Origin of the sequence: Kitasatospora sp. NPDC091207 (assembly GCF_044768625.1) — a bacterium.
Classification (GTDB): domain Bacteria; phylum Actinomycetota; class Actinomycetes; order Streptomycetales; family Streptomycetaceae; genus Kitasatospora.
In genome coordinates, this window is the sequence record NZ_JBIVVS010000006.1 from 1 (window position 1) to 55,842 (window position 55,842).

Genomic DNA, 55,842 nt, shown 5'->3' on the forward strand with positions numbered 1-55,842 from the left:
TCGTCGACGCGGGTGTTGGTGGCGCCGGTGCGGGTCTCGGTGCTGCCGAAGCAGCCGCCCTGCCAGGAGCGGGAGGCGACGGCGGCGAGTTCGGCCGTGCCGTTGACCTCGCGGATGACGGGGGCGCCGGTGTCGCCCTTGCAGATCGAGGCGCCGGCGGTGCCGGTGGTGCTCACGGTGCTCGCGGTGACGGCGTCGACGGTGAACGTGCCGCTGTGGAGCTTGTTGGGCACCCACTCGGTCTTGGTGCGGCCGTAGCCGGGCACCCGCAGGCTCGCGCCGGCCGTCGGCGCGGCGGCGGCGAGGGCGAGCGGGGCGATGCCGTCGACGGGGGTCGCCAGGCGGGCCATCACCAGGTCACGGTCCTGGCGCGGCACCAGCTCCACGATGTCGGCGGTCGCGCCGGCGCCGGTGGTGAGGTCGGTGCGGCCGACGGTGGCGGTGGTGTGCCACTTCGGCGCGCCGGCCTGCAGCGCGGCGGGCTGCGCCGGGTCGTCGGCGAAGCAGGACGCGGCGGTGATGACCCAGTTGCGGTCCACCAGGGTGCCGGTGCACGAGCGGACGTTGTCGCCGATGGTGAGCTTGGCGGTGTAGGCGTAGGCACCGTCGGCCGCCTGGTCACCGACGACGGCACCGGCGGGCACGGCGGCGAACGTGCTGAGCGCGCCGACGGCCAGAGTCGCTGCCAGCGCGCCCGTCACCCGGGCGCGGGACAAGGTCTTGGGAAGCATGGGGCGTAGTTCCTCGGTCTCGAAGGTGGATGTCTGCCGGCAACCGGACGGTCAGCCGGTGACGCGCAGTTCGACCAGGACGGAGCGCTTTCCGCCGGGCAGGCTCTCACCGACGGGCTCGACCGAGTTCGGGGCGACGTTGACCTGCTTCTCCTGGCCGGCCGCGACGAGCTTGGCGCTGACGGAGCGGTCCTCGGTCCAGATGCCGTAGACGTCCGGCAGTTCCATGGCGAGGTAGCCGGACGTACCGGAGACCGTGAAGCAGTAGCCGCGCTTGTCGAGACGGGACTCGATGAAGATCTCGTTCGATGCCTGGCAATCGGTCGGCACGGCGTGCTCCGGGCCCTCCTTGAGCCAGATGTGCCCGTCACCCTGCTTCAGCGTGATCTGACGGTCCTTGAGGAGACGGTCTGCCCCGGGGTGCTGGAAGTCCTCGACGACGGCGGGCATGGCAGCATCCTCCGCGGCCGCGCCGGGGGCGGCCTGCGCGACTGAGAGGGTCGCGAACGCGACACCTGCCGTCAGAGCACCGGCGGTGCAAGCCAGGAGGGTCTTCCGGAAGCGGGATATAGCCAAGGCAGGTCCTTCGTTCTGACGCGGCGCCAGTGCGATCTCCTGGCGCAGATTACGTGTTGAGTATGAGTAAAGCGTGCGTAAGATATCAGTAATCATCGCCCCGCAGGTCCCTGCTGAATCGCACAGGAACGTCTGCCCAACGGGTGGTGACGTTTCATTGGCCGTGCCGGATTCGATGACCGCATCCATCCCTCTGCGCCTTCGGGTGCCGAGTTCTGGTACTCGGAGTCCGTTCACGTACTCACATATGCCCGAGATGAGAGGAATGTATTGTGAACGTCCCCTTGCGCTCCTTGGGAGCGCCGGGAACCGCCGGGAGGAAGCGGTGGCCGAGAAGCCGATCAGCGGGACTGCGCCGTGCGTGCGCCCTCCTGTTGCCAGTGGTCCTCTCAGTCGGTCTGCTCAGCACGGCGCCCGCTCTCGCGAATGATTCCGACCCTGACCTGAATCTGCCCGAGCTGACGGACCGCGGCTATGTCGTCGGCTTGTGGACCATTGGCGGGCCCGGGGTGAAGGCGGCCGCCGAGGCCGCGTTGACCGGCTCGGACGAGGACGTCAAGCGATTCCTCACGGCTGAGCGGGACCTCGCCGAGTACCACGACGACCGCGTCACGGCCTTCCAGATGTTCAGCCTCGGCGGCGTGGGTGTGCGTGAAGCCGCGACCAAGGCTTTGAGGGGCTCCACGGAGGACCTGCAGACCTTCCTCAAGAGCGGCTGGCAGACCCCCCTGGAGCAGGACCGGCGGGTCGAGGCGTTCCAGCTGGTCGCCACCGGCGGCGTGAGCGTCAAGGAGCAGGCCACCGCCGCGCTCAAGGGCACGCCCGAGGACGTGAAGAAGTTCCTCGAACAGGGCCAGTACAACGCCCTGGAGACGGACAACCGCGTGCGGGTCATGCAGCTCCTCGCAGCCGGGGGCCCGGCGGTGAAGGAGGCCGCCAAGGTCGCGCTGCGCGGCACGCCCGCCGACGTCACCGAGTTCCTGGAGATCGGGCAGTTCGTCGCCCGCGCCCGGGACCAGGAACGCGCCACGATCTCGCAGCTGGCCGACCAGGCCGAGCAGGCCGGCGCGCAGGCGCTGGCCGCGAAGGACGCCGCCAAGGAAGCCTCCGCACGCGCGGTCGACACCTCCCGTCAGGCCAAGGAGTCCGCGGAGACCGCGGCCAGGGAGACCGAAGCGGCCGGCCAGGACCTGGCCCGTGCCAAGGAGGCCGCCACGCAGGCGGCTACGGCGGCCCAGGAGGCGGCCGCCGCCGCCAACCAGGCGGCCGCCGCCGCCGGCGCGGCGAACCAGGCCTCGCGCATCGCCTCCAGCGCCGCGGCCCAGGCCGCCGGCGCGGCCAGCGGCGCCGCCCTCGCGGCGGGCAACGCCCGCAGAGCCGCCGGCGCCGCGTCCTCCGATGCGGGCAAGGCCTCGGAAGCCCGCCAGCGGGCACAGGAAGCGCGCGACGCAGCCAGGGACGCCGAGCGCGCTGCCCTGGCCGCGGACCACGCCGGCGCCGCCTCCCAGGCCGCGGGCGAAGCTTCGGACGCGGCCAAGAGCGCCGGCGCCAACGCCAACGCGGCCGCCGGTTCCGCCGAGAAGGCCGGCCGACTGGCCAACGCCGCCGGCGCCGGCTCCAGCAAGGCGCAGGCCGCGGCCGACCAGGCCCGCCGCCAGGCGAACGAGGCCGACCGGGCCGCGACCGCCTCCGCAGCGCTGGCCGCCAAGTCGGCCCAGGCCGCCTTCCAGGCCCGCGACGCCGCCCGCGACGCCGCAATCCACGCTCAGAACGCGGCGACCGCCGCGGACGAGGCCGCCCAACATGCGGGCGAGTCCGCGACCTCGGCCGCCGAGGCCGCCCGCCAGGCCGAGGAGGCACGCAAGGCCGCGACAACGGCGAACGAGGCGGTGCAGACCGCGAGCAGCGTCTACGCACTCGCCCGCAGGACCGAGGCCGAGGACCTCACCGCCCGCACCGCGACCGCCGTCGAGACCGCCCGGGACCTGAAGTCGGCCGACGACCAGGCCACCGCCGACATCGGCACCGTGCTCGCCGAATGGCGGGCTCAGGACGACGAGACGGCCGGCCTGGCCGCCGAGGCAGCCCGCCCCGGCGCCGACCCCAAGGCACTCGCGGCCAAGGGCCGCAAGGTCGCGCTCCAGACGATGAAGACCGGTGGCCCCTGGAGCCAGGAGGCCGCCACGCTCGCCCTCTCCGGCACCGACGACACCGTCGTGGAGTGGCTGCGCACCGGCCGCCTCAAGGCCGAGCGGGACGACACGCGCCAGAGCGTGCAGGAGGTCGCCCAGGACAGCCCCGACGAGGCCGTCCGCACCGCCGCCACTGCGGCGCTCAAGGGCAACGCGCAGCAGATCGAGGCCTTCTACACCAGCGGCCAACATGACGCGGCGATCACCGACAACCGGGTCCGTGCCTACCAGCTGGTCGCCACCGGCGGCACCAGCGTCAAGGAGGCCGGCGAGAAGGCCCTGAAGGACGGCTCGCCCAAGGCCGTCGGCGCCTTCCTGATGACCGGCCAGTACACCGCCCGCCAGATCGACGAACGCGTCCAGGCCACCCAACTGCTTGCCAGTGGCGGCCCCGAGGTCCAGTCCGCGGCCAAGTTCGCGCTCGCCGGGACGCCCGACCTCGTCAGCTCGTTCCTGCAGACCGGCCAGTACATGGCCGACCGCAAGGACCAGCTCGCCGCCGCCCACGCGGCGCAGATGAGTCGCCTGATCGCCGAGGCCTCGCAGACCGCGGCCAAGGCCCAGCAGGACGCCTGGGAGGCCACCGAGGCCGCCGCCGTGGCCGCCAACGCCTCCGGCGAGGCCGACAACGCCCGCGCCCAGGCCCGCGCCGCGGCCGACCGGGCCGGCGCGTACGCCGCCGAGGCCAACACGTCCGCCCAGAACGCCCAGACCTCCGCCACCCGCGCCGCTCAGTCCGCCACCACCGCCCGCACCGCCTCGCAGGCGGCCGCGAGCGACGCAGGCAAGGCCACCGCCTCCGCCGCCCGTGCACGGGCCTCGGCCTCCCAGGCCCGCTCGTCCGCCAACTCGGCCCGCGCGGCCGCCGACCGTGCCCGTGCTTCCGCCGTCGCGGCGGGCAAGGACGCCGGCCAGGCCCAGCTCGCCGCGGACGAGGCCTGGAGCATCACCGCGGAGAAGGAGAGCCAGGAACGCGCGGCCGCGATGAACGCCGAGGAGGCGGGGCGCCAGGCCGAGGCCAAGCAGCTCGAGGAGGAGTTCACGAAGGAGCTGGAGAAGCAGATCCGGAGGGATATCGAAAAGGCTCAGTACTACAGCCAGTTCAACTGCTTCTGGATCACATTCAGCACGCCCCGCGAGTTCGTCAACCAGTGCAAGATGGCCAGGGCGAACGGTGCGTACGGGCCGGGTGGCGTGTTCGCACCCGGCACCATAGTGGGAACGCTCAGCGAGTGGGGCTCCCATTTCCAGGACGAGGCCCAGCTCTTCAAGATGGTCGTCAAGGCCGTCCTCGGCGTGGACACCGCCGAGGAGTGCATCAAGCAGAAGAGCGTCAGCGCCTGTGCCGAACTCGCCATCACCTTCTTCCCGGCCGGGAAAGTCCTGAAGCTCGCACAGCTGGCAAAGAAGGCGAAGACCGTCGAGGAGGCGGCCAAGGCATCACGGCTCAACCGGGTGGCCAAGGCGTGTCCGCTGCCGAACAGCTTCCCGGCGGGCACTCGCGTCCTGATGGCCGACGGATCGAGCCTCCCGATCGAGCAGGTCCGCACCGGTGACCACGTGCGGGCGACCGACCCCGAGTCCGGCGAGACCGGTTCGCACCGTGTCGACGCCACGATCTACACGCCCGACGACCGCGACTTCACCGACCTCACCGTCGCGTCGGCGGACGGTACCGCCGCCTCCATCACCGCGACCGACCACCACCCGTTCTGGGCGGCGAACCGGCACGCCTGGGCCGATGCCGCCGACCTCACGACCGGTGACACCCTGCGCACCGCCACCGGCGAGACCGCACGGATCACTGCCACCAGGCACTGGAAGACCCTCCAGCCGGCCTACAACCTCACGATCGACACCGTCCACACGTACTACGTGGCCGCCGGCTCCGTACCGGTGCTGGTCCACAACTCCGGCTGCGGCGTCACCGTGGACCCCGGAAAGTGGGACTACTTCTTCGGCCGGGTGACCGGACCTCACAACGGACCGAGGTCCCTGCAGAATCTGGCGCAGCTTGCGCGCATCGGCATTCATGACAACGCCGAGGGCCGCAAGATCATGATGGAGTTCTTCAACAAGGAGTTCTCCACCTCCGGCAACGTGTTGAAGGAGTGGACGGATCAGTATGGGAAGTACGAGGTCAGGGACGGTCTCCTGGCCGGCCCGGGTGGATTCCTGCATGTAGAGTCGACCTGGCAGATGACCGAGAACGGTCCCCGGCTGACCACCATCATTCCCCGAGGGGGTCCGTGATGTCCCATCAGAACTTCATCGTTCCTTCGGATTCCGCATTTCTTGAAGCTCTCGGCGAAGAGCCGACTTCGCCGGACGCCGCTGATTCCAGTCGGACCATCACCCTTGAGTCCGGTGCCGACGACAGGGTCGTATTCTCGTTCGACGTCCCAGGCACTTCCGTCCGGATCCAGTGGCTCCGAAAGTCGAAGACGGTCCTCGATCTGTTTCGAGAAGGTGCGACGCTCGTCCGACTCGAATCCGACCGTGGAAATCAGCTGATCACAGTCTCATTCCATACGGATTCACTGGCCGGCGACCTGTCGATCCAGATCTGGCCCGAGGTGGCGATCACCGACCGACTCCTGATGCGGTGACGCACTCACCCGGCAACACCTGACGACCGCGACGTCGCCAAGGAGGCCCTCCCGGACACCGATTCCGGCAGGGCCTCCTTCGCATACCCGGGGATGCCGGCAGCCGACCCGCTGGGGTGGCAGTCCACCATCGGCAGTCCGGCCGGCAGCCCGGCCGTGACCGGGCGACCCTGATCAGGGTCGCGGCGGTGGAAGTCCGCCTGCGGCCTGACCCGCCCCCGGCGTGCGGCCTTCGTTGCGCGCCCCCCGCGCGCGCCTCACCCCAGGACGCGGGGGAGGGTGACGCGCACCCATTCCTCCGGCTGCGACAGGTGCGGAGCGTGACCGGCACCCGCGTACAGGTGCCGTTCCGCCTTGGGCAGCGCGAGATCGATCATGTCCAGCACCTCGCCGTACATCGGCGCCCCGTCGTCGCTCTGGGTGAGCAGCGCGGGTTCGGTGTAGCGGGCGAGCGCGGTCAGGTCGAGATCCAGCGCGTCCGGGTCCCGCAACTCGTCCAGGTAGGTCGGCGCGTTGCGGATGTAGGTGTGCCGGATCGGCGCCGGCAGCTGTTCCCAGGCCCCCGGGCCGAAGGCGAGCGTCTCGACGAAGAGTTCGGCCGCGGCGGCCGACTCCGCCTGTTCCAGCAGCTCCCGCACGGCGGTGATCCGGTCGGCGAAGGCGGTGCCGATGGGCCGCAGATCGGGGTCGGCCAGCAGCATCGCCGTCCCGGGCGGCTCGTGCACGGCCAGCCCGCGCAGCAGGTCCGGGCGGGCGGCGGCCAGCCGCAGCGCGACCAGCGAGCCGTAGGAGTCCCCGCAGACGAAGGCGGGAGCGAGGGCGAGCACCTGGATCAGTCCGGCCAGGTCGGCCGCGTCCTCGTGGACCGAGCCCTGGGTGAGCAGGTCGTCGCTGCGGCTGTGCCCGCGCCGGTCGTAGCTGACCACGGCCGCCTGCTCGGCCAGCCCGGGCACCACCCGGGCCCAGCTGTCGGCGTCGCTCCAGGACCCGTGGACCAGCACCACGCTCGGCCCGGACCCCCGGGCCTCGTAGTACAGCGACACCCCGTTCACCTGCACCTCGGCCATCGCGAGCCTCCCGGTTTCTCGGTCGCGCTCCAGCCTCTCCCCACCAGCCTGACACACCCGATCGGCCCCCGGTCAGATCAGCGGACCGAACACCCCCCGCTCCCAGTGCCCCAGCCAGGAGGCGGTGACGGAGTGCTGCTCCTGGCCCTCCGTGGACTCGTCGTAGGGCAGTACCGCCGTCGGCGCGAACCAGCCCTCACCGGGGTCGATCCGCAGGCGCAGGACGCGCAGCGGGCGACGCAGGGTGACGAAGAGCCGCAGGTCCGCGGTGCGGGGGTGGTGCTCCTGGTAGCGGTCGTGGACGGTGCGGCAGATCGACTTGATGTCGGTGTCCGCGAGCAGCAGGTAACGGCTGCCGGGGCCGAGGTTGACGCAGAGGCGCCGGCGGGCGGACTCCCGCGCCGCGTACGGGAGGTTCTGGTGGTTGTCGACGTGCAGGCCGGGCCGGAGCCCGGTGTCGGCGGCGAGATGGGTGACCGGCCCGCCGGGGGCATCCTCGGTCTCACCGAGGGTGACGGGGGTGGGATCGCCGAGGGTGTGCACGAGAGCGGTCAGGGTGTCGAGGTCGACGACGGAGTCGGGCAGCCGGAACAGCTCGATCAGGCTGCTGTCCCGGTTGAAGATGCTCGGCGCGAACCGCTCCGGGTAGCCGTCCGGGAGCGGCTTCCACCCGCCGTCGGGGACGACGGCGCAGGTCTCGTAGCCGGGCTCGAAGGTGAGGCGGCGGACGCCGGTGATCTCGCACCGGGCGTGCAGCGCGGCCGGGTCGCGGAAGGCGATGGCGGCGGGGTACATGGACCTACTCCCTCTCCTGGGACCAACGGTCGATCAGGGTGTCCGACCAGGTGACGCCCCGCATCACGGCGGCGGCGAGGGTCGTCCACCAGACGACCCGGGCGGTGGCGGGCTCGCCCGGACCGACCAGGGCCGAGGCGAGGAAGGCGAGCCCGAGGCTCAGCGCGAACACGACGGCCACGGCGGCGAGTTCGGCGGCGGTGGGGCGGTCGGCGGGGGCCTCTTCAAGGCCCGGGACCGGATGACCTTCGCGCAGGGCGTGATCACGTCCGGTGAGGATGCGGCGGCGGTGCTTGGGACGGCGGCGGTGCTTGGCTCGGCAGCGCATGGTGCTCAATTCCTGAGAGGGGGAGGAGGGTTCGCGTCGGAGAGCAGGACGCGCACCCAGACGCGCTTGCCCGCGCCGCGCCGCACGACGACACCGAAGTCGAAGGCCAGCTCCCGGACCAGCTCGATCCCGCGCCCGCCCTCGTTGAACCGGCGCGGCCGGCGCTCCTGGAGCGGGAGATCGAACCGCGGGTCCCACACCTCCAGGCGGCAGTCACCGCCGAACTCCTGGAGATAGAGCCGGACTTCGCCGGAGCCCTGACAGGCGTGGACGACGGCGTTGGTGACGAGTTCGGAGGTGATCAGGACCAGGTCGTCGACCCGCTCGCCCTCCCACCCCCACTCGGTGAGTCGTTGGCGGACCTGGCTGCGGGCGGCCCTCACCGAGCTGGCGTGCTCGGTGAGGGCGGCTTCCCAGGTCTGGAGGACAGGTCTGCTCAAAGTGGACATAGTTCGCCCCTTCGCATCCAGACGCCCCATCAGGAGCGTGGTCATGCGGTCACGTTGAGTGTGGAGGGTGGCGATTCGAAAAGGCAACCAGAACGCCTTAGAAATTCGGTGGATCTTGAAACGGCTTGAGTCAAGGCACCATCTGACGGAAGACTGATCCTCAGCATCCGAAGGGAGGGACCCACTTGACCAAGGACCTCGCCGCCATCAGGCAGATCAGACTTGGTGACGAGCTGCGCGCCCTACGGCTGGACCAAAACAAGAAGCTCACCGAGGTAACGCGTGAGCTGAAGGGCTGGAGTCCGGCTCGTCTCAGCAAGATGGAGCGCGCGGAGCAGCCCGTTGGCGCCGCCGACCTGGCAGCACTGATGAGCTACTACGGTGTCACTGGTTCGGACCGTGAGTACTTCGAGAACCTGCTCGGCAGCGGCCCACCCAGGCAGTGGTGGCGCGACCTCGACTTCGCCAGCTCCATCACTGCAGCCTTCGCCGAGTATCTCGCTCTCGAAGCCGACGCCTCGCAGATGCTGAACTACTTCCCATCAGCGTTCCCAGGACTCGTCCAGACCGAGGGCTATGCCAGGGAGATGATCGCCGCCGGTCTCAGCGCGCCCAACGAGGAGCAGATCGAGACGGCAGCTGAAGTCCGCATGATGCGGCAATGCAGGCTGACCGAGGAGAACCCTCTGGAGCTTGAGACGTACTTCGGGGAGGTCGCGCTGCTTGTAGCCGGCGATCCGAAGGTTCTCGCCGACCAGATCCGTCACGCCATCAAGGTCGCACAGTATCCGAACGTGGCCATCCGCATGATCCCGCTGAACGCCGGACGCCAGGGCATCCTGGCGTCCGGACTCGTTCTCATGCGCTTCCCCGACGACCTCGAAAGCGGCTTCGTATTCATCGAAGCTGTCGGCGGTATGCTCCCGCGTAGAACGGGACGCGACGTACGGCGAGCCGAACAAGCCTTCGCCCGGGTCAAACAGTGCGCGCTGTCGCCGGAGGAAACCATCGCCGCCCTTGAACGCAAGTTGGAAGAGCTGACGTGAGCGCGAAGCACGACCCGTACGACCACAACCCTGCAGACGCCGACTGGGTCAAGTCCCCGTTCTCGGCGGACGACAACGGTGACTGCGTGATCATCGCCCGCTTCCCCAACGGCGACGTCTGGCTCGGCGACGACAAGGACCTGACTCGCCCCCACCTCGCCTTCGACCAGGCCGAGTGGACCGCCTTCGTCCAGGCCATCGAAGCCCACTCCCCCAACTTCACCGCCTGACACGCGGGAGCCTGGTCCTGCCCGATCCGGGCAGGACCAGGGGCATCATGTCCGTCCCGAGCGGTCGACGTCGGCCATTCCCGCCCACGGTTCCAGCCACGTTGACGAACGCCCGATGAACCCGAGCGCCGAACCGCCACCATCGGAACCACCTCCCCGACCCACCGGCAGGAGACCCCGTGAGCGAGCGGCACGACCCCTACGACCACAACCCCGCCGACGCCGACTGGACCAAGTCCTCGTTCTCAGGTGACTCCAACGGCAACTGCGTGATCATCGCCCGCTTCCCCAACGGCGACGTCTGGCTCGGCGACGACAAGGACCTGACTCGCCCCCACCTCGCCTTCGACCAGGCGGAGTGGACCGCCTTCGTCCAGGCCGTCGAAGCCCACTCCCCCAACTTCACCGCCTGAGCGACAGGTTGGGACAAGGCTTGTGGGCCGCCCGGGTCTCCACTCCTGTCACCGGACGCCGCCGCCATTCCTCCAGTGGGCGGCAACGCCCACCCCGAAGCGTCCGCACCGGGCCAACGGGTGGCAGACCGGACAGCACGGTCTCGCTCCTCGACAGGCCCTCAGAAGGCGGCGGGCCGAACGAGGTTCATCGTCACCGACACCCGCGGCCTTGCTCCTGGCCGGCCACGTCGTCGCGGCGACATCCAGGACCGCGACGGCGCGAACCGGCCGCCGCTGCGGACCGCCTCGACCGCCCCGGGGTCCGACAGGTCTCAGCCGACCAGCTTCTGTCCGGCGGATCCTGACAGGTCACACCGCAGTACGCTGGGGCGGTGCTGCTCCCCACCGTCCCGCGCACCCGCCTGCGGTCCGCCGATCAGCCGGCTATCGACACGCCGTTCGGCCCGCTGACCTTCACCACGACCATCGGGAACACCGGCCTTCCGCTGCGGCCCGATGAGCTGTTCCAGTTGCCGGCTGATCACACTCTCGCCCGCTGGGTGACTCCCGCGGTCCGCGTCGAGCTGCTGCTGACCCCGTACGATCCCGAACTCGACCCTGAGAACTGGGGGCCGCTGACCGGCTGCCGCGCGGCGGTCTGGAGGATCGACGCCCTCGCGCCGCTCGGGCGGGTGCAGTTCTCGGCGGGGCTTCCGGTGCGGCTACCGGAGGGTGCCGACAGAGGGTACGACGGGGGGCAGGGACTGGCTGCGATCACGGTGGAGGACGAGACGACCCGGCTCACCGTCGGGGGCAACGACGAGGAGGCGATCTGCTGGGCGGCCGACGCGGGCTCGGCACCCCGGCGCTGGGCGGCGCTGATCGACGAGGTGCACGATCATTCGTTCAGCACGTGGGGCGTGGACTATGGCCACTACCACGGCCTGTCCTGGACGCTTGCCCCCGCTGGAGGCCGGCGACCACTGTGAACTCCCCGTGGTGGCAGCCTGGGCCCCGGCCGCCGACGAGAGCGCGAACACCTGGTACGCCGTCACGCCATCGTCAACGGTGCTGCTGAGGCAGGTCACCGCCGAGCTGGCGAAACGGGCCGACGCTCCGGACCCGGGCTGATCACCGTCTGAGCCGGCGGCGTATCGATACGACGGTGACGGTGCCGTGGAAGACGTAGGCGCGCTTGTCGTACCGCGTCACGACGGCCCTGGAGTGCCCGAGTCGACTGGCACTCACCCATCAACGGGTCGCGGGTCAGGCGGCCGCCTCAACCGACTCCGGTGCCGAAGTTCGGCGCTTACGCGAAGAGCGCCAGGTGCGCCAGAGAAACACCGGCCAGGCGATCGCCGCCGCCAGACCGCCGACGGCAAAGGCCGTCACCAGCAGGTAGGAGGAGCCGCCCCCCGTAGCGAAGACTCCGGCGACGGAACCGGAGTCCCGTGCTACGGCCGTCTCGCCGATCCGCAAGGAATCCGGTTCGTCGTAAAGAAGGACGTCCGTGCGCGTGGAAGTGCCGTCCGCCGCCTTCCAGCCGCCGTAGAAGTCACAGGACCCGTGGCTACAGACCTCCCGGACGGCGGTGAATGTCCCGGTGACACCGCTGCCGCTCTGTGCCTTCCAGGCCGGCACGAGATCAGGCGCGGCCTTGGCGAGGCCGACGAAGGCTATGAAGGGCAAGCCGATCCAGAGGAATATCGACGTGCGCCAGTGACGCTTTGCGGGGGAATCGCTCATGGGGGCGGAGCCTACGATGCGGGCCGGGCTTCGTAAAATCCCTCCGGCCGTGAAGATCCCCCTACAGGGCACATTTCGCCCTCCGCATTCATGGCGATGAGACCAGTGTCACCCAGAGGCCGCTGGGATGCTCGAATACGCGGTCGCGTTGCCAATGCGCGAAGGAGGAACAGACGGTCTCCCGGGGCGGGCAGTCCTGCGGGAGACAGCGCCAGGGGATCCCGGTGCGGTCGCCCTGGAGGATCGCGTCCAGCAGGTCGCGACGCGGACATCCGTCCAGCGGCTGCGCTCCTTGTCACACAGCCTCCGAAGTCGTCACCAGCAGGTCGACCGGGCGCCCCGAGAAGCGGCACCCACCGGTTCTCTCGCGGACGAAACGCCCGGTCAGGAGGCGAAGCCGGCCCCCTGGTCGGCGTACACCTTTATCGCCTCACCGAGGAATTCCACCATTCTCGGGTGGTAGGAGTTGTGGAAGCCCCTCATCGCCTCGTCCGCCTCATAATGGAGGCCAATGCCGATATACGCCTCCCGGGTGGGGACGTAGAATCGGCAGATGATCTCGAAGTGCCTGCCGACCAGTTCCTGAATTCGCTCGTCCTCGGGCAGGGAGCCCTCCACGCAGGCCGCTAGCTCCTTGTAGAGAACGTCCCAGTCCTGGTGGACCAGGTCCTTGTCCACATGCTCCCAGTTGTTCGTTTCGGAGAGGCTCCGGGCCTGTTCCTCGGCCATTGCCTGACGACACCGCTCCGTATACTGAGCGTCCATCGAGCGAATACTCATGTTCTTCACCGTCCAGCAGTGGCCATTGATCCACCCCGGAGTGTCACAGCCGCACAGGAACGTGGCAAGCCATTTGTCGTGCCTTCCCGCCGACACGCCGCCGCCGGAGAGCAGCGACAGTCCGCGGGCCCGTTCAAGGACAGACCTCAATCCGGACCGGGCCCACGTCCGACCGCACCGGCGTCCGGTGATGGATCGACGAACCAACGGATCGACGGCTGCGGGCCCGGACGGCGCACGTTCGGGCGCGCCCCCGAACCCGCTGGGGGTTTGCGCTGCTATGCGTGGGAGATGACCGTCAAGGTGTCCGGCACGCTCAACAACCTCGCCGGGCAACAGGTCTACCAGGGCAAGCTGACCTTCCTCCGGCCCGGCGAGGCCTCGGTGACCTGCAAGGGCGCCTCCCCGAGCCCAAGCCCCTCACCATCACCGTCGCCGAGCCCCTCACCGTCGCCGAGCCCGTCCCCATCGCCGTCGCCGAGCCCCTCACCATCACCGTCGCCGAGCCCGTCCCCATCGCCGAGCCCCAGTCCGACCAACTCCCCCGCCCCGAAGCCGACCCCGTCGCCCACCCCCATGCCGTCGCCAACCCCCACACCCGCCCCCGCCTCGCCTTCGACCAGGCCGAGTGGAGCACCTTCGTCCAGGCCATCGAAGCCGGCTCCCCCAACTTCACCGCCTGACCGGCAGGCTCACACCGGGCTCTGCCGTCGACCTTCCCGGCCTGGATTCGGCGGCCCCGCTCGGATTGCCGAGCGGGGCCGCATGGTTGATCCACCGGTTGCTTTCCCGTTCTGGAAAGATCTGCTTCTTGACCACCGGCCGACAGCCCCGGGAGCATCGAACGAGACAGGAACACCACTGGCGACTAGGAGGCGCGATGTTGCGCTGGCTGTCCGGAGACGGGTCCTGCAAGAACGGCACGTGCCCGACACTGTGGGGCACTGAGGACGGGAGCTACGTGGTTCAGGGCTACGTGATCACTGATCCCGACCGGTTGGCAGAGCTGACGCTGGCCGCCGATGAGACGGCTGTGATGATCCCCGCCAGTGTGCTGGAAGGCTACTTCCGTGCTCAAGGGTGAGGACTTCGGCCGACTGTTCGAGACATTCGAGCGGACGGCATTCCGGCTTGAAACGCTCGCGGTGTACGACGTGGAGGACGAGCACGCAGAGTTCGCCGACTTCCTCGCCGGCAAGCCGCTTCCGCCGGAGAGCGCAGACAATCCGTGGGTCCGTTCCATGACGGATCTCGGCAAGCAGGTAGGCCGCGTACACGTGCTCAGCTCTCCACTCTCCGACTACCTCCGCTACGAGCTGGCCTGGTACCCCGGCAATGTTGCCGCCGGAGAGTCGATCGGGATCATCGACACGGCTCGGCAGCAAATCAGCGGGCTGCCCGACTACGATTTCTGGCTGTACGACGATGCCAGGGTCTATCGGATGCACTACACCGAGGCCGGACAGTTCGTCGGCGCCGAGACGTTGCCGGATGACCGGCTCGACGAATACCGCCGATATCGAGATATTGCCCTGGCCCATGCTGTGCCGTTCTCGGAGTACCGGCCAGTTTGAGCGAGGACCGGCACAACGATTTGGGCATAGCCCTGCGGGCGCTTCGAATTGCCTCGGACAAAACCGCCGAGACCGTCGCCCGCAGGGCTTCCATGTCTGCCGGCAAGCTGTCGAAGATTGAGAACGGTCGCGTCCTGCCGACCGTCAAGGATGTCGAGCTGATCCTTACGGCACTCGGCGTGTCCGAGGCCGCAAAGACCGAGTTCCTGGAGCAGGCACGCGCGGCGGCCACCGAGGCCACAGCGTGGCGTGAGCTGCGCCGCATGGGCCACTGGAAGCACCAGCAGGCCATCCGGGCCATCGAAGCCCGGACGGGCATGCTCAGGCTGTTTCAGGGCCAGTTGATCCCCGGACTGCTCCAGAGCGCCGAGTACGTCTCTGCCGTCTTCGCAATGAATCCCGAGATGTCGGAGGAATCGAAGGCGAAAACTATTGCGGCCCGCCTTGAGCGACAAGTCGCACTCTACGATCCCACCAGGTCATTCCACTTCATCATTTGTGAGCACGTGCTGCACTGGCGCATCGGGCAGCCGGCACTGATGGCCACCCAGATGGATAGGCTTGTGTCCCTTTCCAGGCTGCCGAACGTAACCATCGGGGTTGTTCCTCTCGGCCCGCAGATGCCTGACTTCCCGATGACCTGTTTCAGTGCACATGATGACCGCCTGGTGATCGTGGGAACCTTCCACTCAGAGGTGACGACCCGAGACCCCAGGGACGTGGAACTGTACCTCTCGACTTTCGCTGCGTTCGATTCCGTGGCTCTTTACGGTGACGCGATGCGGACCTTGGCGGAGAGCATCCGAGATGGGTTCTTTCGGGAACGGGAAACCGGCTGGCCCCGATGGCCCGGCGACTCGTAGCTTGACCTTCCGCCCAAGAAACCGGCACCTGCACCACCAATGACACCCTCCTGAGCAATCCGATGATCATCGATTTGGCGTCGGAGACCTGAGGTGCGGGATCGTGGGCCACCGCGCGAACGGCGCGCGGTGGCCCGACCGACGGAGGGGCGAACCCGTGACGAAGATCGTTGCCAAGCTCGGGCGGATCATCCGCGCAACACCTGGACACAGGAGGAACGTTGAGCACTGCTAGCGACCCGTTGCCGAGCCCCAGTCCGACCAGCTCCCCCGCCCCGAAGCCGACCCCGTCGCCAACCCCCACACCCGCCCCCGCCTCGCCTTCGACCAGGCCGAGTGGAGCGCCTTCGTCCAGGCCATCGAAGCCGGCTCCCCCAACTTCACCGCCTGACCCACGCGGCAGGCCCTGCCCCACCCGGGCAGGGCCTGCCGCCGGGAACCCGGTTGACCCGTGGTGAAGGATGAAAGGCGTGATCTCCAAGGAACGCGCCGTCGAACTCGTCGAGTCTTTCCTGGCCGACGAGCGGTCGTCGTGGCCCTGGAAGGGGCCGGCCCCGAGCGGGCCGTCTGCTCAGTGGAGGAACACGGGGTCGGCTGGCTCGTCTTCTGGAACACGGTGGAGCACATCCGCGTGGCCGCGATGAGCCACCTGCGCAAGCAGGCCCCGCGGCTGAGCCTTCAGGAGACAAAGGCCTACATCGCGTCCGTTCGGGACGGCTCCGAACCACCGGAGGAGCTGGCGAGGCTCACCCCGAAAGAGCCGCTACAGCCGCCGTGGCCCGTCGAAACGCTGGCCGGCCCGGTCCAGTAGAGGATCTGGACGCGCCCAGGAGGGCAGCCGGGCCCGGAACACCTGTGAGGTCTGCTCTTCAGGCAGCCACGACGGCTCTACGCCTCCCTGGCCGAGGACCGCACAGGTCCACTTCAGACCGTGATCATTAGTCCAGGACGGGAATAGTGCCCGTACCGCATGGACAGAGCACCTGTCCCTTCCATACCGTTTCGGTCAGTCGGTCCAACCAGGGCAGAACTGAAGGGGGTTGACCGTGGCTCACCGGCGGCTCACAGGCAGTGGCAACGGTGACTGCAAGGAAGGCGACTGCCCCAACGTCTACGTCACCGACCGAGGCACTCTCGTCTTCCAGGGGGACCAGTACGCGGAGCTGACGGTACCGACTCACGAAGGTGCCGTGGAACTGCCCGAGCACGTTGTAAGGGAGGCCGTCCGTGTTCTTGGATGGTGAGGAATGGCAGAACGTTCTGCACGGCTTCGAGCGGTCGGCATTCCGACTGGAGACACTGCCCGCATACAAGGTCGCGGGAGAGGCCGAGGAGATCGAAGACTTCCTGAATGGGAATCGCATCGACCAGGACACCTACACATCCGGTTGGACCGACAGGCTCAGGGGGCACGCTACGGCCGGCCGCACGGTTCAGCGGGTGCACATCGTCACTCGGCCGCTGAGCGACTATCTGCGGTATGAATTCATGTACTACGAGCCGCACGCCAAGGCCGGCGAAGATATCCGCATTGTCGACCTGACCGACAGGCCGAATCCCGGCCTTCCGGACCAGGATTTTTGGGTCTTCGACGATTCGACCGTGGTCCTGATGAACTACGAGCCCGACGGGACACAGATCAATCGTGTACTCGCGGAAGGAAACACGGCGCAGTACCAAGAATGGCAGCGGCTCGCCGTGGCTGAGTCCGTGCCCTTCGCGGACTACGTGAAAGAGCACGGGTGGCAATAGACCCAGAAGAGCTGGGCCACAGCAAGAGCGACCTAGCACAAGCACTAAGAGAACTACGGGTTCAAGCCGGTCTCGCAGGAGACCGGCTTGCTCGGCGTTGCGGCATGACGCAATCCAAGATCAGCAAGATTGAGACCGGCAGGACGATCCCATCCCTGGTGGACGTGGAGCTGATCCTGCGGGCACTCGAAGTGCCGGCCGACCTGGCGCAGCGAGTGCTTGACCTGGCCCGCGTGGCGAATACTGAGTGGCAGGATGTTCGAGCTCTCAGAAAGAAGGGGCTGGAGAAGAAGCAAGTCGAGCTTGCGGCGCTCGACCAGTCTTCCACCGAGATTCGATACTTTCTGCTCTCGATGCTGAACACGCTACTAGCTACACCGGAATACGTGCGGGCAAGTCTCTCCCACGTGCCAGGGGATACCACCAAAGCGGTAGCGAAGAAGCTGGAGCGTCAGACCGTCGTCTATGACGAGTCGAAGACGTTCACATTCATTCTCACCGAGCAAGCTGTCCGCTGGGCGGTACTGCCGCCACGGGCGATGGTTATGCAAATCGACCGACTCATCTCGGTATCGAGACTCCCGAACGTCCGACTCGGTGTGATCCCGCTCGGGAAATACATCCCAGAGTGCCCTCTGAACACGTTCACCGTTTATGACAGCAGCCTTGCCACGGTCGAGACGGAGACGGGAATCGTCGTCCTCCGGGACCGTCGGGACATTCAGCTCTATCGGGACACATTTGCCATGTACGAGGGTCACGCACTCTTCGGCGACCCGGCCTGTGAGCAACTGGAAGAATGGTCGTCTCTCTTCCTCCGTGATCTTTAGTCATCCACGGGAATAATCACCTCTTACGCCTCCCCATAGCCCTAATCTGGGTCCTCGCCCATAAAGCCGATCAAAGGGGAGCCAGACATGTCCGTTGTGCACGGAGCAGAGGGTCGGCTCGCAAATGCCGCCGTCGACTGAGCCGGCGGCGCCCGGGGCGCCGAAGCCGGGCGCCGTGATGCGCTACGAGGTGGTGGAGGCGGCGGGGTCCCACGTCCTGCGGGATGTGATCGTCGGCGAGTTCTGCACTCTGCCGGACGACTTCGGCCAACCGGTGCTGCTGGCGTTCCCGAACGCCTACCACGCGCGTCTGTGGCTCATGACGGCCGACACCCGCAAGCGGTACGCGGTGAGCACCACGAGGATCCGGGCCGAGGAGCGCAGGGGGCCGACCGATGAGCACGCCGGTTGGCTGCTGTTCGACCTCTACGCCCCGACTCCTGTTTCCGAGCCGCCCACTGGCCCGGAAACACACGGCCCCGTGGGGCCTGAGCGCGGAGCTCGGGCGGCACCGGCGCCACCACTGACACCCCTGACACCCCCCGGAGTAATCCGATGATCACCGATTTGGTGTCAGTGGCCTGCGGTGCGGGATCGTGGGCCAACCGCGCGAGCGGCGCGCGGAAGTGGCCCGACCGACGAAGGGGCGAACCCATGAAGAAGATCGTTGCCAAGCTCTGGCGGATCATCAGGGGTCCGATGCAGTGGCGCGTTCTCTGGCTGTGGCACTCGAAGTTCATGGTCGGGGTCACGGGCATCGTCCGGGACCAAGACGGCCAGGTCCTGCTGCTCAAGCACCGGATGTGGCCGGAGGGTCGGCAGTGGGGTCTCCCGACCGGCTACGCCAACAGGAGCGAGACCTTCGAAGACACGATCGTGCGTGAGGTCCAGGAGGAGACCGGGCTCACGGTGAAGGCGTGCGAGCTGGCGCACTTGAAGAGCGGTTACAAGCTTCGCGTCGAAGTCGCCTATGAGGCGCTGTACGTCAGCGGACGGATCAAGGTTGCTTCGTTCGAGATCTTGGAGGCCCAGTGGTTCTCACCGGACAATCTCCCCGAAGGAGTGCAGGATTCGCACCGCCAGCTGATCAGTCGTCAGCGCTTCTGACCCTCGGCCGCTCACTGACACCCTCGTACCTGGGGCCGAACGAGCACTTGGCCGGCACAGCGGCCGAGCGGTCCGAGCTGGCGCACCTACTGGCCGGGCGGCGGGCGACGGCCGCGCTCGACCAGGCGCACCCGCGTATGACCTTCTCACTGCTGCATTGGGTGCTGGACACCTGGGGCGACGAATGGGCGCGGGAGGTGTTCCGGCAGGGGGCGTCTCTACTGGCTGACCGCTACCGGGAGTTGGGTTTGAGCCAGCTGCTTCCGATTGATCGGGTGTGGGTCGGGGTCCACTCGACCCAGCCCGCTGCGTTCGGCGGGTTCCACCACCCGAACCAGGGTTACCGACATGTGCAGTTGGCATCGATCATCACCCGGTACGGGCGGCTCAGTGATCCCCGGTTGGCGTCACCCGAACTGGTGGCGCTCGACCTGCTTCGCTCCTACGCCCATGACTGCCTGCACTGGGGATCGTTCCGGGAGTACCGGATCCAGGATGGGAAGGTGGTCCGCAGCCGGTACGGGATCAACTGGCTTGACTCGCAGCGCCGTACGTACTCGGCGCCGGACAAGGCCGACGCCGCTTCGACGCGGAATCTGGGCATCGTGATGGAGGGGGCCACCGATCGGGAGGCCCGGACGATCGCCGCTACGGTGGCCGACCGTCTCGGCCTGGCCGAGCGGATCGCTCCGCCCGATCGCCTGGCTTTCCGCGACACCACGGGACGGCTGGAGCCAACCGACTTCGACCACGCCGAGCCCGGCGCAGCGACCCGCTTTCATCAGGCGATGGCCGGATACGAACACGGTGTCGGCGCGCGGTATCAGCGTTTCCTCGCCGAGCTGGCCGGGGCCGACGCGGAGGCGCTGCACGGGCTGATTCTCACCGCGATGGTCAGCGGTGACCTGTCCGGCCTTACCAGCTGGCTCGACCTGCGGCACGGGCCCGGAGCGTTTCGCCGCACCTTCCGCTCACCGGGCTACACGGGGCCCGACCCCGGCACGTAGGCCACCCTCGAACGCCCCGGCCGTCCGTCGTCCCCCGTTGACGGACGGCCGGGGCACCGTTCCGGTCCTCCCCGCCTGCGGCCGGGGAGGACCACCCCCGGCCACCCGCACGACCCACGTCCTGCCGTGCCGATACCGGGTGACGGATCACCGGCCATCGGCCCGGACGGCGCAACCTTGGGCGCGCCCCCGAACCGGCTGGGGGTTTGCCCTGTTATGCGTGGGTGATGACCGTCAAGAACCGCGCACCCCGGGTGCGTGCCGCGACCGCCGTCCTCGCCACCGCCGGGGCCGCCTCGGCTGCCCTTCTCCTCCTGCCGGCGGGCGGCACCGCCGCCGCCGCACCGGGAGACCTCGCCGGCGCCACCCTGGTCCAGCTCACCAATCAGGACGTGCAGGCGATCGGGATGACGGCGTACCACGGCGTCTACGGGACGGCCGCGTCCACCACGGTGCCCGACTCCGACATGGCCGACTTCAGCAGCGACCCCGACGGCATGCTGTCGCGAATCACCATCGCCACCCAGACCACCCGGACCGCCACCGATCCCGCCAAGTACTACGCGCAGGCCCAACTCACCGACCTCACCGTCTTCTTCAACTCGACCCGGCTGGTGCACTTCGGCCCGGTCGAGGTCGGTCAGGTGGCCACGCTCGACTCCTACGCCGAGTGCGTACCCCCACCGGTCGGTCCGCTGGCCCTCGCCTACAACCGCACGGCCGGCGACCAGATCACCGTCCTCGGTCAGCCGGTCGGCCTGGGCACCACCCACCTGCAGATCACCGGAACCGACCTGGGCGTGCCGACCGTGGGCGCCAGCACCCTGGACGTGACCGTCACCCGCCACCAGGACCCGGCGGCCCAGGCCGCCCAGTACACCGCCGAGGCGTGGCTCGACATCGACGTGTCCGGCACCCTCAACAACCTGGCCGGGCAGCAGGTCTACCAGGGCAAGGTGACGTTCGTCCGGCTCGGCGAGGTCTCGGTGACCTGCACGGGCGCGTCCCCGAGCCCGAGCCCCTCCCCGAGTCCGAGCCCCTCCCCGTCGCCGTCACCGAGCCCCAGTCCAACCGGCTCCCCCACCCCGACCCCAACTCCGACCCCGACCCCGACCCCGACGCCCACCCCCACGCCGTCCCCCACACCCGCGCCGTCCCCCACCGCGTCGGGTTCGCCCTCGCCGGTCCCGCTGCCCGACACCGGCACCGGACCGGGCCTGCGCCGCCAGGCCGGTCTCGCCATGGCCCTGGTCGGCGTCGGCGCGGCCGCCGTCGTCCTCGCCCGCCGGCTGCGCTCACCCCGCCACTGAACGAGAACGTCCGCACCAACGCCTGACCGCCCCCGGGCCGGGCACCGCGCCGTCGCGGTGCCCGGCCCGCGGCCGTACCGGCGGCCCACCGGGGGTGGCGGCGGGCGGGGCATCAGGCAGTCGGTGGCCTCCCCGAAGGACCCACCAACGACAGCGACAACACGACGTGTCAGCTGAGCCCTGCCGAAGAATTCCCGTCGCGCGCCCGGGCCTCCCGTGGCACCCTCATCCCTGCCGGAACCCATGATCACGATGTCGGGCCGGCTCGCTAGACTCCCGGCTGCGCTGAGCTCCCGCAGCGGTCCATGGAAGTCAGTCAGGTACATCCTGAGATGGGGGAAGACATGAGCATGCTGCCGTCAGGCAGACGTGTGCGACACCGACGGATACGGGCGGTCACCACCGCGCCGGCCGTCCTGCTGTTCGCCGTACTGGCCACGCTGATGGGCCAGATCAACCCCGCCGCCGCCGCGGTGAACCCGCCCGCGGCCACCTCGTCGGCGAGCGAGCCGGCGTCCTCGTCGGCGTCCGCGCCGACGACCACACCGGACGGGCCCGCCGTGGACCCGAAGGCCGCGCACGACGCCGCCGTCCAGCAGCTGAAGGCGGCCGACCCGACCGGCCCCTGTCCGGCGTCCCTGGCGCCCGGCACGGTCACCACCTGCGCGATCGAGCCGAACCAGACGGCCTCCCTCACGTTCACCCTGGCACAGCCCAAGGACGTAGTCTTCGTCCAGGCCGTCGCGGTCTACTCGTCGGTCGACCTGAAGCTGACCGCGCCGGACGGCACCACCGTCGGCTGCGACAACCTCTACCCCGCGCAGCGCTGCGCCACCACCCGGGCGGGCACCTACACGCTGACGGTCCACAACAGCGCCTTCGGCTCCAACGGCGTCTCGCTGTCCTACCTCCCGCTGCTCTCCGGCACCACCTGCACCGCGGTGACCGCCGCCGACCACCGGCTGGGTACGCGCAACACCTTCTCCCGCACGCTGCCCCAGGGCTCCGCGGGTGACTGCTACACGCTGGACCTCGCCGCCGGCGACGCGCTGCGGACGTACGTCTCCGGTCTGCCCAACGAGCAGGTCTTCGACGCCAACGGGACCGAGCTGTGCCCGCACTACTTCGGTGACACGATCGCCTGCAAGCTCGTCGGCCCGGCACCGTTCCGGGTGCTGGTGCAGCGCACCCCGGGCGACTCGGTGGCCTACAACCTCGCCGTGGAGCGACTGGCCCCGCCCGAGGGCTGCCCGACGATCGAGCCGCAGGCGTTCGGGTCCGTCCCGGACCTCGGCTCGACGGCGCGCTGCCGCCTCCTGCACGTCACCACGGCCGGCAAGTACTCCTTCGCGCCGATCACGGCGGACGACACCACCCTGTCCGGTGAGCTGTACACGGCCGACGGCGTCCGGCTCTTCGGCGCCTGCATCCAGGGCGTCGGCTGCGACCTGGCTGCCGGCACCTACACCTGGGTGCTCGACGCCAACAAGGCCGAGAGCCCGGCGTTCGGCCTGGTGTTCCGCTCGGACGGCGAGACCCGGGGCTGCGTCGCCGGCAAGGACGACGGACTGGTCTCCGGCCCGTCGGCGGGCACCTTCGGCGCGCGCGGCCGGGCGGACTGCCTGACCCTGCCGACGGCCTCCGGGACGGGTGTCTACCTGCTCAACCGGCCGCCGACGACCGAGGGGTACGCCACCGCCGCCGTCTTCGACGCCGCCGGCGTCAAGCAGTGCGGCAACGAGGGCTACCCGTCGACGATCTGCAAGCTGACCGGTACCGCGCCGTTCCACGTCGTGCTGACCGGCACGCCGGGCCAGGCCTACCAGGTGGTGGTCCACCGGACCGGCACCACGGCGGGCTGCCTGGCCTGGCCGCAGAGCCCCTACGACGGCAGCTGGGGCGCGGAGTTCACGCTCACCCCGACCGTGCGGCAAGCCTGCCTGGGCCTGCCGGCCGACCGGCACTCCACCGCCGAGCAGTTCGACTACACCAACACCGCCAACCGGGTGAACGCCTCGGTGCAGGTGGTGGACCCGCAGGGCACCGTGGTCTGCTCCACCGGCAGCAGCTCGGCCTTCAACTGCCGTTTCACCCCCGGTGTGGCATACACGGCGCTGCTGACCAACAGCACCTGGGGCGACACCTACCAGGTGGTGCGGCGTGACATCTCGCCCACCGCGACCTGCCTCACGCCGACGTCCACCTCCTTCGGCGGGCCGTCCCTCCCGATCGAGCTCACCTCGGCGCTGGACGCCCGCTGCGTGCGGCTCACCGCCGCCGCCACGGACAAGCTGTGGCTGTCGGCGCGCACCGCGGACGGCACGGTCGAGTCGCAGGTCATCGACGCCGACGGCAAGCTCGTCTGCACCCAGTGGGCCGGCACCGTGTACCCCTGCCAGCTCACCGGCTCGACCTCGTACACCATGGTCGTGGTCGCGGCCGGGTACGGCGGCACCACGATCCACGCCACCGTGGACACCTGGACAGTCGGCACGTCGGCCGGCTGGGCGCCGGAGTGCACCGCACACCAGGCGTCGATCGCAGGGTTCCCGACCCGGAGCGGGGTGTTCACCGAGTCGTCCACCGCGTACTGCGCGGTGATCGACATGCAGCCCTCGCAGTCCTTCACGGTGTCCGGCGTGACCAGCGCGACCGCGCGCGTTCAGCCGTACGTCTGGCTGCTCAGCCCCAGCAAGTGGACCACCCTCGACCTCAGCTACCAGTGCGACAACAACTCCAGCGGGTTCGGCGCCCGGTGCCAGAGCAGCAACTCCGCCGAGGGCGGCCGCGCGATTCTGGTGATCGCCCCGGGCCGGACGGCGACGCCGGTCGAGTACAGCTTCCAGGGCACCTGCGAGTACCCCACCTGCAACCCTCCGACGGCCTCCCTGACGGTGGGCTCGGTCAGCCCGGCCACCGGCGCGGCCGGGACGCGGGTCCAGGTGGAGCTCCGCGGCATCGGCCTCACCCTGGGCAGCAAGCTGGCCCTGCGGCGTGACGGCGTCTCCTCGCAGCCGTACGTGACCCCGCTCTCGGTCAACGCCAACGGCACCTCGCTGCACGTCCTGGTGGACACCAACGGCCTCGCGCCGGGCAGCTACGACATCCAGGCCGACGGCTACCGCACGCTGCTCGCCAACGCGTTCACCGTCAAGGCCGCCCCGGCCGCGGCCAAGGGCCGGTTCGTCCCCGTCCCGCCGTCGCGGATCCTCAACACCGTCACGGGCGTCGGCGCCCCCGCCGCCCGGGTCCGTCAGGGCGGTGTGGTGACGCTGCAGGTCGCCGGCGTCGGCGGGATCCCGGCCACCGGCGTCACCGCGGTCGTGATGAACGTGACGGCCGTCAACCCCACCCGGAACAGTGCCGTCTCGGTGTACCCGAGCGGCCGACCGGTGCCCGACCTGCCGACCGTCAGCTTCGCGGCCGGGCAGAACGTGCCCAACCTGGTGACCGTGCCGCTGTCCAACGGCAAGGTGGACCTGCGCAACGCCTGGGGCGAGGTCGACCTCGGCGTCGACGTCGCCGGGTACTACACGGACGGCGGCGCCGGCTCGCTGCTGAGCCCGATCAACCCGACGCGCATCCTCAACACCGTCTCGGGCGTCGGCGCGCCCGCCGGCCGGGTCGACTGGGGCGGCGTGGTGCCGCTCCAGGTGACCGGGGTCGCCGGCGTCCCGGCCACCGGCGTGACGGCGGTCGTCATGAGCGTGACCGCCGTCAACCCCACCCGGACCGGGTTCGTCACGGCGTACCCGCACGGCCAGGCGGTGCCCGACGCGTCGAACGTCAACTTCACCACCGGGCAGAACGTCTCCAACCTGGTGACCGTCCCGGTGGGCACGGACGGCAAGGTGGACCTCTACAACGCCTGGGGCGAGGTCGACCTCGGGGTCGACGTCGTCGGGTACTACTCCGCCAAGGGCGCCACCTACACGGCGTCCGACCTGGTGCGGCTGATGGACACCCGCACCGGCGAGGGCGCCCGGATCGGCTCCCTGGGCGGGGCGGGCGACGTGGTCAGCCTGAAGGTGGCCGGGGTGGAGGGCGTGCCCTCGACCGGCGTCACCGAGGTGCTGATGAACGTCACCGTGGTGTGGCCCACCAACACCAGCTTCCTGACGGTCTACCCGCACGGGACGGAGCGTCCGGACGCCTCGAACATCAACTACCGGCCGGGTGAGGTCGTGTCCGCGCTGGTGATGGTGCCTGTGGTGGACGGGCGGGTGTCGTTCACCAACCAGTGGGGCGCCGCCGACGTGGTGGCCGACCTGATCGGCTACTTCTCGGCCTGAGCCCCGACCCGCTCCGCAGAGACGGAGACGGAGACGGAGACGGAGACGGAGAGCCTGCCGCGCCGCCCGGACCACCGGGCGGCGCGGCAGCGCCGTTTCCGGGGCCGTCCCCGCTCCGACCGGCGCCGGTGGACCGCCCTCTTACTCCGCCCTGCTCGCGCGGATCGAGTAGATCAGCGGGACGCGCGGCCGCCCCTCGGGGAAGCGGTAGACGCCGCCGTCCTGCTCCAGGACCGGGAAGCGGGGGAACAGGGTGAAGTCGTGCTCGTGCAGGAAGTCCACCCGCAGACCGGCGGCGACCAGCGCGCTGACGACCTCGCCGATGCCGTGCTGCCATTCGACGGTCACGTTCGCGGTGGTCGCCGCGCCCAGGTCGGCATAGGTGCCCGGCTCGTCCCAGACCATCGGCTCGCGCCGGAAGTAGTCGGTCTCCACCGTCCGGCCGTCCTCGGCCAGGATGTCGGCGAACGGGTGGAACTCGGCCAGGTAGAGGAAGCCGCCCGGGGCGACGAGCGCGGCCGCCGTCCGCGCCCAGCGGTCGATGTCGGGCAGCCAGCACAGCGCGCCCAGGCCGGTGTAGACGATGTCGAAGGTCTGGGCGTCGAGCACCTCGACGGCGTCGTACACGTCGGCGGCGACGAAGCGGGCCGTGCTCGCGCCGATCTCCTTGGCGAGACCCTCGGCCACGGCGACGGCCGGCTCGGAGAAGTCCAGCCCGGTGACGGTGGCCCCGCGCCGGGCCCACGCCAGGGTGTCCAGGCCGATGTGGCACTGGAGGTGGACCAGGGTCCTTCCGGCGACATCGCCGACCTCGGCCAGCTCGAACCCCCGGAGCGCCTCCCTCCCGGCGACGAAGCCGGGGACGTCGTAGAACGCGCCGGAGGTGTGGATCGGGACACGCTCGTCCCAGTTGGCGCGGTTGGCCGCGCGCCAGTCTGCGGGTACCGGATTCTCCGTCATACCGGCCACGCTAACCACCGGCGCGCACACCGCCCAAGGCAATTTCGACGAGCGGCCGCGGGAATCCGCCGGCACCTTCGACAGCGCCCCCGGCCCGCCCCTCGATCGGGGCGGGCCGGGGGCGCTCGGGTCGGCGCGGGTCGCCGCTACCGTCGCGGGCCCGCCACGGCGTACAGCACCGTGCCGGTGACCAGCAGGGTCAGCGCCGTCCAGGTGGCCGCCGCCGTGCCGGGCGGCATGAGCATCCAGCCGGTCACCTCCCCCACGGTGCCCGCCGGCACCGCGCCGAAGAGGACCAGGCCGAGCCAACCGGTCGGCAGGGTCCACGCGAACTGCGCCCCGAACACCGTCGCCCCGAGCGCGGCCAGGCCCACCAGACCCGCGCTGTCCCGGGCGACCAGCGCGACGGGGGCGAGCTCGGGACCGGCCGCCTGGACCGCCAGCAGCGCCGCACCGGCGACCGCGCCGATCAGCAGGACGTGCGCGGCCCGGCGGGTCACCCACCGGATCGCGGCCGTGCGGTCCAGCATGACGTCCTGCCCGCCGAGCCCCAGCCCGGCGGCCGCCACGTTCGCGGTGAGCACCAGGACCACGGTCGCCAGGTCCACCGGGCCCTCGCCGCTGCCCGGGGCGAGGGACCACAGGGCCAGGACGGTGAGCGCGCACGCGGCGGCCGAGGCCGGCACCTGCCGTGAGCGTCCGTACAGCACCAGCCACCTCATCGGGCCGCCTCCCCCAGCAGTGCCGCGAACGGATCGCCCGGCGCGCAGGAGATCGCGGCCGCGCGCAGCTCGGCGATCCACGCGCGCTGCTCGGCCGGCGGCAGCGCCGTCAGCTTCTCCCAGGCGGCGTCGGCCCGCTCCCATGCCGTGCGCGCGTACTGGTCGGCCTCCCTCGGCTCCAGCGGTTCGATGCGGGTGTCGCCGAGCGCCCAGCTCGCGGCGAGGCTCTGGGCGGCGATGTCGCCCAGTCCCCCGCCCTCGCGGGAGTTGTGCCCGGAACAGTTCGGGGCCAGGCCCTGGGAGACCAGGACGCGGGTCAGTCGCGTGCCGTCCGCGTCGCCCATCAGCGTTTCGTCGAAGTCCACCAGCAGCACGTCGTCGGAGAGCCGGCGGTGAGCGCCGAGCGCGCGCAGCGAGGTGTCCTCCCGCACCGAGGCCGGTGCCTTGTCCCCCAGGGCGTCGCGCAGCACGCGCAGGGCCTCCTTGCCGGACGGCGCGAGCGCGGGCAGGCGGTGCCGGTTCGCCGTCGTCACGCACACCGGGCCGTCGCAGACCAGCGCCGCGCCGGCCCGGTCGACGACATAGGTGTCGCGCGGCTGGGCCGGCAGGACCAGCAGGGCCAGCGCCGCGCCGGCCAGGACGGGAACCACCGCGAGCAGACGCGCCCGGCGGGTCGCGGCCACCAGCAGCGCGAAGCCGGTGCCCAGCAGACCGAGCAGCCAGAGCGTCTGGCCGAGGTGCGCGGAGCCGGACAGGGTCAGCAGCAGCTCACGCGGCTCCGCGGTCACCGGGGACAGCTGGGCGAGCAGGTTCGGCGCGCGGCTGGAGGGCCGTTCCCCCTCGGCGTTCGGCCGCAGCAGGAGACCCGCCGTCATGAGGACGGCCACCACCAGGGCCGGCGGGGTGAGCGCGAAGGGCAGGGCCCGCGCGACGCCCATCCCGAACACCGCGCCGGCGACCAGCGCCAGCATCGCCACCAGGGAGATGGGCAGCCAGCCGAGCGGGAGGTAGGTGGTGCCGCCCAGGACCACCTGGACCCCGCCCACGAGGACGAGGAGGCCGAAGCCCACCGCCAGCGCGAACGCCATCGCGCCGGCCGGCAGCGCCGCCCGGCGCCAGGCCGGCCGCGGCGTGGTCATCAGCAGTTCACTCATCCGCGAGCGGGAGTCGCGCAGCCCGTACAGCGCCCCGAGGCCCACCACGAGCGGCCACCAGAAGCCCAGCAGGGACCGGGTCCACAGGGCCATCGAGGTCCACTGGGCCGTCCACCCCGTGGCCCCCTGCCACCAGATCCCGTCGATCAGACAGAAGACCGCCAGGCTGGCTCCCAGGATGAGGACGCCGCCCCACGGGGCGGCCGAGCGCCTGAGCTCGGTCCGCAGCACACGGGCGTTCACCAGGTGCCCCCGGGCCGCTCGGAGTGGCTGAGCAGCGCCGAGTAGCCGCGCTCCAGGGGGCTGTCGCCCGGGTACTCGGGGCCGCCCGCGGCGGCCAGCACCTCCGGCGTGCCCTGGAAGACGAGCCGGCCGTCGGCGAAGAGCACCACGTCGGTGCAGGCCGCCGCGACGTCCTCGACCAGGTGGGTGGAGACGACCACGCAGGTGTCGCGGCCCAGTTCCTGCAACAGCTCGCGGAAGCGCAGCCGCTGCGCCGGGTCCAGGCCGACCGTCGGCTCGTCCAGCAGCAACAGCACGGGGTCGTTGACGATGGCCTGGGCGATGCCGACCCGCCGGACCATGCCGCCGGACAGCGTCTTCATCCGGTGGTCGGCGCGGTCCGCCAGGCCCACCCGTTCCACCGCCCGCTGGACGGCCCCGGGGATGTCCGCCTTCGGGACCTCCTTCAACCAGGCCATGTACTCGACGAACTCGCGCACCGTGAAGCGCTTGTAGTAGCCGAACTCCTGCGGCAGGTAGCCGATCCGGCGGCGCAGCGCCCGGTGGTCGCCGATCCGGCCCACGGAGTCGCCGAGCAGTTCCAGTTCGCCCCCGGCGGGGCGCAGCACGGTGGCCAGGGCCCGGATCAGGGTGGTCTTGCCCGCCCCGTTGGGCCCGAGCAGGCCGTGCGTACCGAGGCCGAGGGAGAGGTCGAGCCCGTCCACGGCCGTCTTCCGCCCGGCCCGGACGCTCAGTCCGGTGGCCCGGACCTCCCAGGCGTAGGTCTTCGGCGCGGTGTCGACCACGCTCGTCGTGGGTGTCATGCGGTGGGTCCTTCCGAGGGTCAACAACGGTTTCACAGCGTCGAGTAGGTGTTTCTGCGGGCGATCACGGCGGCGACGCCCAGGGCGAGGAGCAATCCCCAGAAGGGCAGCCGGTCCGCCTCCAGGACGAGGGGGGCGTGGCCGCTGGACCAGGCCGGTCCGACGACGACCACCCCCCAGAGGGCCACCAGCGCGGCGGCGGCGCGGGTCACGCCGACCACGCTGCCCAGCGCCAGGGCGGTGGAGGTGAAGGCCAGCGAGGGCAGCAGCCACTGCGCGGCCGTCATGGCGCCGGTCAGCCATCCCTCCAGCAGGAGCCCGGGCAGGGCCACCAGGAGGACCGCCGTGGTGCGTCTGAGCACCAGCGGCAGACCGGCCAGGGCGGTCGAGGCCGTCAGTTCGTACACCGGGTCCAGGCCGCGCGACCACGAGGCGGCGACACCGCACAGCGGCAGCACCGGCGCGACCAGCAGCACGGGCGAGGCGTCGCCGAGGAGCGACGGCGGGCCGGCCACGTCCAGCAGCAGCGCCAGCAGGACCACCGTGACGGTCATGACCAGCCACGGGGTCATCGCCGGTGTCATCCAGGCCGACACCCACCTCGGGCGGAACCGTCGCGCGGGCGCCCTGCCGGCGGCGACCAGCCGCGGCTCCAGGCCGGCCCGGACGGTGTCGACGAGCGCGGCGATGCCGGGTGCCCCGGTCGCCACGGCGGCCGCCAGGCGGCCGCGGCACGTCGCGCAGGTCTCCAGATGGGCCTCCAGGGCCCACACCGTGTCCGCGGCCATCGCCGCGTCACCCCGTGCGTAGTCGTCGATCAACCGCGTCGACGCATGATCCGCGCTCATGCCATCGCCTTCCGCATCGCGATCCGGGCCCGTCGGGCGCGGGTCTTGACCGTGCCTTCCGGGAGTCTGAGCAGGACGGCCGTCTCCCGGACGGAGAGCCCGTCGAGCACCATGGCCTGGAGGACCTGTCGCAGTTCCGGCGCCAGTTGCCGGAGGGCGTCGCCGACGTCGCCGCCGACGGTCCGGGCGAGCACCTCCTCCTCCGCCGCGGGCACCACCGCCGCCCCGGCGGCGGCGACCGGCGGCTCGGCGTGGTGGGCGCGGCGCCGGAACGCGTCGACGAGGCGACGCGCCGCGATCGTCCACAGCCACCCGACGGCCGACCCGCCGACCGCGCTCCCGGCGAACGCGCCGGCCGCGCGCCACACCGCCAGATAGGTCTCCTGCATGACCTCGGCGACGATCTGCTCGTCCGCGCAGCGACGGCGCAGCCGCACCGCCAGCCACGGCGACGTGCGCCGGTACAGCTCGTCGAACGCCGCGCGGTCACCCTTGGCGACCAGCCGGAGGAGGCGTTCCTCGTCCAGCTGGTCCAGTGCTCTCCTGCGTGATCTCACACCAGCCAGACGACGGATCCGGCGCGCGGGTTCTGCATCCGGAGTGATCTGCGTCACAGGGGCGGGTGTGGAGGTTTGCGGGGCGCCGGAGCCCCCGGGAGCCCCGGTCCCCAACCCCCTTTCAGCGGGGGCGATCCGAGCCCGCGTCAGCGGAGGCGGAAGCGGCGGCCCGCAGGACCACCACTCGACCCGGCCGCGTGCCCGCCCAGCCCCGCCGCTGGCCCGCTCGGCGCCGACGCCTGTCCGCTCAGCCCCGCCGCTTGCCCGCTCAGCCCCGCAGCGCGGTTTCGAGCCGGTCGCGGAACGCGTCCAGCCTGCTGCGGCCGGGGACGAAGACCGGCATCTGCCGCACGATGTCCGCGACCGCCCGCGGCGCGTGGTCGATCGCCCGGCGGAGTTCCTCGTCCCCCACGCCGGGATCGCCGTCCGCCGCCAGCTCCCGGGCCAGCGCCGCGTACATCGCCGGCGCGAGCGCGTGCTTCGCCTGGTGCGGGGTGGCGATCGGGTGGATGTAGGGGCTCGCCGCCGCGTAGCCCGCGGCGCGGGCGGCCGCCGTGGCGACCGGGTCGCCGACCTCCCGGGCGGCCGCGAGGGCCGCGACGGCGACCGAACGCAGCGCGGCCGTCCGCCTCCCGTCGCGGGTGAAGACCCGGATGCCCTCGACGGCCTCACGGGGGCGGGCGTCGGCCGGGGCCTTCGCCTCGAACAGCGGCAGCACGCGCTCGGCGCAGTCGGCCGCCCAGGATCCGAGAAGCCGGCGGTCCTCGTCGCTGATGGTCACCTTGTCCACCCGCCCATCCTGCCCGCCGCGGCCGTCCCCTGTCGCCACCGGCCTCCCGGGGGCGAACGGGGGCGGACGGGACCTCAGCGCCGAGCGTGGCGGATCTTCAACCGTCCCATGCCCATGGCCCCGGAGATCCGGATCGTCGGCCCGCCGGCGCCGGAGCGCCGCCGGGGCCGGTACCGGGTGTCCTTCCACCCGGCGCGCAGCGCCTCGAACTCGACGGTCGCGTCCCGGGGCACGGTGATCCTGGCACTGCCGGTGCCGACGTGCAGCTCGATGTCGACCACCGCGTGCTCGATCACCGCCCGGGAGAGGTCCAGACGCACCCGGCCGAGTGCGGATTCGACCTTGAGGAACCGCGGCACCCGCCACACTCCACGCCGCTGGATCCGCCCACTGACGGCACCGATCGTGGACGTGGTGTCCGCGGGCTCCGCCGGGAGCACGCGCAGGGCCGCGACGAGTTCACCGTGCGTGGTGGCGGTGAGTGCCCGGTGGAGGCCCGCGTCCATCTCCTCGTGCGAGAGGTGCCCCTCGGCGTAGGCCTCCTGAAGACGCCGCACGCCCGCGTCACGGTCGCCTTCGCCGATCCGTCGCGGCAGGCCTTCCGGCTGGGGGATCATCGTCCCACTGTAGTGCCGCGCCGAGGATCCGAGAACGCCAAGGCCCTTGGCAGGTCGGGCATCCGACGTGAACGCCCGTCCCCGGCGCCCCGGCCCGGGCGGGCGCGGGGCGCCGGGGAACGGCTCACCCCGTTACAGCACGACCTCGTCCAGCTTGCCGGTCGCGATGTCGAAGACGAAGCCGCGCAGGGCGTCGGTCTTCGGGACGAACGGGCTGTTCCGGATCCGGGCGGCGGACTGCCGGACGTCCGCCTCCAGGTCGGCGAAGGCCTCCGCCGCCCACGGCGGCTTGATGCCCGTCTCCTCCCGGATCGACTCGCGGAAGGCGTCGTCGCCGAACGTCAGCATCCCGCAGTCGGTGTGGTGGATCAGGATGATCTCCCTTGTCCCCAGCAGCCGCTGACTGATCGCCAGCGACCGGATCGCGTCGTCGGTGGCAACCCCGCCGGCGTTGCGGATCACGTGCGAGTCGCCCTCGTCGAGCCCGAGCGCCGCGTAGACGTCGAGACGGGCGTCCATGCAGGCCAGGACGGCGCTCTGGCGGGCCGGCGGCAGCGGCAGCGGCCCCTGGAAGTCGACCGCGTAGGCGGCGTTGTTGCGGAGGTAGTGCTCGGTGGCGGTGCCGGGTTCGGTCATGGCTGTCCCCTTCGAGGGCAGGGTGTCGGCGGTGGAGGAGGTCAAGGACGGCACGCGGACGGGCGCGGCGAACGAAGGCTTCGGCGCCCAGGGTGATGTCGGGTCCCGGCCGGGACCGGACGGCGACGGCACGGGCACGGAGAGGCGCACAACAGAGGCGCGCGGGAACGGCGTGCGGAGAACCGTGCGTCAGCGACCGAGCGGACAACTCGCGCTGGACAGACGGCCGTAGTCGACGTGACGACGGCGGACAAGCTCGGTCATAGCCGCACGCTAACCCCCAACCCGCCCTGAACGCCAGGGAATCCACCCGTCACCACCCGAACGGGGAAGCCGGGACGGCGCTGAGCGGAGCACACTGACGGTTCGCCGCAACAGAACGGGGGGCTCCCTGCATGGCCGACTTCGTGATCGACGAGACCTTGGTGCGCACACTGCTCCAGGAGCAGCATCCGGACCTCGCGAACCTGGACCTCTGCCGGGTGGAGGGCGGCTGGGACGCCCGCATGTGGCGCCTGGGAGGCGAGTTGGCCGTCCGGATGCCCCGCACGGACCGTGCCCCGGCACCGCTGTGCAAGGAGCGGGAGTGGCTACCCGTACTGGCTCCGCGACTGCCCCTGCCGATCCCGGGCCGGTGACTCCCGACCGAAGACGTGCCTCCCCCCGAGTCACCCCGCCGGGGACGTGGCCGGCCGGTGCCGCGCGCGGTAGGCGCGGGGCGTGGTGCCGGTCTGCCGGGAGAAGTGCCGCCGCAGGCTCGCGGCCGACGTGAACCCGGAGAGGGCCGCCACCCGCTCCACCGGCTCGTCGGTGTCCAGGAGCAGCTCGCGGGCCCGGTCCAGCCGCAGGCGCAGCAGGTACCGCGGCGGGCTGACGCCGGCCCGGGCACGGAAGCGGCGGTTGAGGCTGCTGACGCTGATCCCGGCGTGCGCGGCGATGTCGGCGGGGGTCAGCGGGAGGTGGAGCCGGGCCTTCAGCCAGCGCAGCGTCGGCTCGATGCCCGCGCTGCCCGCGCGTTCGCGGTCGATGTCCTCCTGGACGCGGTCCGCGTGCCGGAGCAGGGGTGTGAGGAGCTCCCTGGACGTCTCACCGGCCGTCCGCTCGCCGTGGTCCTGTGCCAGCAGGCGCAGGCAGACGTCCATCCCGCCGAAGATCCCGGCCGAGGTGAGGAATGGGCCGTCGGTCACGACCGACCCGGCCGGGTCGACCTCGATCCGGGGGTGCAGCCGCGCGAGTTCCTCGGTGTGGCGCCAGCCGGTGGTCGCCCGCCGGCCGTCGAGCAACCCGGTGGCGGCGAGCGTGAACACCCCCGTGCCGACCGCGCCGATCCGAGCACCCCGGGCCGCGGCGCCCCGCAGCGCGTCGACGACCCCGGGCGGCGGCTGCGCCCGGGGTCCGTCGTGACCGGGCACCAGGACGACATCGGCGTCGGCGAGGTCCTCCAGCCCGTGCGGGACGGCGATGGGCAGCGGCGCCGGCAGCCCGATGCCCAGCGGGCCCGGGCCGGCGCACAGCCGCACCTCGTAGGCGACGCCCGGGTGCTCGCGCGCGGCCGTCCCGAACACCAGCCCCGGGGTGGTGAGGTGGTGTCCGGGCAGCCCGTCGAGTACGAGAATGGCGATGACCGACATACCCGGAATGTAGTCGAAAGCGGCATCAGGGCCCCGGTCCCACCGGAAGACCGGGGCAGGACCGGGGCGCGACCCACCGTCAGTCGTCCTGGTGGATCGTCTCCCAGATCCAGCTCGCGTACGCGGGCACGCTGCTGTAGAGGCCGGGGCCCGTCGAACAGGTCGGGTCGGTGTCCCCGTCGCCCGAGGTGGCACCGACCAGCTCCCAGCGTCCGCCCCTGCCCTTCTGGAGCTGCGGGCCGCCCGAGTCCCCGAAGCAGGCCATGGCGCCCGGCACCTGGCTGACCGTGCAGAGACGCAGCCACCCCGCGCGGCCGGGGGCGCACTCGTCGACGGCTCCCCGGCGGGTCTCCAGTTGCTGGAGCCGGTCGGCGAACCGGGCCTTCTGCGGGACGTCCACGTCATTGACGCTGCCGAAGCCGAGCAGCCTGGTCGGGGTACCGGGCCGGGCCGCCCGGTCGGCGATCCGGACGGGCTGCTCGGTCACCGGCCGGTCCAGCCGGATCAGCGCGAGATCGTCCTTGTTGGCGCCGCCCCCGCCCGCGCCGATCGCGTAGCCGGGGTGGGTGATCGTCCGTTCGATGGCGCGGACGGTGCCGCCGGACGTGCGGTGGTCCGAGCCGATGCGGACGGTCCCGTCCAGGACCACACCGACCTCGGGGCGGGTGTCGACGCAGTGGCCCGCCGTCAGCACCCACCGCGGGTGGATCAGGGTCGCGCCGCAGACGCCGTCGAGCAGACCCGCCGTCGGAGCCGTCATCGGGATGGAGGCCATGAACGGGTAACGCCCGGTGGCGTCCTGCCCGTTGACGATGGCACCGGCACTGCCGGTCATGGCGGTGGCACAGACCGTCGCGGCCAGGGCGACAGTGGCGGCACGCGCCACCCGGCGCGCCGTAGAGCTGATGGTGAACACGGAAGGTCCCTTCCTTCGGAGGCATGAGAGGTACGCCGGGGTACCCGGGGTACCCCGGCCGCGCGAAACGGCGCTTCGACACGGCCGGACAGCGGGGACGTACGACCCCACCCGTGGTGGCGGCCGGGCGTCCCTCGCTTCCGGCGCCGCGTACCGCCCATCCTGCGCACCGGCCCGCGCCCGGAACAGCGGCCCCGATGTCACCCTCGGCTAAATTCCGGACATGCCAGTGATCGCAGTCCTCGCCCTCGACGGAGTACCGGGCCATCAGCTCACCGGACCGGGGGTCTCCTTCGGCACCGCCGCGCGGCACCACCCGCACGTCGGGTACGAGGTGCGGTACTGCGCGGGCCCCGGCTTCCGCGCGACGGGTGCGCCGGCGCCCTTCCGGCTCGACACGCCCTGGGGCCTGGAGGGGCTGGCGGACGCGGACACCGTGCTGCTCCCCGGTCACGACGGCTTCCGCGACGAGCCGCCGCCCGGGGTCGTCGACGCGCTGCGGGCCGCCGCGGGCCGGGGCAGCCGGATCGGCGCGGTCGGCACGGGAACGTTCACCCTCGCCGCCACCGGGCTGCTCGACGGCCGACGGGCCGCGACGGCCCGGCGGTACACCGCGGAACTGGCGGGGCGCCACCCCCGGGTCGAGGTCGACCCGGAGGGTTCGGTCGTGGACGCGGCGCCGTTCTTCAGCGCGGCGGGGGTGCTCGGCGGCGTCGACCTCTGTCTGCGGCTGATCACGCTGGACCACGGCGAGGCGGTCGCCGTGGAGACGGAGCGGCAGGTCTTCCTCCAGCTCCATGAACCCGCCGGAGCCGCCGATCCCGCCGACCCGGTCGCCGCCGGCGTCGCGTCCGTCACCGGCACCGCGTCCGCCGTCGGCACGGCGGGCCGGGGCGGCACGCGCCTCGGCCCCACGATCCGGTGGCTGGAGGCCCACCTCGACCGCCCGCTGACCGTGCAGGACCTCGCCGACCACGCGGGCCTGACCGTCCGCGGCCTGACCAGGCGCTTCCGGGCCGAGACGGGACTGCCCCCGCTCCAGTACCTGCTCCGCGCCCGCGTCCAGCGGGCCCAGCGCCTGCTGGAGCGCGGCGACGAACCGGTCGAACGCATCGCCGCCCGCACCGGGCTGGGCACGCCCGCCAACCTGCGCCACCACTTCCTGCACCACACGGGCACCAGCCCGCGTACCTACCGGACCGCCTTCCGCTCCCTCGTCTCCACTCTCACCTGGGCCGAGGGGCGGACGACCGAGGGGCGGACGACCGAGGAGCCGTCGGCCGCGGACCGGGCCGGGCCCGTTCCCCGGTGACGAGCCGCCGCCCGTCCGAGCATCCGAGCACGATGAACGAACACCCGACCGACAAGAACGCCGATGCCGGCCACCCCGGAAAGGAGCGGCCGGCATCAGTGGACCGGATGCGATCGGCGTTCACGTCACGACAATCGAACGCCTATATGGAATTCGGAATACCCGGCGCTGCCCCGAGGCGGTGAATCGCCGGACAGTTCGAACAGAGTCCACCGACCCGCTGATCCGCTGATCCGTCACAGAATTTCGATGGAATCGACCTTCGGCGGACGGTTCGGGAAGGTGATCTCGTGCCACCGTTCGATCTTCACCGAGTCACCGTTGGCGTCGTAGTAGATCAGGTCGTTGTTCCCCGTGGAGATCTTGTCGACCCACCATCCGCCGAAGGAGGTCCTCCCGCGGTTGGCGTAGCAGTCCACGCTGTCCCGCCCGCCGTCGTGCGACCAGATCTTCAGGAAGTCCTCCCCGCCGCGGCAGGCGATGTGGTCGATGGCGAAGGCGTTGCCACTCGGCACCGCCACGGTGAGCGTGGTGGCCGCGGCGAACGCCACGGCCATGGAACGCACGATCGTCTTCGTCCTGGAGATCACAGGTTTCCCCTTGCTTCGGCTGTCGGACCGGGAGTTCGGTTCGCCGCCGCCACGGTGGCCCCGCGCCGAACGAACATGTCGACGCCCCGCTGTGGTGCGGACATCACCTTTCCTCACTTCGTCCTTACACCAACGACGATCCGGCAGATCCGCGTTGTCCGGCAATCCGGCACACGGGCCCCGACCGAAATCCGCCCCCCGATTGGCCGGATCATCACAATCGGCGGAATGGGCGGATTCAGGTCCGGAAACCGACGCCGCCCCGCTTTCCCGGCACGGCCGGCCGAGCCGGACATCCCGTGATTCGCCCACGGACTCGACCACCCCGCGACAGCCCGGCACGGCGGGCCACCCCCGCCGCCGGCCGCGCCTCGCGTTACCCCCTGGGCCGCAGACCGTCCATCACCAGGCGGAAGAGGTGCTCCCGGCGCTCGGCGAGACCCGGAGCCTGGTCGGCGATCCATCCGAGCGCGTTGACCAGGGCGAACAGGTCGACGGCGGCCACGTCCGCGCGGATGTCACCGGTCTCCTGGGCGGCCCGCAGCAGTCGGCCACCGGCCTGACGCATCATCAGGCAGGAGGCGTGCAGGGGCGATTCGACGTCGCTCAGGGTGGCCATCAGGGTGGCCGGGAGGCCCTGGTAGGCGCCGGCGCCGAGCGTGAACTCGTACAGCCAGTCGGCCAGCGCGCGCTCGGGCGGCCCGGCGGCGGCCAGGACGTCGGCCCGTTCGGCGAGCAGCTCGAAGCGGCGGCGCAGCAAGGTCTCCAACAGGGCCTCTCTGGTCGGGAAGTGCCGGTAGAGCGTGCCGAGTCCGACCTCGGCCCGGCGGGCGACGTCCCGCAGCGAGGCCTGGGTGCCCTGTTCGGCGACGACCTCGGCCGCCGCTTCGAGGACGCGGTCGCGGTTGCGCCGGGCATCGGCGCGCGGAGCACGCGCCGCTCCCGGAGATGGCTCGATGGGCATGCGGATCCTCGCCGTTGACAAATGGAGCACCGCTCCGGTTTCCTTTCCGGAGCAGCGCTCCGGATTCTACCCGGAGCGGTCGGCCCGGTGAATGGGGAGAAACATGGGCACGGCAACGATGCGCGCCGTCCGGCTGCACGCCTTCGGCGAGCCCGAGGAGCTGGTGTACGAGGAGGTGCCCCGACCCGCACCCGGGCCGGGCGAGGTACTGGTGCGCGTCCACGCGGCGGGCATCAACCCGCCCGACTGGTACGCGCGCCGCGGTTTCGTGAACTTCCCGGTTCGACTGCGGCCCACCTGGGCGCCGCCGCTGATCCTGGGCAGCGACATCTCGGGCGTGGTCGCGGCGCTCGGCGAGGGCGTCACCACCTGGCAGCCCGGGGACGAGGTCTTCGGACTGGTCAACTTCCCCGGCCTTCCCTCGGGTTACGCCGAGTACGCCGTCGCGCCCGCCACCCACCTGGCCGGCAGGCCGCGGAGCCTCGGGCACATCGAGGCCGCCGCCGTCCCGATGGCCGGGCTGACCGCCTATCAGTTCGTCTTCGAGCACCTGCGATCCCGGCCCGGCCGCACCGTCCTGGTCAACGGCGCCGCCGGCGGCGTCGGCCACTTCGCCGTCCAACTCGTCAAGGCGGCCGGCGCGGAGGAGGTGATCGGCGTCGCCTCCGGCCGCCACGAGGAGTTCCTGCGCGGCCTCGGCGTGGACCGCTTCGTCGACTACACCCGCACCCCCGCCGAGGAGGTCGTCCGCGACGCCGATCTGCTGATCGACACCGTCGGCGGCCCCGAAGCCCACCGGCTCCTGCCGACCGTCCGACGCGGCGGCCGGATCGCTCCCGTCTTCCTCGGCGAGTACCACCGCGAACGGGCCGCCGCACTCGGCATCACGATCAACGACGGCATGTGGCAGGTCCGTTCGAGCGGCTCCGATCTCGCCGCCCTGGCGGAGCTGCTCGACACCGGGAAGGTCCGGGTCGGCATCGACCGCGTCTTCCCCCTGCGGGAGGCGGCGGCCGCGCACCGCCACGCCGAACAGGGGCACCTCCAGGGCAAGATCGTCCTGCGCGTCGCCGACCGCTGAGGCCACGGGGCCGCTGGAAACCGTCCCGGGTGACCGACCCCACCCGGTGACCGACCTCCGACCCACCCCCGCGCCCTCCGCTGTGCCTGGTCCTGGCAGGGCCAGGCACAGCGGAGGCACAGCGGTCAGAATCGGGGCATGAGTTCCCCGACCGCCCTCAGCGACTTCCTGCGTTCCCGCCGCGCCCGGCTGCTGCCCCAGGAGGTCGGCCTGCCCGGCGCGGGCAGCCGGCGCCGGGTCGCGGGCCTGCGCCGCGAGGAGGTCGCCGAACTCGCCGGCGTCAGCGTCGACTACTACACCCGCATGGAACAGGGGCGGGTCCGCAACGCCTCGCCCGCGGTGCTCGACTCGCTGGCCCGTGCCCTGCGGCTGGAGGAGCAGGAGACCAGGCATCTGCACCGGATCGCCCGCCCGGCCGCCGGAGCACGGCGGGCCGCACCGGGGGCGGCGCGGCCGCAGCGCGTCCGGCCGATGCTGGCGACCTTGCTCCGGTCCCTGCCGGAGCTGCCGGCCCTGGTGATGGGGCAGCGGATGGACGTCCTGGCCTGGAACCGGGCGGCGAGCGCACTGCTCGGCGATTTCGACACCCTGGAACCCGCCGCGCGCAACATCGCCAGGATCACCTTCCTGAACCCCGAGTCCCGCTCCCTGTACGCGGATTGGGAGGCGTGCGCGCGCGGCAACGTGGCCTACCTGAGCATGGAGGCGGGCCGCCGGCCCGAGGATCCGAGGCTGCGCGAGCTGATCGGCGAACTCGCCGTGAAGAGCGGCGAGTTCCGCGGCTGGTGGGCCGAGCATCCGGTGCGGGACAAGACGTCCGGGGTCAAGCGGTTCCATCACCCGGTCGTCGGCACGCTCGAACTGGCCTATGAGACCCTGCGCGCCGCCGACGACCCGACCCAGGCGCTGATCACCTACGCGCCCGAGCCCGGGAGTCCGTCCGAGGACGCCCTGCGGCTCCTGCTGGCCTGGACGGCACAGCAGGGCCGGGACACCGCCTGGGCCTCCCTGACGGACGCCGCTCCCGCCGCCGCCCGGCCCGCGGCCGACCGCGCCCGCTAGTCCCCGTCGGCCGAAGGCGAAGCCGGAGCCCGGAACCGGAGCCAGAGCGAGAGCCAGAACGAGAGCCAGAACCGACCACCGCCCCCGAGGCTCGACAAAACCGACGGCCGGCTCCGCCGGCATCGACACGAGCACCGGCACCGGCACCGACCGGACCCCTCCACACCCTCCTGCCCCAAAGGGCAACCAAGCCGGCCCCTTCGGGCAGTCGCTGCCGACCGCGCCGCGCCGGCCGCTCCCGCGCTGGTCACCGCAGGTCCGGCCGATCGCCGCGGCGTCATCCACGCTCTCGCGGACAAGGGTTGACACCACAAGTTGGTCTAGTCCACCGTAGGGGAAAGAAAGTTCGACGAGGTGGGAAGCCCTGGCGAGGCCCCTTGCCGGACACGCGAGTTGGTCGTCTCCACCGCGTGTCCACCGAGGGAGTCAACGACCCGCACAGGGCTCCGAGCACAAAAGGAGGAAGGAATCCCGGCCTTGCCCCGGCGGGAAACGGGCGGTCCGTCCATGGACCCGAACGCCCCGACGGCCCCATCGGGCCGATCGATCCCGCAGGAACCGCGCGAGCAGTGAGCGCCGCCGGGAACCGCCAGAACCGCAACCTCCGTGCCACCCGCACCCCTTCGCCCGACAGCCCGATCACCCGCCCAGCACACCCTCCACCAGCGCGCTCCGCGCCCTCACACCCCGCACCCTCAGCCCCTCCACCAGTGCGCCCTCCACCCGCGCACCCACCCTCACCCTCGCTTCCACCTTCACCCTCACCCCGACCGGCGCCTTCGGCCGCGCTCTCCCCGCAGCCGTCCCCGCCGGCCGTTCGTGGCCACTGCGCCCGAACCGTCCGTGCCCGAGCACCCGTTGCCGCCGGTCGGCCGTCCTGCGACGCCCGCCCCGCGGCGGTGTCCCCGTACGCGGAACGGCACGGGAGCAGCGGAGCGGACGGGACGACGAGCCGTCCGTGACCCGACGGTTCGACCCGGCCGCGGTTGTTTCCCGACTCCTGGAGTGATTGCATGCCGAAGCCTGACGGATACCTGTACCGGGCCGCCTCCGACACCCCGTACTTCAGCAACGACGGCGAGACCTACCTCGCCAGGACGCCGTTGAAGGACATCGAGAAGTCGCGACCCCTGCGGGTGCTCTCCGAGGAGGACTACACCTTCTGGCAGACGTACGGCTATGTCGTCGTCCGGGAGGCGATCCCCGCCGAGGCGGCGGAGCGTCTGCTGGACTTCGCCTGGGACTTCCAGGGGCTCGACCGGGAGCGGCCCGAAACCTGGTACGAGGAGCGGGAGTTCGCCGACGAGCTGGCCCAGCACCTGTACATCTACGGCTTCGTCGAGGCCTATCAGCACCAGCTGATCTGGGACAGCCGCCAGGCGCAGCGGGTCTACGACGCGTTCGTCGACGTCTGGGACTGCGAAGAGCTCTGGGTGACGCTGGACCGGCTCAACCTCAACCCGCCGAACACCGGGAACCGGGACCGCGCGCTGATCGAGCCCACGGACAAGGGCTTCGACATCGAGTTGCACTGGGACGTCGACACCACGCTCGGCACCCTGCCGCAGCGCGTCCAGGGGATCATCGCGCTGAACGACACCCGGCCGGACCACGGCGGCTTCCAGTGCGACCCCGAGCTGTTCCGGCGCTTCAACCAGTGGCAGGCCGCCCAGCCGGCCGACCGCGACCCGATCCGGCCCGACATCGACCGCGCGGAATTCCCGGTGGTCCGGCCGGAGCTGAACGCCGGTGACCTGCTGATCTGGAACGGCATGCTCGCCCACGGGGTGGCCCGCAACACCTCCGACCGGGGTGTCCGGGCCGTCCAGTACCTCTCGATGATGCCGGCGCTGGAGGAGCACGAGGAGCTGAAGGCCTCGCGGATCGCCTCCTGGCGCGACCTCTCCACCCCGACGTGGAACAGGACGCTGGTCGGCGACCCGCGCAAGCACGAGTCGCTGCGCTACGGCAAGGCCGGTCTCAGCGACCTCGGCGCGAAGCTGCTGGGGCTGGAGTCCTGGCACGGCGGCCGGGACGGCGACGCGTGAGCCGGGCCGCCGACGGGGGCAGGGTGTGCCTGACCCTCCCCACCAACCGGGCGTGCGCCGACACCATCGCGTCGATCGGCGAGGAGGCGGTGTACGCCGCCGGGCAGTTCGGCGTCGAGGTGCACCTGCTGGTCCTGGACTCCTCCGACGGGTCGACGTTCGCCCTGCACGCCAAGGCCGTGGCCGCGCTGCCGCCGGCGGCGGGCGTGGTCGTGCACCATCTCGACGAGGCCCGGCAGCGGGAGTTCCTGCGGCGGGTGATCGACGCCTCGGGGGTCGCCGAGCCGGCACGGGTGCTCGATCTGATGCTCCCGGACGCCGTCTCCTACGGCGCCTGCACCAACCGGGCGTTCCTGATCGCGGCCGCCCTCGGCTGCCGCTCCGTCCACCGCCGGGACTCGGACGGCGGCTACCAGGTCCTGGACGGCCGGCCGGTCTTCCCGATCCACCACGAGCTGCTGTCCCTCGGGAGGCGCGCGGCCGACGTGGTGGCCGGCGTCACCGAGAACGCGCTGGACCCGGCGCACGCCGGGAAGCCGGTGTCCCTGGTCGGCGGCTCCTTCATCGGTGAACTGTCCGTCGACATCGGCGAGATCCGCGGGCTGGACCAGGCCGTGTACGACGAGGTCGTCGGCCTCTGGGCACCGACCGGGGCTTCGGCGCGGGAGCGTCAGGAGCTGGTCGACGACTCCTTCACCGGCGGCGGCACCGAGCCGTTCACCCGGGACCGCGCCGTGCTGGACCTCCCGGACATCTTCCGGGTCGACCTGTGCAACGTCGCCTTCGACCACGAGGTGTACGAGCGCCTCCCGTTGCCGTCCGCGACCGACACCATCGGCAGCGACTACTTCCTGCTGCACGTGGTGCGCGACGCCACCCTGCCCGGGGTGGTGCACAACCGGCACATCGTGAACTACTACACCCCCGAGCGGCGGACGGGCCCCGGATTCACCGCCTACCAGCTGCGGTTCACCAAGTTCCTGCTCTCCATGCTCTACCTCTACCCGGTGTACTCCGACATGGAGGCGGCGGGCGGCGCGCTGCTCGACGACGAGCACCGCCTGCGGGTCCCCGTCATCGCCGACTCGGTGCGGCGCAGCATCGGGACGGACCGCGCGGAGAACGTCCGCCGGCTCGCCGTCCTCGACCGCTCCTACCGGCGACTCGGCGGCAGGTACGCCGAGTTCGCCGACCACCTGGCCCCCCTGCGGGACCGCCTGCTCGACGAGGCACAGGCGGACACCGAGGACTTCGCCCTGCTGATCGAGGCTTGGGGCCCGCTGGTGCGGGCGTGCGAGGCCGCCGGCCCCGAGCTGTCGGCCCGCCGGCCGGGCCTGGAGTGATCGACGATGTCTGAGAACAGTTCCCTGCGCGCCGCCCTGGCGGCCGCGACCGACGACCGGATCTTCTACGACCTGGACGGGATCGAGGGCCAGTACACCGCGCTGCTCCGCGAACTGCCGGGCATCGCCGTCCGGTTCGCCATGAAGGCGTGCCCGGTGGACGAGGTTCTCGCCCGCCTGGCGGACCTCGGCGCCGGCTTCGACGCGGCCGGCCCGCAGGAGATCGTCCAGGCGCTGCGCACCGGCGTCCCGGTCGAGCGGATCCACTACGGCAACACCATCAAGTCCGACCGCAACATCGCCGAGGCCTACCGGCTCGGTGTCCGGGACTTCGCGACGGACAGCCTGGAGGACGTGGCGGCGATCGCCGTCCACGCCCCCGGCGCCCGGGTGTTCTGCCGGGTCGCGACCACCGGGGACGGCGCGCTCTGGGGCCTGAGCCGCAAGTTCGGCTGCTCGGCCGCGGACGCCGTCCTGGCCCTGGAGGCGGCGCGCGCGGCGGGGCTGACCCCGTCCGGCCTGTCCGTCCACGTCGGGTCGCAGCAGATGACCTCCGACGCCTGGCAGAGCGCGGTGGACTCGCTCGCCGCCGTGATCGAGGCGCTGGACGCGCGGGGAATCCTGCTGGACCACGTCAACCTCGGCGGCGGGCTGCCCGCCCTGGGCGTCCTCGACAAGCGGGGGCGGCCGCTCGATCCGCCGGTGGACAAGATGTTCGCCGTCATCCGGGAGGGCGTCCAGCAGCTCCGGGAGGTGTCGGCCTCGCCCCTGGAGTTCCTCCTGGAGCCGGGGCGCCACCTGGTCGCGGACCACGGCGCCATCCGGACCCACGTGGCCCGGCTGACCTCCCGGGAGCAGCTCGACGGCGGGCGCGCGCGCTGGCTCTTCCTGGGCTGCGGCAAGTTCAACGGGCTGTACGAGATGGACGAGTTGCAGTACCGGATGGAGTTCCCCTCCCACCCGGGCCCGGCCGCCCCCGACGCCGGGTACGTGCCGGCCGTCGTCGCGGGCCCGACCTGCGACAGCGACGACGCGTACGCCGACGAGGAGGGCCTCGTCGCGGTGCCGGCGGCCGTCGCCTCCGGCGATCCGGTCTGGATCTTCTCCTGCGGCGCCTACTCCACGGCCTACACGACGCAGGGGTTCAACGGGTTCGCGCCGCTCCCGTACACCTGCGTCGGCGCCGCCGCCTCCGCGGGAGGTGCCGCATGACGGCCGGGGAGACCGCCGAGGGCGTCCGCGTCCGGCTGCTGGCCGCCGGGGACTGGGACGAGGTCGTGGCGCTGGAGGCCCGGACCTACGGCGCGAGCGGCCTGTCCGAGGGGCGGGCGGCGCTGGAGTCCAGGGCCCGGGTCTCGCCGGCCACCTGCTTCGCCGTGGAGCACCGGGGGCGGGTCGGCGGCTACCTGCTCGCCCTGCCCTACCCGCGCCACCGGTGCCCGGACCTGAGCCGGGCGGAGGCGTCCGGCGCCCGGTCGACCAACATCCACCTGCACGACCTCGTGATCGCCGAGGAGTCGCGCGGCCGGGGGCTGGCGCGCCTGGTGCTCGCCCACCTCACCGAAACCGCGCGGGTGCGGCGGTTCGAGACCATCTCCCTGGTGGCCGTCCTGGGCAGCGAGGCCTTCTGGGCCCCGCTGGGGTACCGCGCCGACCGGTCGGTCGAACTCCCGGCGAGCTACGGCGCGCAGGCGGTGTACATGTCCATGCCCCTGCGGCCGGGCCCGCCCGGCACCGCTCCGCTCCCCCCTGCCCCCGTCCGGGCGGCACCCTTCCCCCCGGCGGCTCCCCTCCAGGCGGTTCCCCTCCCCCCGGCCCCGCTCCCCGCGGCGCGCACCGGGGCGCCGCAGCACCCCGGCGATCCGCTCCCCGGGTCGCCCCTGAAAGACGAAGTGGTCCGATGAACACGTTCCGCCTCCGCGACGACTACCGCCGAGCACAGCTGGCCATCGCGGCACTGTTCTGCTTCCTCGGCTTCCAGTACGCGACCTGGGTCTCCCGCCTGCCCGCGCTCAAGAGCCGGCTCGACCTGAGCGAGGCCGAACTGGGCCTGCTGCTGATGGTCTGCGGCGTGGGCGCGGCGGTGTCCTTCCCGCTGGTCGCGGTGCTGATGAAGCGGCTGGGTTCCCGGCTGCTCGCCACCCTGTCGGCGGTCGCCCTGGGCCTGGTCCTGCTCGGCCTGACCGTGGCGCCGAACTACCCGGTGACCCTGGCCGTCGCCTGCTTCGACGGCGTCGCCGTCGGCTGCCTCAACGTCGCGATGAACGCGCAGGGCGCCGCCCTGGAGGTGCGGTACCGGCGGACCGCGATGTCCAGGCTGCACGCCACCTTCAGCGCCGGCTCGCTGCTCGCGGCCCTGCTCGCCTCCGGCGTCAGCGCCTTCACCACCACCCTCTCCGCGCACTTCGGCCTGGCCGCCGTCGTCCTCCTGCTGCTGCTCGGGCTGGCCCAGACCGGCATGCTGACGGACGACCGGACGACCGGGGAGGAGTCGCCGGAGAACGCGGAGCCGCAGACGCCGCGGAAGCGGCGCGGGTTGAGCCTGCCCTCCCGGGTGACGGTCTGGATGGGCCTGGCGATGGTGTTCGGCACCGTCACCGAGGGCGCCATGAACGACTGGTCCGCCCTCTACCTGAAGGACGTCGTCGACGCCTCGCCCGAACTGGCACCGCTGGGCATCGCGGTCGTCTCGGTCATGATGGTCACGGCCCGGATCTTCGCCGACGGCTGGCGCACCCGCTTCGGCGACGGACGGATCGTCCGGTTCGGCAGTCTGCTCGCCGGCACCGGCCTGGCGCTCGCCCTGCTGGCCGGCGGCGTGGTGCCGACGCTCCTCGGGTTCGCCTGCGTGGGGCTGGGCGTCGCGGCCGTGACGCCCTGCATCTACGTGGCCGCGGCCCGCCAGGGCTCGGACGCGCTGGCGCTGGTCGCCGCCACCGGGACGACCGGCCTGCTGGCCGGACCGGCGGTGATCGGCTTCATCGCCAACGCGAGCAGCCTGGTCTGGGGCATGGCCGCGGTGGCCGCGTCCGCCGCCGTCGTCTCGCTCTGCGCCACCCGGATCCGCTGGCCGGCCCTGGCCGGGACGGACGGCGCGGAGAGCGCCGAGGAGCCGGCCGCGCCCGGGGCCGGCGGGACGGCGCCCGACGGCGCCGTGCCCCACAGTGCCGCACCCGACGGGCCCGCCCTGCGCGAGGCCTGAGCCCCGCCCCCCGAGCCCCTGTCGGGCCCCACCCGGTCGCCCGGGCAGGGGCCCGGCCCGCGTCCGGCACCCCGCCCCGACCGGGGTCGCTGGCGAAAACGCGGTGGAACCGGACCGACCCCGCTGGCTAGGGTCGAGGGATGACCACTCGTACCTTCCGCGTCACCGTCCGCGGCTCCTTCGACGGCCTCGGCGCCGACCAGCACGCCGAACTCCTCGCCCGCGCCCGCGAACACGACGTCCTCTACGCGTCGTTCACGCCCGAGGGCCATCTCAGCTACGAACTCGCCGCCCGGCCCGCCTTCACCTTCCGCTTCCTGGACTCGGGCGAGGCCGAGGAGGACATCCTGGCGGCCGCCGAACGCGCCGAGGAGGCGGCCCGGGCCTGGCTCGACGAACGCGGCTACGGCTACAAGAACCTCCGTTCCCAGGCCGAGGACCTCTCCCTGGCGGCGGTGGGCAAGCGCCAACGCCGCGCCGCCCGCACCGCCTGATCCCGCACCCCCCGCTCCGCCACCTCCTCGGCGGCTCAGTCCGCAGCTATACTTGAGCAGTCAAGGAGGTGGCAATGAGTTCCACACTGGACGCGGCCCTGCGCCTGGTCCGGGCCCAGGCGGCCCTGGTGCGCCGGTTCGACGCGAGCCTGAGCGGGCTGCACGGCGTCAGCCTGGCCGATTTCACCCTGCTGCTGCGGCTGGGCCAGGCACCCGGCGGCCGGATGCGCCGGGTGGACCTCGCCGAGGCGCTCGGCCTCACCGCCTCCGGCGTCACCCGGGGGCTCGCCCCGCTGGAGCGCATCGGCCTGGTGACCCGCGAGCCGGACGCCCGGGACGCCCGGGTCGCCTACGCGGCGCTCACCGACACCGGCCGCACCCTGCTCCGGGACATGCGCGCCACGGCGGAACGCGTCGCCGACGAGGTGTTCGCCGCGCCCTCCTGGAACCCGGACGACATCGCCCTGTTCGCCGGCCTGACCACCCGCCTCGGCGGCACCGGCCTCACCGACCGGCCGCTCACCACCCCGGACCGGTGACCGCGCCCCGAGCGGTGCCCCCGACCGGCGCACCGGCGGCGAGGGCCGAGCGGCACCACCCCGAGCGGCGCACCGGCGACCTCGACCGAGCCATCCCCCTCCTGGAAACCACCCTCGCCCAGCGCGAGCAGGTGCTCGGCGACACCCATCCCAGCACGGTGAGCAGCCGACCTCGCCCACATCATCGAACGGCAGGTCAGAAATCGATGAGATCAGCAGCCTTGAGAGCAGCGCCCTGAAGCCGAGGGCCGGGAGGAACGTCCCGAAGGATCGAACGGACCGTCAACCGGAGCGCTGATCCGACTACATCCGGAGCAATGCACCGATCCACCGCACCCCACCGCCGGATTCTGCACCCGGGAACATCCAGCCGACCCCGTCGCCCCAGGGCCCCCTCCAGGTGCTCCGCCCGCGCCCGCCCGCGCCCGCCCGCCCGAAAACGCCGTGCGCACCCGATCGCCGCCGGGGACACTGCGGGCATGGACACCACCGGGCCCCACCAGCACACGCCGCGCCTGTCGAGCGAGCTGCTCGGCTTCGACCCCGGCGCCCGGGTGCTGATCGTCAACTGCGACGACTTCGGCCTGGACGAGGACGTCAACGCGGCGGTGATCGACTCCGTCGAGCGGGGCATCGCCTCGTCGTGCAGTGTCATGCTGCCCGCTCCCGCAGCGGCTCAGGCCCTCCAACTGCTCCACGAGCGGCCCGAGATGCCGTTCGGCATCCACCTCACGATGGTCTGCGAGGCCGCCCGCCACCGCTGGGGCCCACTGGCCCCGAAGCAGCTGGTGCCCTCGCTGCTCGACGACGCCGGCGAGCTGTTCGCGCCGACGCCGGACGGGCGTGCCCGACTCCTGGCGCGCGCCCGGACCGAGGAGGTCGAGCGCGAGTTCCGCGCCCAGATCGACGCCGTGGCCCGCACCGGCCTCCAGCCGACGCACCTGGACTTCCACTGCCTGGCCGACGGCGGGCGCCCGGACCTCCTCCAACTCGCCCTCGCCCTCGGCGCGGAGTACGGCCTGGCCGTCCGGGTCTGGCTCGCACCCGGCCTGCGCGAGGCCCGCCGCCGCGGCCTGCCGGTGATCGACCACGGCTTCCTGGACAGCTTCTCCCTGGACCTCGACGGCAAGGCGGCCCGGTACGCCCGCCTGCTGGCCGAACTGCCACCCGGCCTCAGCGAGTGGGCCGTCCACCCGGGCCTCGGCGGCCCGAACGCGCGGGCGGCCGACGACGGTTGGCGCGTCCGCCGCACCGACTACGAGTTCCTCACCTCGCCACGGGCCCGTGAACTCCTCACCGAACAGGGCGTCACCGTGATCGACTACCGTCCCCTGCGAGGCCGCTGGCCGGGGCCCGAGCACCTGTCCGGAACGTCGTCGAGCCACCCGCGACACACCTGACCGCCGGACACCCGTCCACAGGGAACCGCCCCCGGCGACGACGAGGGGCGTCCGGGCCACCACCGGGGATCTCCCCCGACGGCCGGCCCGGACGCCCCTCCGGCACCCGGTGCGTCAGGCGGTGCGGCGCAGCAGCGCCAGGTACATCGCGTCCGTGCCGTGCAGGTGCGGCCAGAGCTGGACGTCCGGGCCGTCGCCCAGGGCCGGGACCCCGGGCAGCAGCGGGCGGGCGTCGATCCACTCCACCCGGCCGACCTGCTCGCGCAGCACGTCGTCCACGACGGCCCGGGTCTCGGCGAGGTGCGGCGAGCAGGTCGCGTAGCCGACGACCCCGCCGACCCGGGTGGCGTCGATGGCCCCGCGCAGCAGGTCGCGCTGGAGCGGGCCGAAGGCGGCCATGTCCTGCGGCCGGCGGCGCCAGCGCGCCTCCGGACGGCGGCGCAGCGCGCCGAGGCCGGAGCAGGGGACGTCCACGAGCACCCGGTCGAAGCCGTCGGCCCGCCAGGCGGGGCGGGTGCCGTCGGCGGCGATCACGGTGTACGGGCCGGGGTTGCCCTCCAGCGCGCGGGCGACCAGCCGGGCCCGGTGCGGCTGCTTCTCGCTGGCCACCAGGGCGGCGCCGCGCTCGGCGGCCAGGGCGGCGAGCAGTGCGGCCTTGCCGCCGGGGCCGGCGCAGCCGTCCAGCCAGAGCCGGTCCGGGCCGTCGAGCGGTGCCGCGGCCAGCGCGAGCGCGACCAGCTGGCTGCCCTCGTCCTGGACACCGGCGCGGTTGTCCTGGACGGCGGGGAGCGTGCCCGGGTCGCCGCCCTCGGCGAGCCGGAGCGCGAACGGGGACCAGCGGCCGGGCTCGGCCTCGGGCAGGGCGTCGGCGAGGTCGGCCACGGCGATCCGGCCCGGGCGGGCGACCAGGGTGACCTCGGGCCGCTCGTTGTCGGCGCGCAGCAGCTCCTCGATCGCGGTGCGGCCGGAGGCGTCCGGCTGCCAGCGGCCGAGCGAGTCCCAGAGGGCCGCGACGACCCAGCGCGGGTGCGAGTGGACGACGGCGAGGTGGTCCTCGGCGTCCTTCTCGTAGGCCGGGGCGACCTTGCCGATCCAGGTGTCCAGGTCGTGGGCGCTGATCCGGCGCAGGACGGCGTTGACGAACTTGGCCTTGCCGTCGCCGAGGACCACCCGGGCCAGCTCGACGGTGGCCGACACGGCGGCGTGGCTGGGGATGCGGGTGGTGAGCAGCTGGTGGGCGCCGAGCGACAGGACGTCCAGGACCGGCGGGTCGACCTTGCTCAGCGGGCGGTCGATACAGGCGGCGATGACCGCGTCGTAGGTGCCCTGCAGGCGCAGGGTGCCGTAGACCAGCTCGGTGGCGAGGGCGGCGTCGCGCCGGTCCATGCCCTTCTGCTCGGCTTCGCGCAGCAGCGAGGGCAGGATCAGGTTGGCGTAGGCGTCGCGCTCGTCGACGGCCCTCAGGGCGCGGAAGGCGACGATGCGCGCCGGGTCCTTCTTGGGACGACGGTGCGGACGGGGCGCGCGGCCGGCGCTGGGTGTGCTCACAGGTGCCTCAAAGTGCTGCGGTGGTTATCGAACGAACGGTGGTCCCCGAGGGGTACCTGTTTGAAGGTACACCCCCGTGCGCCGCCCGCCCGGCCCGGCCGTGACCAGTCGTGACCGGTCGTGACCGGGCCGGGCCCGGCGGTGCGGCTGTCCCGGGCGGTGCCGGCTCCGGTGCCGGCTCGCGGTGTCAGCTCGCGGCGTCCTCGAAGCGCTCGCCGGACTCGATCCGCGCCCCCCGGGCCCAGTCGGCGGCACGCATCGGCTTCTTGCCCTGCGGCTGCACCTCCCCGAGCTCGATCTCGTGGCTGCCGGTGCCGACGCGGACGCTGTTCTTGCCGACGGCCAGCTCACCGGGGGTGAGTGCGGCGGCGTCCGTCACCAGCTTCACCGGGCCGGAGACCTTGAGCCGCTCACCGCGGAAGAGCGTCCAGGCACCGGGGGCGGGCGCGCAGCCGCGCACCACCCGGTCGATCCGCAGCGCGGGGTGGGCCCAGTCGATCCGGGCGTCCTCGACGTTGATCTTCGGCGCGAGCGTGATGCCCTCGGCCGGCTGCGGGACGGCGTAGAGGGAGCCGTCGGCGATGCCGTCCATGGTGGCGGCCAGCAGGCGGGCGCCGGAGTGCGCGAGGCGGTCGAGCAGCTCGCCGCTGGTGTCGGTCGGGCGGATCTCCTCGGTGATGACGCCGAAGACCGGGCCGGAGTCGAGGCCCTGCTCGATCAGGAAGGTGGACGCGCCGGTGACCTCGTCGCCGGCCAGCACCGCGTGCTGCACGGGTGCGGCGCCGCGCCAGGCCGGGAGCAGCGAGAAGTGCAGGTTGACCCAGCCGTGCGCGGGGATCTCCAGCGCGCCGGGGCGCAGCAGCGCGCCGTACGCGACCACCGGGCAGCAGTCGGGGGCGAGTTCGGTGAGGCGCGCGATGAACTCCGGGTCGCTGGGCTTCGCCGGCTTGAGGACCTCGATCCCGGCCTCCTCGGCGCGCTGGGCGACGGGGCTGGCGACCAGCTTGCGGCCGCGTCCGGCGGGGGCGTCGGGGCGGGTGACCACCGCGACGACCTCGTGCCGGTCGGAGGCGAGCAGGGCGTCCAGGGCGGGAACGGCGACCTCGGGGGTGCCGGCGAACACGAGGCGCATCAAGTGCCTTTCTGGTAAGGGGAATTCGGTAGTAGCAGGGGCGGGCCGGCGGCGGTCAGCGCGCGGAGCCGAAGGTGCTGTGCGGGGAGACCCGGACGACGGGCGCGGGGCCCTCTCCCCAGTCCGCCTCGCGGATCGCCTTCAGCGCTTCCTTGCGCCGCTCGCGGTCGAGGCGGTCGATGAAGATGATGCCGTCGAGGTGGTCGGTCTCGTGCTGGATGCAGCGGGCGAGCAGCTGGGTGCCCTCGACGGTGATCGGATCGCCGTACATGGTGAAGCCCTTGGCGACCACGCCGTACGCGCGCTTGGTGTCGTACCGCAGGCCGGGCAGCGAGAGGCAGCCCTCGGGGCCGTCCTGCTCCTCCTCGGTCAGCGACAGGTCGGGGTTGATCAGGTGACCGGTGACGCCGTCCACGTGATAGGTGAACACCCTGAGGGAGACCCCGAGTTGGGGAGCGGCCAGGCCGGCGCCGGGGGCGTCGAGCATGGTCTCGGTGAGGTCCCGGACGAGGGTGCGCAGTTCCTTGTCGAAGGTGGTCACCGGCTTGGCGGTCGCCCGCAGGACGGGGTCTCCGAAGATGCGGATCGGCTGGATCGCCACGGCGTACGGGCTCCTGTCCGTCGGGAGTTCGGGGTTCGGGTATCTGGGCGTTCGGGCATGTGGGCGTAGAGGACTGCGGGCGTACAGGACTGCGGGCGTACAGAGGTTCAGGCGTTCAGGACGCGGGCGTTCGCGCGCCCGGCCCCCCGGACGCACCGGGCGCGGGCCCGCGCACGAGCCGGCCACCGGCCGATTCTATGCAATCGGATCGGGGCGCCGCCCGCCCCTCCGGCCCGCTGCCGCGCAGGTCTTCGGCCCTCGGCATCGTGTTCTGGCATATCCCGAGTCGGCCCGGCTGCGTGACCCCGGCGGCCGGTCCGGCGTTGGTCAAGTGAGATTGACCGGGGCCGGGACGCGCGGGACACCGCGTTCCGGCCGAGCTGAACCGTACGGAAGGTGGCACGTAGGCCATGGCCGAGCAGATCAATCACGACGCCCGGGCGCGGGCGAGCCTGCACCTGCTGGTGCGGGACATCGAGCGGGTGCGGCGGCAGGTCGACGCGCTGCGGACGCTGACCGCCCAGTTGGGCAACGTCTACCGTCCGCGCCGCCCCAGCACCTCGGCCGGCTTCGTGGTGTACGGGCGGGCGCCCGCGCCGACGGTGCGGCTGGCGCAGGAGCTGCGCGAGAGCGTGGAGACGCTGGTGGCGGCGGCGGTCGAGTTCGACCGCGCGCTGGGCTTCTCCTGGGACTCGGTGGGCTCGGCTCTCGGGGTCACCAAGCAGGCGGTGCACCGGCGCTACGGGATGCGCCGGCCGACCAGCGAGCTGCTGGCGGCCGGCGGGATGGCGGCCGGCGGCGCCCCGGGGGTGCCGGGACCGACCCGGCCGGACCGCTCCGAGGAGGTGCCGGCCGCCGCGCCCGCCCCGACCGGACTGGCCGCGACCGTCCCCGCGGCCCGCCAGGGCGGCCTGGACCGCAGCACCCTGGACCGGGCCGTGCTGGAGCGGTCCGGACACGACCGCCCTACCCGCGACCGGGGCCCGCTGGACCGCCCCGGCATCCCCCTGCGCGGCTGAGCCCCCAGGGGTCCGTGCGGTCCGGCCGAGCGCGCCGCACCGCACGGGCCCTCGGGCCGAAGCCCGGCCCGCCGGCCCGCGCACACCCTCCGCGCCCCCGCACGGCCCCTCCGACCACCGTCCGGCCCGCCCCGGACCACCGCACGGAACACCGCCCCGGACCACCGCACCGGCCGCCTCAGCCGATGTCCGTCGGATCGATCCGCACCTTCACCGCCTCCGGCGTCCGCAGCGCGATCCGCGCGATCTGCGCCGCCTTCAGCGCCGCCGCCAGCGCCGCGCCCTGCCCCGGCGGCACCCGCAGCAGCGCCCGCTCCTGTTCCTCCCCCCGCAGCGCGGGCCCCGGCACGGGCCCCAGCACATCCGCCTCGGAGGGCAGCCGGATCAGCCCGAGCAGATCCGCCACCGCCGCCGGGCTGCCACTGACCGAGGCCATCCGCGACACCGGGGGGAAGTGCAGCTGCGCCCGCTCCTCCAGCTCCAGCCCGGCGTGGCCGAGCGGGTCCCAGCGGACCAGCGCCTGCACCGGCCGCGCGGTCGGCTCGGCCACCACGACCACCGTGCCGCCCTCCGTCGACGGCTTGACCAGCGCGGCGGCGGTCAGCCAGAGCCGCAGCGTCTCCTCCCCGGCCCGCAGGTCCGGCCGGCCGAGCAGCGCCCAGCCGTCCAGCAGCAGCGCGGCCGCGTAGCCGCTGCCGCCCTCGACCACCGGCTCGGCCCCCGGGGTGGAGATCACCAGCGCGGGCTCCGCCGGGACGGTCGCCAGCACCGCGTCCCGCCCGGAGGTCCGCACCGGGATCCGCGGGAAGGCCTTGCCCAGCTCCTCCGCCGTCCGCCGGGCACCGATCACCTGGGCCCGCAGCCGGAACGAGCCGCACTCCTGGCAGTGCCAGTCGGCCGCGCCCTCCCCGCACCACCCGCACCGCAGCGGGGCGTCGGCCGCCGTCGACTCCAGTGGGCCCTCGCACCGGCGGCAGCGCGCGGGGGCGCGGCAGTTCCCGCAGGACAGCCGGGGCACGTAGCCGCGGCGCGGCACCTGGATGAGCACCGGGCCGCCGCTCGCCAGCGCCTCCCGCGCCGCGTCCCAGGCCACCGAGGGCAGCCGGGCGGCCTGGGCGGCGGCGTCCCGGTGCTGGTCCTGGTCGGTGACGGTGCGCACCCTCGGCGCCACCTGCCGGACGGTCTCCCGGTCGGCCACCAGCGGCCGGGCCCAGCCGGTGCTGACCAGCTGCGCGCCCTCGACCGTGACGGCGTGCCCGCCGAGCAGGACGCCCGCGCCCTCCTCGGCGGCGCGCAGCAGCGCGACCTCCCGCACGTGCGGGTGCGGGCTGCGCGGATCGCTGTGGCTGCCGTCGCCGTCCGACCAGACGACCACCAGCCCGAGGTCGTGCACCGGCGCGAACATGGCGGCGCGCGTGCCGATGGCGGCGCGCACCGCACCGCGGCTCACCGTCAGCCAGCGCCGGTAGCGCTCGCGGGGGCCGAGGTCGGCCGCCAGGGTCGCGTGCATGCCCTCACCCAGCAGCTCGGTCAGCGCCTGGTCCACCCGCGCCACCGACCGGCCCTCCGGCAGGACGACCAGCGCGCCGCGCCCGCCCGCCAGCGTGGCGGCGACGGCCCGGGCGATCTCGTACGGCCAGCCGGGGCCGGGCAGCGCCGTCCAGACCGCGCGCGGCTGGCCGCCGGCGGCCAGCGAGGCGAGGAACTCGGGCCCGGCGGGGTAGCGGGACCAGCCGCCGGGCTGCGGCGCCGGCGGCAGCGGCCGGGGCGGCGGCGAGGGCTCGGCCTCGGCCTTGGCGTGCCGGGGCGGGACGGCCAGCTGGAGGACGTCGGCCAGGGTGCCCGCGTACCGGTCGGCGACGGTGCGGCAGAGCCGCAGCAGCTGCGGGGTGAGCACCGGTTCGGGCGAGAGCACCTGGGCCAGCGGGGCCAGCGGACCGGGGAAGTCGCT

57 protein-coding genes and 2 pseudogenes (1 of these 59 only partly in view) are annotated in these 55,842 nt (G+C 72.2%); 32 read left to right on the forward strand and 27 right to left on the reverse strand.

Annotated elements, in window-relative coordinates; genetic code table 11:
• Both ACIQTO_RS13050 and ACIQTO_RS13055 read right to left on the reverse strand, forming a co-directional pair.
• The coding region (locus ACIQTO_RS13050; RefSeq protein ID WP_402387000.1) for a trypsin-like serine protease at positions 1-731 on the reverse strand (731 nt) is incomplete at its 3' end.
• 51 nt (positions 732-782) lie between these two features.
• Positions 783-1,181, reverse strand: coding sequence for a hypothetical protein (locus tag ACIQTO_RS13055; RefSeq protein WP_402387003.1), 399 nt, complete (start codon positions 1,179-1,181; stop codon positions 783-785).
• 506 nt (positions 1,182-1,687) lie between these two features.
• On the opposite strand from ACIQTO_RS13055, the gene ACIQTO_RS13060 reads away from it, so the two are divergent.
• The gene (locus tag ACIQTO_RS13060; protein ID WP_402387006.1) at positions 1,688-5,752 is read left to right on the forward strand and encodes a polymorphic toxin-type HINT domain-containing protein; all 4,065 of its coding nucleotides are present in this window, start codon (positions 1,688-1,690) and stop codon (positions 5,750-5,752) included.
• Positions 5,752-6,108: a hypothetical protein gene (locus tag ACIQTO_RS13065; RefSeq protein WP_402387009.1), complete on the forward strand. Its 357-nt coding sequence runs from the start codon at positions 5,752-5,754 to the stop codon at positions 6,106-6,108. Before ACIQTO_RS13060 ends, ACIQTO_RS13065 begins: the two co-directional genes overlap by 1 nt.
• Before the next feature lie 257 nt (positions 6,109-6,365).
• Here the strand turns inward: ACIQTO_RS13065 and ACIQTO_RS13070 are convergent, their stop codons facing one another.
• The 4 genes from ACIQTO_RS13070 to ACIQTO_RS13085 form a co-directional block, all read right to left on the reverse strand.
• Positions 6,366-7,175 (reverse strand): alpha/beta fold hydrolase, encoded by an 810-nt coding sequence (locus tag ACIQTO_RS13070; protein WP_402387012.1) that lies wholly within the window; start codon positions 7,173-7,175, stop codon positions 6,366-6,368.
• 72 nt (positions 7,176-7,247) lie between these two features.
• Positions 7,248-7,970: a hypothetical protein gene (locus ACIQTO_RS13075; RefSeq protein WP_402387015.1), complete on the reverse strand. Its 723-nt coding sequence runs from the start codon at positions 7,968-7,970 to the stop codon at positions 7,248-7,250.
• A 4-nt stretch (positions 7,971-7,974) separates the two neighbouring features.
• Positions 7,975-8,298 carry a hypothetical protein gene (locus tag ACIQTO_RS13080; protein ID WP_402387018.1) on the reverse strand — a complete coding sequence of 108 codons (324 nt, stop codon included), beginning with the start codon at positions 8,296-8,298 and terminating at the stop codon, positions 7,975-7,977.
• A 5-nt stretch (positions 8,299-8,303) separates the two neighbouring features.
• A complete protein-coding gene (locus ACIQTO_RS13085) occupies positions 8,304-8,738 on the reverse strand; it encodes an ATP-binding protein (protein WP_402387021.1) in 435 nt (144 codons plus the stop codon).
• A 194-nt stretch (positions 8,739-8,932) separates the two neighbouring features.
• On the opposite strand from ACIQTO_RS13085, the gene ACIQTO_RS13090 reads away from it, so the two are divergent.
• The 5 genes from ACIQTO_RS13090 to ACIQTO_RS13110 all read left to right on the forward strand — a co-directional run bounded on the left by ACIQTO_RS13090 (position 8,933) and on the right by ACIQTO_RS13110 (position 11,549).
• The gene (locus ACIQTO_RS13090) at positions 8,933-9,793 is read left to right on the forward strand and encodes a helix-turn-helix domain-containing protein (protein WP_402387024.1); all 861 of its coding nucleotides are present in this window, start codon (positions 8,933-8,935) and stop codon (positions 9,791-9,793) included.
• Complete coding sequence (locus ACIQTO_RS13095) at positions 9,790-10,023, forward strand: DUF397 domain-containing protein (RefSeq protein WP_402387027.1); 234 nt, start codon at positions 9,790-9,792, stop codon at positions 10,021-10,023. Before ACIQTO_RS13090 ends, ACIQTO_RS13095 begins: the two co-directional genes overlap by 4 nt.
• 179 nt (positions 10,024-10,202) lie before the next feature.
• The gene (locus ACIQTO_RS13100; protein WP_402387030.1) at positions 10,203-10,436 is read left to right on the forward strand and encodes a DUF397 domain-containing protein; all 234 of its coding nucleotides are present in this window, start codon (positions 10,203-10,205) and stop codon (positions 10,434-10,436) included.
• A gap of 374 nt (positions 10,437-10,810) precedes the next feature.
• Complete coding sequence (locus tag ACIQTO_RS13105; protein ID WP_402387033.1) at positions 10,811-11,407, forward strand: hypothetical protein; 597 nt, start codon at positions 10,811-10,813, stop codon at positions 11,405-11,407.
• 10 nt (positions 11,408-11,417) lie between these two features.
• Positions 11,418-11,549, forward strand: coding sequence for a hypothetical protein (locus ACIQTO_RS13110; protein WP_402387035.1), 132 nt, complete (start codon positions 11,418-11,420; stop codon positions 11,547-11,549).
• Here the strand turns inward: ACIQTO_RS13110 and ACIQTO_RS13115 are convergent.
• The 4 genes and pseudogenes from ACIQTO_RS13115 to ACIQTO_RS13130 form a co-directional block, all read right to left on the reverse strand.
• Positions 11,550-11,657 (reverse strand): annotated as a pseudogene (locus ACIQTO_RS13115) (IS5/IS1182 family transposase); the annotation flags it as partial.
• A gap of 27 nt (positions 11,658-11,684) precedes the next feature.
• On the reverse strand, positions 11,685-12,164 hold the full coding sequence (locus tag ACIQTO_RS13120) for a hypothetical protein (RefSeq protein ID WP_402387038.1): 480 nt from the start codon (positions 12,162-12,164) through the stop codon (positions 11,685-11,687).
• An 88-nt stretch (positions 12,165-12,252) separates the two neighbouring features.
• Positions 12,253-12,444 (reverse strand): transposase, encoded by a 192-nt coding sequence (locus tag ACIQTO_RS13125; protein ID WP_402387713.1) that lies wholly within the window; start codon positions 12,442-12,444, stop codon positions 12,253-12,255.
• 104 nt (positions 12,445-12,548) lie between these two features.
• Entirely contained in the window at positions 12,549-12,893 is a 345-nt protein-coding gene (locus tag ACIQTO_RS13130) for a TipAS antibiotic-recognition domain-containing protein (protein WP_402387041.1), read from the reverse strand.
• A gap of 335 nt (positions 12,894-13,228) precedes the next feature.
• Here ACIQTO_RS13130 and ACIQTO_RS13135 point away from each other — a divergent pair, with 335 nt between their 5' ends.
• The 12 genes from ACIQTO_RS13135 (at position 13,229) to ACIQTO_RS13190 (ending at position 25,679) form a co-directional block, all read left to right on the forward strand.
• Positions 13,229-13,627 carry a hypothetical protein gene (locus tag ACIQTO_RS13135; protein ID WP_402387044.1) on the forward strand — a complete coding sequence of 133 codons (399 nt, stop codon included), beginning with the start codon at positions 13,229-13,231 and terminating at the stop codon, positions 13,625-13,627.
• Between the two features lie 197 nt (positions 13,628-13,824).
• Positions 13,825-14,028: a hypothetical protein gene (locus tag ACIQTO_RS13140; RefSeq protein ID WP_402387047.1), complete on the forward strand. Its 204-nt coding sequence runs from the start codon at positions 13,825-13,827 to the stop codon at positions 14,026-14,028.
• Positions 14,015-14,518, forward strand: a complete 504-nt coding sequence (locus tag ACIQTO_RS13145) for a DUF6879 family protein (RefSeq protein WP_402387050.1) — start codon at positions 14,015-14,017, stop codon at positions 14,516-14,518. The genes ACIQTO_RS13140 and ACIQTO_RS13145 overlap by 14 nt, the downstream gene beginning before the upstream one ends.
• Positions 14,515-15,381 (forward strand): helix-turn-helix domain-containing protein, encoded by an 867-nt coding sequence (locus tag ACIQTO_RS13150; protein WP_402387052.1) that lies wholly within the window; start codon positions 14,515-14,517, stop codon positions 15,379-15,381. The genes ACIQTO_RS13145 and ACIQTO_RS13150 overlap by 4 nt, the downstream gene beginning before the upstream one ends.
• Positions 15,382-15,913: 532 nt before the next feature.
• Complete coding sequence (locus tag ACIQTO_RS13155) at positions 15,914-16,192, forward strand: hypothetical protein (RefSeq protein ID WP_402387055.1); 279 nt, start codon at positions 15,914-15,916, stop codon at positions 16,190-16,192.
• 416 nt (positions 16,193-16,608) lie between these two features.
• A complete protein-coding gene (locus ACIQTO_RS13160) occupies positions 16,609-17,133 on the forward strand; it encodes a DUF6879 family protein (protein WP_402387058.1) in 525 nt (174 codons plus the stop codon).
• Positions 17,124-17,963 carry a helix-turn-helix domain-containing protein gene (locus tag ACIQTO_RS13165; protein ID WP_402387061.1) on the forward strand — a complete coding sequence of 280 codons (840 nt, stop codon included), beginning with the start codon at positions 17,124-17,126 and terminating at the stop codon, positions 17,961-17,963. The genes ACIQTO_RS13160 and ACIQTO_RS13165 overlap by 10 nt, the downstream gene beginning before the upstream one ends.
• A 175-nt stretch (positions 17,964-18,138) precedes the next feature.
• Positions 18,139-18,522 (forward strand): hypothetical protein, encoded by a 384-nt coding sequence (locus tag ACIQTO_RS13170; RefSeq protein ID WP_402387064.1) that lies wholly within the window; start codon positions 18,139-18,141, stop codon positions 18,520-18,522.
• Between the two features lie 95 nt (positions 18,523-18,617).
• The gene (locus ACIQTO_RS13175; RefSeq protein WP_402387067.1) at positions 18,618-19,070 is read left to right on the forward strand and encodes an NUDIX domain-containing protein; all 453 of its coding nucleotides are present in this window, start codon (positions 18,618-18,620) and stop codon (positions 19,068-19,070) included.
• A gap of 137 nt (positions 19,071-19,207) precedes the next feature.
• Positions 19,208-20,077: a hypothetical protein gene (locus ACIQTO_RS13180; protein ID WP_402387070.1), complete on the forward strand. Its 870-nt coding sequence runs from the start codon at positions 19,208-19,210 to the stop codon at positions 20,075-20,077.
• Positions 20,078-20,304: 227 nt separating this feature from the next.
• Positions 20,305-21,387 carry a hypothetical protein gene (locus tag ACIQTO_RS13185; RefSeq protein WP_402387072.1) on the forward strand — a complete coding sequence of 361 codons (1,083 nt, stop codon included), beginning with the start codon at positions 20,305-20,307 and terminating at the stop codon, positions 21,385-21,387.
• A gap of 371 nt (positions 21,388-21,758) precedes the next feature.
• Positions 21,759-25,679, forward strand: coding sequence for a hypothetical protein (locus tag ACIQTO_RS13190; protein WP_402387074.1), 3,921 nt, complete (start codon positions 21,759-21,761; stop codon positions 25,677-25,679).
• Between the two features lie 141 nt (positions 25,680-25,820).
• Here ACIQTO_RS13190 and ACIQTO_RS13195 read toward each other — a convergent pair whose 3' ends face one another.
• From ACIQTO_RS13195 to ACIQTO_RS13235, 9 genes are all read right to left on the reverse strand, one after another.
• Entirely contained in the window at positions 25,821-26,639 is an 819-nt protein-coding gene (locus tag ACIQTO_RS13195; protein ID WP_402387077.1) for a class I SAM-dependent methyltransferase, read from the reverse strand.
• 146 nt (positions 26,640-26,785) lie between these two features.
• Positions 26,786-27,361 carry a hypothetical protein gene (locus ACIQTO_RS13200; protein WP_402387080.1) on the reverse strand — a complete coding sequence of 192 codons (576 nt, stop codon included), beginning with the start codon at positions 27,359-27,361 and terminating at the stop codon, positions 26,786-26,788.
• Positions 27,358-28,758 (reverse strand): hypothetical protein, encoded by a 1,401-nt coding sequence (locus tag ACIQTO_RS13205; protein ID WP_402387083.1) that lies wholly within the window; start codon positions 28,756-28,758, stop codon positions 27,358-27,360. Before ACIQTO_RS13205 ends, ACIQTO_RS13200 begins: the two co-directional genes overlap by 4 nt.
• Entirely contained in the window at positions 28,755-29,561 is an 807-nt protein-coding gene (locus tag ACIQTO_RS13210) for an ATP-binding cassette domain-containing protein (RefSeq protein WP_402387086.1), read from the reverse strand. Before ACIQTO_RS13210 ends, ACIQTO_RS13205 begins: the two co-directional genes overlap by 4 nt.
• A 32-nt stretch (positions 29,562-29,593) precedes the next feature.
• Positions 29,594-30,409, reverse strand: coding sequence for a zf-HC2 domain-containing protein (locus tag ACIQTO_RS13215; protein ID WP_402387089.1), 816 nt, complete (start codon positions 30,407-30,409; stop codon positions 29,594-29,596).
• Positions 30,406-30,966 (reverse strand): RNA polymerase sigma factor, encoded by a 561-nt coding sequence (locus ACIQTO_RS13220; RefSeq protein WP_402387091.1) that lies wholly within the window; start codon positions 30,964-30,966, stop codon positions 30,406-30,408. Before ACIQTO_RS13220 ends, ACIQTO_RS13215 begins: the two co-directional genes overlap by 4 nt.
• Before the next feature lie 268 nt (positions 30,967-31,234).
• Positions 31,235-31,756, reverse strand: a complete 522-nt coding sequence (locus ACIQTO_RS13225; protein ID WP_402387094.1) for a putative immunity protein — start codon at positions 31,754-31,756, stop codon at positions 31,235-31,237.
• A gap of 74 nt (positions 31,757-31,830) precedes the next feature.
• Positions 31,831-32,373, reverse strand: a complete 543-nt coding sequence (locus ACIQTO_RS13230; RefSeq protein ID WP_402387097.1) for a DUF1707 domain-containing protein — start codon at positions 32,371-32,373, stop codon at positions 31,831-31,833.
• A gap of 132 nt (positions 32,374-32,505) precedes the next feature.
• Complete coding sequence (locus tag ACIQTO_RS13235; protein WP_402387100.1) at positions 32,506-33,009, reverse strand: beta-class carbonic anhydrase; 504 nt, start codon at positions 33,007-33,009, stop codon at positions 32,506-32,508.
• A 395-nt stretch (positions 33,010-33,404) separates the two neighbouring features.
• Here ACIQTO_RS13235 and ACIQTO_RS13240 point away from each other — a divergent pair.
• A pseudogene (locus tag ACIQTO_RS13240) lies at positions 33,405-33,638 on the forward strand (aminoglycoside phosphotransferase); the annotation flags it as partial.
• Between the two features lie 39 nt (positions 33,639-33,677).
• Here ACIQTO_RS13240 and ACIQTO_RS13245 read toward each other — a convergent pair.
• Together ACIQTO_RS13245 and ACIQTO_RS13250 are read right to left on the reverse strand one after the other, a co-directional pair.
• Complete coding sequence (locus tag ACIQTO_RS13245; RefSeq protein ID WP_402387102.1) at positions 33,678-34,640, reverse strand: GlxA family transcriptional regulator; 963 nt, start codon at positions 34,638-34,640, stop codon at positions 33,678-33,680.
• Between the two features lie 79 nt (positions 34,641-34,719).
• Positions 34,720-35,556, reverse strand: a complete 837-nt coding sequence (locus ACIQTO_RS13250) for a S1 family peptidase (protein WP_402387105.1) — start codon at positions 35,554-35,556, stop codon at positions 34,720-34,722.
• 223 nt (positions 35,557-35,779) lie between these two features.
• Between ACIQTO_RS13250 and ACIQTO_RS13255 the strand changes: the two genes are divergently transcribed.
• Positions 35,780-36,868 carry a GlxA family transcriptional regulator gene (locus ACIQTO_RS13255; protein ID WP_402387108.1) on the forward strand — a complete coding sequence of 363 codons (1,089 nt, stop codon included), beginning with the start codon at positions 35,780-35,782 and terminating at the stop codon, positions 36,866-36,868.
• Between the two features lie 236 nt (positions 36,869-37,104).
• On the opposite strand, the gene ACIQTO_RS13260 is transcribed toward ACIQTO_RS13255, so the two are convergent.
• Together ACIQTO_RS13260 and ACIQTO_RS13265 are read right to left on the reverse strand one after the other, a co-directional pair.
• The gene (locus ACIQTO_RS13260) at positions 37,105-37,425 is read right to left on the reverse strand and encodes a beta/gamma crystallin domain-containing protein (protein WP_402387716.1); all 321 of its coding nucleotides are present in this window, start codon (positions 37,423-37,425) and stop codon (positions 37,105-37,107) included.
• A 409-nt stretch (positions 37,426-37,834) separates the two neighbouring features.
• A complete protein-coding gene (locus ACIQTO_RS13265; protein ID WP_402387110.1) occupies positions 37,835-38,422 on the reverse strand; it encodes a TetR/AcrR family transcriptional regulator in 588 nt (195 codons plus the stop codon).
• 103 nt (positions 38,423-38,525) lie between these two features.
• Between ACIQTO_RS13265 and ACIQTO_RS13270 the strand changes: the two genes are divergently transcribed.
• The 10 genes from ACIQTO_RS13270 (at position 38,526) to ACIQTO_RS13315 (ending at position 49,591) form a co-directional block, all read left to right on the forward strand.
• Entirely contained in the window at positions 38,526-39,503 is a 978-nt protein-coding gene (locus tag ACIQTO_RS13270; protein ID WP_402387112.1) for an NADP-dependent oxidoreductase, read from the forward strand.
• A 138-nt stretch (positions 39,504-39,641) separates the two neighbouring features.
• The gene (locus tag ACIQTO_RS13275) at positions 39,642-40,565 is read left to right on the forward strand and encodes a helix-turn-helix transcriptional regulator (RefSeq protein ID WP_402387115.1); all 924 of its coding nucleotides are present in this window, start codon (positions 39,642-39,644) and stop codon (positions 40,563-40,565) included.
• A 1,013-nt stretch (positions 40,566-41,578) separates the two neighbouring features.
• Positions 41,579-42,613, forward strand: coding sequence for a phytanoyl-CoA dioxygenase family protein (locus tag ACIQTO_RS13280; protein WP_402387118.1), 1,035 nt, complete (start codon positions 41,579-41,581; stop codon positions 42,611-42,613).
• 23 nt (positions 42,614-42,636) lie between these two features.
• The gene (locus ACIQTO_RS13285) at positions 42,637-43,956 is read left to right on the forward strand and encodes a DUF6271 family protein (RefSeq protein ID WP_402387121.1); all 1,320 of its coding nucleotides are present in this window, start codon (positions 42,637-42,639) and stop codon (positions 43,954-43,956) included.
• Between the two features lie 6 nt (positions 43,957-43,962).
• Positions 43,963-45,168: a type III PLP-dependent enzyme gene (locus tag ACIQTO_RS13290; RefSeq protein WP_402387124.1), complete on the forward strand. Its 1,206-nt coding sequence runs from the start codon at positions 43,963-43,965 to the stop codon at positions 45,166-45,168.
• Positions 45,165-45,860, forward strand: a complete 696-nt coding sequence (locus tag ACIQTO_RS13295) for a GNAT family N-acetyltransferase (RefSeq protein ID WP_402387127.1) — start codon at positions 45,165-45,167, stop codon at positions 45,858-45,860. The genes ACIQTO_RS13290 and ACIQTO_RS13295 overlap by 4 nt, the downstream gene beginning before the upstream one ends.
• A complete protein-coding gene (locus ACIQTO_RS13300) occupies positions 45,857-47,158 on the forward strand; it encodes an MFS transporter (RefSeq protein WP_402387130.1) in 1,302 nt (433 codons plus the stop codon). The genes ACIQTO_RS13295 and ACIQTO_RS13300 overlap by 4 nt, the downstream gene beginning before the upstream one ends.
• 140 nt (positions 47,159-47,298) lie before the next feature.
• Complete coding sequence (locus ACIQTO_RS13305) at positions 47,299-47,652, forward strand: DUF6204 family protein (RefSeq protein WP_402387133.1); 354 nt, start codon at positions 47,299-47,301, stop codon at positions 47,650-47,652.
• Positions 47,653-47,726: 74 nt separating this feature from the next.
• On the forward strand, positions 47,727-48,191 hold the full coding sequence (locus ACIQTO_RS13310; RefSeq protein WP_402387136.1) for a MarR family winged helix-turn-helix transcriptional regulator: 465 nt from the start codon (positions 47,727-47,729) through the stop codon (positions 48,189-48,191).
• A 479-nt stretch (positions 48,192-48,670) separates the two neighbouring features.
• On the forward strand, positions 48,671-49,591 hold the full coding sequence (locus ACIQTO_RS13315) for a ChbG/HpnK family deacetylase (RefSeq protein ID WP_402387139.1): 921 nt from the start codon (positions 48,671-48,673) through the stop codon (positions 49,589-49,591).
• Positions 49,592-49,705: 114 nt separating this feature from the next.
• Here ACIQTO_RS13315 and ACIQTO_RS13320 read toward each other — a convergent pair whose 3' ends face one another.
• From ACIQTO_RS13320 to def, 3 genes are all read right to left on the reverse strand, one after another.
• On the reverse strand, positions 49,706-51,139 hold the full coding sequence (locus tag ACIQTO_RS13320) for an RsmB/NOP family class I SAM-dependent RNA methyltransferase (RefSeq protein WP_402387142.1): 1,434 nt from the start codon (positions 51,137-51,139) through the stop codon (positions 49,706-49,708).
• 187 nt (positions 51,140-51,326) lie between these two features.
• Complete coding sequence (fmt, locus tag ACIQTO_RS13325) at positions 51,327-52,271, reverse strand: methionyl-tRNA formyltransferase (RefSeq protein WP_402387145.1); 945 nt, start codon at positions 52,269-52,271, stop codon at positions 51,327-51,329.
• A 55-nt stretch (positions 52,272-52,326) separates the two neighbouring features.
• Positions 52,327-52,872 carry a peptide deformylase gene (gene def / locus ACIQTO_RS13330; RefSeq protein WP_402387147.1) on the reverse strand — a complete coding sequence of 182 codons (546 nt, stop codon included), beginning with the start codon at positions 52,870-52,872 and terminating at the stop codon, positions 52,327-52,329.
• Between the two features lie 410 nt (positions 52,873-53,282).
• Between def and ACIQTO_RS13335 the strand changes: the two genes are divergently transcribed.
• Positions 53,283-53,891 carry a hypothetical protein gene (locus ACIQTO_RS13335; protein ID WP_402387150.1) on the forward strand — a complete coding sequence of 203 codons (609 nt, stop codon included), beginning with the start codon at positions 53,283-53,285 and terminating at the stop codon, positions 53,889-53,891.
• A 178-nt stretch (positions 53,892-54,069) separates the two neighbouring features.
• On the opposite strand, the gene ACIQTO_RS13340 is transcribed toward ACIQTO_RS13335, so the two are convergent.
• On the reverse strand, positions 54,070-55,842 hold the 3' portion of the coding sequence (locus tag ACIQTO_RS13340; RefSeq protein ID WP_402387153.1) for a primosomal protein N'. Its footprint extends 318 nt past the window's final position; only the last 1,773 of its 2,091 coding nucleotides appear in the window; the start codon falls outside the window, past its right edge; its stop codon occupies positions 54,070-54,072.

Excerpts from the sequence above, each read along its gene's own strand:
- ACIQTO_RS13180 (WP_402387070.1), top strand. The coding sequence starts at position 19,208 with ATGACCTTCTCACTGCTGCATTGGGTGCTGGACACCTGGGGCGACGAA.
- ACIQTO_RS13175 (WP_402387067.1), top strand. The coding sequence starts at position 18,618 with ATGAAGAAGATCGTTGCCAAGCTCTGGCGGATCATCAGGGGTCCGATG.
- ACIQTO_RS13310 (WP_402387136.1), top strand. The coding sequence starts at position 47,727 with ATGAGTTCCACACTGGACGCGGCCCTGCGCCTGGTCCGGGCCCAGGCG.
- ACIQTO_RS13070 (WP_402387012.1), bottom strand. The coding sequence starts at position 7,175 with ATGGCCGAGGTGCAGGTGAACGGGGTGTCGCTGTACTACGAGGCCCGG.
- ACIQTO_RS13230 (WP_402387097.1), bottom strand. The coding sequence starts at position 32,373 with ATGATCCCCCAGCCGGAAGGCCTGCCGCGACGGATCGGCGAAGGCGAC.
- ACIQTO_RS13315 (WP_402387139.1), top strand. The coding sequence starts at position 48,671 with ATGGACACCACCGGGCCCCACCAGCACACGCCGCGCCTGTCGAGCGAG.
- ACIQTO_RS13195 (WP_402387077.1), bottom strand. The coding sequence starts at position 26,639 with ATGACGGAGAATCCGGTACCCGCAGACTGGCGCGCGGCCAACCGCGCC.
- ACIQTO_RS13300 (WP_402387130.1), top strand. The coding sequence starts at position 45,857 with ATGAACACGTTCCGCCTCCGCGACGACTACCGCCGAGCACAGCTGGCC.
- ACIQTO_RS13080 (WP_402387018.1), bottom strand. The coding sequence starts at position 8,298 with ATGCGCTGCCGAGCCAAGCACCGCCGCCGTCCCAAGCACCGCCGCCGC.
- fmt (WP_402387145.1), bottom strand. The coding sequence starts at position 52,271 with ATGCGCCTCGTGTTCGCCGGCACCCCCGAGGTCGCCGTTCCCGCCCTG.
- ACIQTO_RS13260 (WP_402387716.1), bottom strand. The coding sequence starts at position 37,425 with ATGGCCGTGGCGTTCGCCGCGGCCACCACGCTCACCGTGGCGGTGCCG.
- ACIQTO_RS13235 (WP_402387100.1), bottom strand. The coding sequence starts at position 33,009 with ATGACCGAACCCGGCACCGCCACCGAGCACTACCTCCGCAACAACGCC.
- ACIQTO_RS13305 (WP_402387133.1), top strand. The coding sequence starts at position 47,299 with ATGACCACTCGTACCTTCCGCGTCACCGTCCGCGGCTCCTTCGACGGC.
- ACIQTO_RS13215 (WP_402387089.1), bottom strand. The coding sequence starts at position 30,409 with ATGAGCGCGGATCATGCGTCGACGCGGTTGATCGACGACTACGCACGG.
- ACIQTO_RS13245 (WP_402387102.1), bottom strand. The coding sequence starts at position 34,640 with ATGTCGGTCATCGCCATTCTCGTACTCGACGGGCTGCCCGGACACCAC.
- ACIQTO_RS13055 (WP_402387003.1), bottom strand. The coding sequence starts at position 1,181 with ATGCCCGCCGTCGTCGAGGACTTCCAGCACCCCGGGGCAGACCGTCTC.
- ACIQTO_RS13280 (WP_402387118.1), top strand. The coding sequence starts at position 41,579 with ATGCCGAAGCCTGACGGATACCTGTACCGGGCCGCCTCCGACACCCCG.
- ACIQTO_RS13210 (WP_402387086.1), bottom strand. The coding sequence starts at position 29,561 with ATGACACCCACGACGAGCGTGGTCGACACCGCGCCGAAGACCTACGCC.
- ACIQTO_RS13200 (WP_402387080.1), bottom strand. The coding sequence starts at position 27,361 with ATGAGGTGGCTGGTGCTGTACGGACGCTCACGGCAGGTGCCGGCCTCG.
- ACIQTO_RS13120 (WP_402387038.1), bottom strand. The coding sequence starts at position 12,164 with ATGAGCGATTCCCCCGCAAAGCGTCACTGGCGCACGTCGATATTCCTC.
- ACIQTO_RS13275 (WP_402387115.1), top strand. The coding sequence starts at position 39,642 with ATGAGTTCCCCGACCGCCCTCAGCGACTTCCTGCGTTCCCGCCGCGCC.
- ACIQTO_RS13075 (WP_402387015.1), bottom strand. The coding sequence starts at position 7,970 with ATGTACCCCGCCGCCATCGCCTTCCGCGACCCGGCCGCGCTGCACGCC.
- ACIQTO_RS13255 (WP_402387108.1), top strand. The coding sequence starts at position 35,780 with ATGCCAGTGATCGCAGTCCTCGCCCTCGACGGAGTACCGGGCCATCAG.
- ACIQTO_RS13270 (WP_402387112.1), top strand. The coding sequence starts at position 38,526 with ATGGGCACGGCAACGATGCGCGCCGTCCGGCTGCACGCCTTCGGCGAG.
- ACIQTO_RS13265 (WP_402387110.1), bottom strand. The coding sequence starts at position 38,422 with ATGCCCATCGAGCCATCTCCGGGAGCGGCGCGTGCTCCGCGCGCCGAT.
- ACIQTO_RS13140 (WP_402387047.1), top strand. The coding sequence starts at position 13,825 with ATGTTGCGCTGGCTGTCCGGAGACGGGTCCTGCAAGAACGGCACGTGC.
- ACIQTO_RS13065 (WP_402387009.1), top strand. The coding sequence starts at position 5,752 with ATGTCCCATCAGAACTTCATCGTTCCTTCGGATTCCGCATTTCTTGAA.
- ACIQTO_RS13295 (WP_402387127.1), top strand. The coding sequence starts at position 45,165 with ATGACGGCCGGGGAGACCGCCGAGGGCGTCCGCGTCCGGCTGCTGGCC.
- ACIQTO_RS13185 (WP_402387072.1), top strand. The coding sequence starts at position 20,305 with ATGACCGTCAAGAACCGCGCACCCCGGGTGCGTGCCGCGACCGCCGTC.
- ACIQTO_RS13335 (WP_402387150.1), top strand. The coding sequence starts at position 53,283 with ATGGCCGAGCAGATCAATCACGACGCCCGGGCGCGGGCGAGCCTGCAC.
- ACIQTO_RS13290 (WP_402387124.1), top strand. The coding sequence starts at position 43,963 with ATGTCTGAGAACAGTTCCCTGCGCGCCGCCCTGGCGGCCGCGACCGAC.
- ACIQTO_RS13130 (WP_402387041.1), bottom strand. The coding sequence starts at position 12,893 with ATGGCCGAGGAACAGGCCCGGAGCCTCTCCGAAACGAACAACTGGGAG.